The organism is Paenibacillus marinisediminis (genome assembly GCF_054343325.1).
Genome location: NZ_JBTGUH010000007.1, coordinates 1 through 57,671, shown reverse-complemented (window position 1 = coordinate 57,671; position 57,671 = coordinate 1). Strand labels below are relative to the sequence as shown.

Annotated in this window: 54 protein-coding genes (1 of these 54 running past the window's edge); 20 read left to right on the top strand and 34 right to left on the bottom strand. The window is 46.1% G+C overall.

The window, feature by feature from the left end:
- Together ACXX53_RS16010 and ACXX53_RS16005 are read left to right on the top strand one after the other, a co-directional pair.
- Positions 1-15, top strand: the end of a protein-coding gene (locus tag ACXX53_RS16010) for a helix-turn-helix domain-containing protein (protein ID WP_458569670.1). It extends 2,319 nt beyond the left edge of the window; the window shows 15 of its 2,334 coding nt (coding positions 2,320-2,334); its start codon lies beyond the left edge, outside the window; it ends in the stop codon at positions 13-15.
- A gap of 40 nt (positions 16-55) precedes the next feature.
- The gene (locus tag ACXX53_RS16005) at positions 56-493 is read left to right on the top strand and encodes a hypothetical protein (protein ID WP_458569669.1); all 438 of its coding nucleotides are present in this window, start codon (positions 56-58) and stop codon (positions 491-493) included.
- A gap of 71 nt (positions 494-564) precedes the next feature.
- Here ACXX53_RS16005 and ACXX53_RS16000 read toward each other — a convergent pair whose 3' ends face one another.
- Positions 565-933 (bottom strand): DUF4180 domain-containing protein, encoded by a 369-nt coding sequence (locus tag ACXX53_RS16000; protein ID WP_458569668.1) that lies wholly within the window; start codon positions 931-933, stop codon positions 565-567.
- A gap of 87 nt (positions 934-1,020) precedes the next feature.
- Positions 1,021-1,512: a hypothetical protein gene (locus ACXX53_RS15995; RefSeq protein ID WP_458569667.1), complete on the bottom strand. Its 492-nt coding sequence runs from the start codon at positions 1,510-1,512 to the stop codon at positions 1,021-1,023.
- 122 nt (positions 1,513-1,634) lie between these two features.
- On the opposite strand from ACXX53_RS15995, the gene ACXX53_RS15990 reads away from it, so the two are divergent.
- Both ACXX53_RS15990 and ACXX53_RS15985 read left to right on the top strand, forming a co-directional pair.
- Positions 1,635-2,114, top strand: coding sequence for a VOC family protein (locus ACXX53_RS15990; RefSeq protein WP_458569666.1), 480 nt, complete (start codon positions 1,635-1,637; stop codon positions 2,112-2,114).
- Positions 2,115-2,218: 104 nt separating this feature from the next.
- Positions 2,219-2,701, top strand: a complete 483-nt coding sequence (locus tag ACXX53_RS15985) for an NUDIX hydrolase (RefSeq protein WP_458569665.1) — start codon at positions 2,219-2,221, stop codon at positions 2,699-2,701.
- Between the two features lie 121 nt (positions 2,702-2,822).
- Here ACXX53_RS15985 and ACXX53_RS15980 read toward each other — a convergent pair whose 3' ends face one another.
- The 5 genes from ACXX53_RS15980 to ACXX53_RS15960 all read right to left on the bottom strand — a co-directional run bounded on the left by ACXX53_RS15980 (position 2,823) and on the right by ACXX53_RS15960 (position 7,695).
- Positions 2,823-4,034: an MFS transporter gene (locus ACXX53_RS15980; RefSeq protein ID WP_458569664.1), complete on the bottom strand. Its 1,212-nt coding sequence runs from the start codon at positions 4,032-4,034 to the stop codon at positions 2,823-2,825.
- 107 nt (positions 4,035-4,141) lie between these two features.
- Positions 4,142-4,594 carry an NUDIX domain-containing protein gene (locus ACXX53_RS15975; RefSeq protein WP_458569824.1) on the bottom strand — a complete coding sequence of 151 codons (453 nt, stop codon included), beginning with the start codon at positions 4,592-4,594 and terminating at the stop codon, positions 4,142-4,144.
- 112 nt (positions 4,595-4,706) lie between these two features.
- A complete protein-coding gene (locus tag ACXX53_RS15970; protein WP_458569663.1) occupies positions 4,707-5,039 on the bottom strand; it encodes a DUF1904 family protein in 333 nt (110 codons plus the stop codon).
- Positions 5,040-5,198: 159 nt separating this feature from the next.
- Positions 5,199-6,893 carry a M3 family oligoendopeptidase gene (locus ACXX53_RS15965; protein ID WP_458569662.1) on the bottom strand — a complete coding sequence of 565 codons (1,695 nt, stop codon included), beginning with the start codon at positions 6,891-6,893 and terminating at the stop codon, positions 5,199-5,201.
- A 115-nt stretch (positions 6,894-7,008) separates the two neighbouring features.
- Positions 7,009-7,695 carry a PIG-L deacetylase family protein gene (locus ACXX53_RS15960; RefSeq protein ID WP_458569661.1) on the bottom strand — a complete coding sequence of 229 codons (687 nt, stop codon included), beginning with the start codon at positions 7,693-7,695 and terminating at the stop codon, positions 7,009-7,011.
- A 152-nt stretch (positions 7,696-7,847) separates the two neighbouring features.
- On the opposite strand from ACXX53_RS15960, the gene ACXX53_RS15955 reads away from it, so the two are divergent.
- Entirely contained in the window at positions 7,848-8,723 is an 876-nt protein-coding gene (locus ACXX53_RS15955) for a serine/threonine protein kinase (protein ID WP_458569660.1), read from the top strand.
- A gap of 66 nt (positions 8,724-8,789) precedes the next feature.
- Here the strand turns inward: ACXX53_RS15955 and ACXX53_RS15950 are convergent, their stop codons facing one another.
- The 3 genes from ACXX53_RS15950 to murA all read right to left on the bottom strand — a co-directional run bounded on the left by ACXX53_RS15950 (position 8,790) and on the right by murA (position 12,550).
- Positions 8,790-9,794: a Gfo/Idh/MocA family protein gene (locus ACXX53_RS15950; RefSeq protein ID WP_458569659.1), complete on the bottom strand. Its 1,005-nt coding sequence runs from the start codon at positions 9,792-9,794 to the stop codon at positions 8,790-8,792.
- An 875-nt stretch (positions 9,795-10,669) separates the two neighbouring features.
- On the bottom strand, positions 10,670-11,041 hold the full coding sequence (locus tag ACXX53_RS15945; RefSeq protein ID WP_458569658.1) for a DUF5412 domain-containing protein: 372 nt from the start codon (positions 11,039-11,041) through the stop codon (positions 10,670-10,672).
- Between the two features lie 207 nt (positions 11,042-11,248).
- The gene (gene murA / locus ACXX53_RS15940; protein WP_458569657.1) at positions 11,249-12,550 is read right to left on the bottom strand and encodes a UDP-N-acetylglucosamine 1-carboxyvinyltransferase; all 1,302 of its coding nucleotides are present in this window, start codon (positions 12,548-12,550) and stop codon (positions 11,249-11,251) included.
- A gap of 441 nt (positions 12,551-12,991) precedes the next feature.
- Here murA and ACXX53_RS15935 point away from each other — a divergent pair, with 441 nt between their 5' ends.
- The gene (locus ACXX53_RS15935; RefSeq protein WP_458569823.1) at positions 12,992-13,756 is read left to right on the top strand and encodes a DeoR/GlpR family DNA-binding transcription regulator; all 765 of its coding nucleotides are present in this window, start codon (positions 12,992-12,994) and stop codon (positions 13,754-13,756) included.
- Positions 13,757-13,852: 96 nt separating this feature from the next.
- Here ACXX53_RS15935 and ACXX53_RS15930 read toward each other — a convergent pair whose 3' ends face one another.
- The 4 genes from ACXX53_RS15930 to ACXX53_RS15915 form a co-directional block, all read right to left on the bottom strand.
- Complete coding sequence (locus ACXX53_RS15930; protein ID WP_458569656.1) at positions 13,853-15,205, bottom strand: murein hydrolase activator EnvC family protein; 1,353 nt, start codon at positions 15,203-15,205, stop codon at positions 13,853-13,855.
- A gap of 114 nt (positions 15,206-15,319) precedes the next feature.
- Positions 15,320-16,363, bottom strand: coding sequence for an LCP family protein (locus ACXX53_RS15925; RefSeq protein WP_458569655.1), 1,044 nt, complete (start codon positions 16,361-16,363; stop codon positions 15,320-15,322).
- A 234-nt stretch (positions 16,364-16,597) separates the two neighbouring features.
- Positions 16,598-17,953 (bottom strand): DUF711 family protein, encoded by a 1,356-nt coding sequence (locus ACXX53_RS15920; protein ID WP_458569822.1) that lies wholly within the window; start codon positions 17,951-17,953, stop codon positions 16,598-16,600.
- Positions 17,954-18,021: 68 nt separating this feature from the next.
- On the bottom strand, positions 18,022-18,291 hold the full coding sequence (locus ACXX53_RS15915) for an ACT domain-containing protein (protein WP_458569654.1): 270 nt from the start codon (positions 18,289-18,291) through the stop codon (positions 18,022-18,024).
- Between the two features lie 362 nt (positions 18,292-18,653).
- Between ACXX53_RS15915 and ACXX53_RS15910 the strand changes: the two genes are divergently transcribed.
- Positions 18,654-19,142, top strand: a complete 489-nt coding sequence (locus tag ACXX53_RS15910) for a hypothetical protein (RefSeq protein ID WP_458569653.1) — start codon at positions 18,654-18,656, stop codon at positions 19,140-19,142.
- A gap of 168 nt (positions 19,143-19,310) precedes the next feature.
- On the opposite strand, the gene ACXX53_RS15905 is transcribed toward ACXX53_RS15910, so the two are convergent.
- The 3 genes from ACXX53_RS15905 to ACXX53_RS15895 form a co-directional block, all read right to left on the bottom strand.
- Entirely contained in the window at positions 19,311-20,369 is a 1,059-nt protein-coding gene (locus ACXX53_RS15905) for a hydroxyacid dehydrogenase (RefSeq protein ID WP_458569652.1), read from the bottom strand.
- Between the two features lie 67 nt (positions 20,370-20,436).
- Positions 20,437-21,174 carry a WecB/TagA/CpsF family glycosyltransferase gene (locus ACXX53_RS15900; protein WP_458569651.1) on the bottom strand — a complete coding sequence of 246 codons (738 nt, stop codon included), beginning with the start codon at positions 21,172-21,174 and terminating at the stop codon, positions 20,437-20,439.
- Positions 21,175-21,256: 82 nt separating this feature from the next.
- The gene (locus ACXX53_RS15895) at positions 21,257-21,811 is read right to left on the bottom strand and encodes an AAA family ATPase (RefSeq protein WP_458569650.1); all 555 of its coding nucleotides are present in this window, start codon (positions 21,809-21,811) and stop codon (positions 21,257-21,259) included.
- Positions 21,812-22,038: 227 nt separating this feature from the next.
- Between ACXX53_RS15895 and ACXX53_RS15890 the strand changes: the two genes are divergently transcribed.
- Together ACXX53_RS15890 and ACXX53_RS15885 are read left to right on the top strand one after the other, a co-directional pair.
- Complete coding sequence (locus ACXX53_RS15890; RefSeq protein WP_458569649.1) at positions 22,039-22,464, top strand: VOC family protein; 426 nt, start codon at positions 22,039-22,041, stop codon at positions 22,462-22,464.
- Between the two features lie 120 nt (positions 22,465-22,584).
- The gene (locus ACXX53_RS15885) at positions 22,585-23,403 is read left to right on the top strand and encodes a radical SAM protein (RefSeq protein WP_458569648.1); all 819 of its coding nucleotides are present in this window, start codon (positions 22,585-22,587) and stop codon (positions 23,401-23,403) included.
- Positions 23,404-23,438: 35 nt separating this feature from the next.
- On the opposite strand, the gene ACXX53_RS15880 is transcribed toward ACXX53_RS15885, so the two are convergent.
- A complete protein-coding gene (locus ACXX53_RS15880) occupies positions 23,439-24,125 on the bottom strand; it encodes a DNA alkylation repair protein (protein ID WP_458569647.1) in 687 nt (228 codons plus the stop codon).
- A gap of 111 nt (positions 24,126-24,236) precedes the next feature.
- A complete protein-coding gene (locus ACXX53_RS15875) occupies positions 24,237-24,788 on the bottom strand; it encodes an NADPH-dependent FMN reductase (protein ID WP_458569646.1) in 552 nt (183 codons plus the stop codon).
- Between the two features lie 218 nt (positions 24,789-25,006).
- Between ACXX53_RS15875 and ACXX53_RS15870 the strand changes: the two genes are divergently transcribed.
- The 3 genes from ACXX53_RS15870 (at position 25,007) to ACXX53_RS15860 (ending at position 27,721) form a co-directional block, all read left to right on the top strand.
- Positions 25,007-25,171: a hypothetical protein gene (locus tag ACXX53_RS15870; protein ID WP_458569645.1), complete on the top strand. Its 165-nt coding sequence runs from the start codon at positions 25,007-25,009 to the stop codon at positions 25,169-25,171.
- A gap of 187 nt (positions 25,172-25,358) precedes the next feature.
- Complete coding sequence (locus tag ACXX53_RS15865; RefSeq protein WP_458569644.1) at positions 25,359-25,886, top strand: hypothetical protein; 528 nt, start codon at positions 25,359-25,361, stop codon at positions 25,884-25,886.
- 1,349 nt (positions 25,887-27,235) lie between these two features.
- Positions 27,236-27,721 carry a DinB family protein gene (locus ACXX53_RS15860; protein WP_458569643.1) on the top strand — a complete coding sequence of 162 codons (486 nt, stop codon included), beginning with the start codon at positions 27,236-27,238 and terminating at the stop codon, positions 27,719-27,721.
- 122 nt (positions 27,722-27,843) lie between these two features.
- Here the strand turns inward: ACXX53_RS15860 and ACXX53_RS15855 are convergent, their stop codons facing one another.
- From ACXX53_RS15855 to ACXX53_RS15810, 10 genes are all read right to left on the bottom strand, one after another.
- Positions 27,844-29,028, bottom strand: coding sequence for an NAD(P)-dependent malic enzyme (locus tag ACXX53_RS15855; RefSeq protein ID WP_458569642.1), 1,185 nt, complete (start codon positions 29,026-29,028; stop codon positions 27,844-27,846).
- Positions 29,029-29,109: 81 nt separating this feature from the next.
- Positions 29,110-30,462: a 2-hydroxycarboxylate transporter family protein gene (locus ACXX53_RS15850; protein WP_458569641.1), complete on the bottom strand. Its 1,353-nt coding sequence runs from the start codon at positions 30,460-30,462 to the stop codon at positions 29,110-29,112.
- A 180-nt stretch (positions 30,463-30,642) separates the two neighbouring features.
- The gene (locus tag ACXX53_RS15845; protein ID WP_458569821.1) at positions 30,643-31,353 is read right to left on the bottom strand and encodes a response regulator; all 711 of its coding nucleotides are present in this window, start codon (positions 31,351-31,353) and stop codon (positions 30,643-30,645) included.
- A 14-nt stretch (positions 31,354-31,367) separates the two neighbouring features.
- Entirely contained in the window at positions 31,368-32,972 is a 1,605-nt protein-coding gene (dcuS, locus tag ACXX53_RS15840; protein WP_458569640.1) for a DcuS/MalK family sensor histidine kinase, read from the bottom strand.
- A 588-nt stretch (positions 32,973-33,560) separates the two neighbouring features.
- Complete coding sequence (locus ACXX53_RS15835) at positions 33,561-34,901, bottom strand: sugar porter family MFS transporter (RefSeq protein WP_458569639.1); 1,341 nt, start codon at positions 34,899-34,901, stop codon at positions 33,561-33,563.
- 302 nt (positions 34,902-35,203) lie between these two features.
- A complete protein-coding gene (locus ACXX53_RS15830) occupies positions 35,204-36,571 on the bottom strand; it encodes a response regulator transcription factor (RefSeq protein ID WP_458569638.1) in 1,368 nt (455 codons plus the stop codon).
- Entirely contained in the window at positions 36,546-38,006 is a 1,461-nt protein-coding gene (locus tag ACXX53_RS15825; RefSeq protein ID WP_458569637.1) for a sensor histidine kinase, read from the bottom strand. Before ACXX53_RS15825 ends, ACXX53_RS15830 begins: the two co-directional genes overlap by 26 nt.
- Positions 38,003-38,908, bottom strand: coding sequence for a substrate-binding domain-containing protein (locus ACXX53_RS15820; RefSeq protein ID WP_458569636.1), 906 nt, complete (start codon positions 38,906-38,908; stop codon positions 38,003-38,005). The genes ACXX53_RS15825 and ACXX53_RS15820 overlap by 4 nt, the downstream gene beginning before the upstream one ends.
- A 636-nt stretch (positions 38,909-39,544) precedes the next feature.
- Entirely contained in the window at positions 39,545-39,730 is a 186-nt protein-coding gene (locus tag ACXX53_RS15815; protein WP_458569635.1) for a hypothetical protein, read from the bottom strand.
- Positions 39,731-40,481: 751 nt separating this feature from the next.
- Positions 40,482-43,043 (bottom strand): adenosylcobalamin-dependent ribonucleoside-diphosphate reductase, encoded by a 2,562-nt coding sequence (locus ACXX53_RS15810; RefSeq protein WP_458569634.1) that lies wholly within the window; start codon positions 43,041-43,043, stop codon positions 40,482-40,484.
- 420 nt (positions 43,044-43,463) lie between these two features.
- Here ACXX53_RS15810 and ACXX53_RS15805 point away from each other — a divergent pair, with 420 nt between their 5' ends.
- The 3 genes from ACXX53_RS15805 (at position 43,464) to ACXX53_RS15795 (ending at position 47,668) form a co-directional block, all read left to right on the top strand.
- Entirely contained in the window at positions 43,464-45,164 is a 1,701-nt protein-coding gene (locus ACXX53_RS15805) for a DEAD/DEAH box helicase (RefSeq protein ID WP_458569820.1), read from the top strand.
- A 47-nt stretch (positions 45,165-45,211) separates the two neighbouring features.
- Entirely contained in the window at positions 45,212-46,366 is a 1,155-nt protein-coding gene (locus tag ACXX53_RS15800) for a YqhG family protein (RefSeq protein WP_458569633.1), read from the top strand.
- Between the two features lie 204 nt (positions 46,367-46,570).
- Entirely contained in the window at positions 46,571-47,668 is a 1,098-nt protein-coding gene (locus ACXX53_RS15795) for a hypothetical protein (RefSeq protein WP_458569632.1), read from the top strand.
- A 102-nt stretch (positions 47,669-47,770) separates the two neighbouring features.
- Here ACXX53_RS15795 and ACXX53_RS15790 read toward each other — a convergent pair whose 3' ends face one another.
- The gene (locus tag ACXX53_RS15790; protein WP_458569631.1) at positions 47,771-48,028 is read right to left on the bottom strand and encodes a YqzE family protein; all 258 of its coding nucleotides are present in this window, start codon (positions 48,026-48,028) and stop codon (positions 47,771-47,773) included.
- Between the two features lie 146 nt (positions 48,029-48,174).
- Here ACXX53_RS15790 and ACXX53_RS15785 point away from each other — a divergent pair, with 146 nt between their 5' ends.
- Complete coding sequence (locus ACXX53_RS15785) at positions 48,175-48,912, top strand: N-acetylmuramoyl-L-alanine amidase family protein (RefSeq protein ID WP_458569630.1); 738 nt, start codon at positions 48,175-48,177, stop codon at positions 48,910-48,912.
- On the opposite strand, the gene ACXX53_RS15780 is transcribed toward ACXX53_RS15785, so the two are convergent.
- On the bottom strand, positions 48,906-49,739 hold the full coding sequence (locus tag ACXX53_RS15780) for a divergent polysaccharide deacetylase family protein (protein ID WP_458569629.1): 834 nt from the start codon (positions 49,737-49,739) through the stop codon (positions 48,906-48,908). The two genes, ACXX53_RS15785 and ACXX53_RS15780, sit on opposite strands and share 7 nt — an antisense overlap.
- Positions 49,740-49,927: 188 nt before the next feature.
- Here ACXX53_RS15780 and ACXX53_RS15775 point away from each other — a divergent pair, with 188 nt between their 5' ends.
- The 4 genes from ACXX53_RS15775 (at position 49,928) to ACXX53_RS15760 (ending at position 53,095) form a co-directional block, all read left to right on the top strand.
- The gene (locus ACXX53_RS15775) at positions 49,928-50,188 is read left to right on the top strand and encodes a hypothetical protein (protein ID WP_458569628.1); all 261 of its coding nucleotides are present in this window, start codon (positions 49,928-49,930) and stop codon (positions 50,186-50,188) included.
- Between the two features lie 298 nt (positions 50,189-50,486).
- On the top strand, positions 50,487-50,804 hold the full coding sequence (locus ACXX53_RS15770; RefSeq protein ID WP_458569627.1) for an ArsR/SmtB family transcription factor: 318 nt from the start codon (positions 50,487-50,489) through the stop codon (positions 50,802-50,804).
- On the top strand, positions 50,797-51,507 hold the full coding sequence (locus ACXX53_RS15765; protein WP_458569626.1) for an SRPBCC domain-containing protein: 711 nt from the start codon (positions 50,797-50,799) through the stop codon (positions 51,505-51,507). The genes ACXX53_RS15770 and ACXX53_RS15765 overlap by 8 nt, the downstream gene beginning before the upstream one ends.
- Positions 51,508-51,610: 103 nt before the next feature.
- Positions 51,611-53,095, top strand: coding sequence for an ATP-binding protein (locus ACXX53_RS15760; protein WP_458569625.1), 1,485 nt, complete (start codon positions 51,611-51,613; stop codon positions 53,093-53,095).
- Positions 53,096-53,143: 48 nt separating this feature from the next.
- On the opposite strand, the gene ppdK is transcribed toward ACXX53_RS15760, so the two are convergent.
- From ppdK to gap, 3 genes are all read right to left on the bottom strand, one after another.
- Positions 53,144-55,834 carry a pyruvate, phosphate dikinase gene (gene ppdK / locus ACXX53_RS15755; protein WP_458569624.1) on the bottom strand — a complete coding sequence of 897 codons (2,691 nt, stop codon included), beginning with the start codon at positions 55,832-55,834 and terminating at the stop codon, positions 53,144-53,146.
- A 90-nt stretch (positions 55,835-55,924) separates the two neighbouring features.
- Positions 55,925-56,077, bottom strand: a complete 153-nt coding sequence (locus ACXX53_RS15750; protein WP_458569623.1) for a GapA-binding peptide SR1P — start codon at positions 56,075-56,077, stop codon at positions 55,925-55,927.
- Positions 56,070-57,101 carry a type I glyceraldehyde-3-phosphate dehydrogenase gene (gene gap, locus ACXX53_RS15745; RefSeq protein ID WP_458569622.1) on the bottom strand — a complete coding sequence of 344 codons (1,032 nt, stop codon included), beginning with the start codon at positions 57,099-57,101 and terminating at the stop codon, positions 56,070-56,072. The genes ACXX53_RS15750 and gap overlap by 8 nt, the downstream gene beginning before the upstream one ends.
- Positions 57,102-57,671 lie beyond the last annotated feature (570 nt).

The following is a 57,671-nucleotide window of genomic DNA, read 5'->3' as shown; positions in this document are numbered from 1 at the left end:
ACCAGAGACGAATAGTGCGTAGCAGATTGAGTGATAAATAGTCAGGGGGCAAAGTATGAGAAAGTTGTTTATAGCTGGACTTCTGCTGCTTATTTTGAATATCGTAGTCGCTTGTAATCAACAAGAAGCATCAAAAGAAGTACCAAAAGAAGTATCATTTGAACAAAATCTGAATCTTCATATCAGTAAACCTGAAGGGCAGCGTTACAAGGTTTATATGAAAATTGAAGATCATGAAACGGTTAAAACGGTAATGGATATATTAGAAAATGTGCCTTGGGAAAACGCAAAAGTAGAAATGATTCGTCAACCTGATTATCAAATTCTAACCGTCAACATCGACCGAACAATTAGCTATGAACCCGTAACGTATTCCGTTTGGCTGTCACCGAAGAAAGACATATTAGAAGTGATTATTGAAGGACATAACAAGTTCGGGAAAGTTTCAAAGGAAGACACTAAAAAGCTGCTTTCCATTTTAGGAACGCCCTAAAATGGGCGTTTTTTAGTTCGCTTAAATTGAAAAACCGCCATTCGAAATGACGGTTCATCTGGATTATTCATTTAATTCACACTGTGAAGTGCTTGAAGTGCAGCCTCCTTATCCTTTAAGAAGAATACCTGCTTGCCTTGATTGCACTCATATATAAAGTCCTTCAAACTCTTACTGTCATACTCATCAAAATTTCCAACTATAGCGAGCTTAACTTGGTAGTTCACATATTTCTGCAGGATCTCCCCCGCAAGCTTGGTTCTTAGCTCGAAGAAATCCTCCGTTACGTTTGATTTGTTAATTAATATTTTATGGCAATCACTTTCGTACTTAATAGAAGCCATTAAATCCAGCGCATCTTGAACATCCCGTATGATAATATCAGAGCTTTCTACTACGGCGACTTTAAAAGTCCCCTTTTGGTCTACTATTATGTTCATTGTCATTCCAACCTTTGCTTATAAGTTCATTTAATTATACCCATAACTGCTGAGAATAGTTCATATTTATTAAATATCAGCAAATACTTAGTCCACCAAATTCTGCGATTGCAGTGTTAGTAAGTATATAGGATTATCATTACGAATGACTCCACTAATAAAGTTATAATGCTCATCCAAATCAATTGAGATATTTTCTTTAAAACGATTCAAATTATGATCATAATATACATCAGATAGGGTGTATTTGTTCCCGCGTAACTTGTCAACAATCTCACCAATATTTATCCAATCCGTAATGTCAAAGGTAGATGAAACTTGGCGCCGACTATTGACATCGTAGCTTACTCCATTAACGATCACAGTCCCTACAACTTTGTTTTCAGATAAGATCCTCTTCATTATTTTCAATTGTAAATGAACTTCTGCTTGCTGGTCGATATCATCTTGTCTGGCGATTACTGTAATCTGAGAGATGCTATTCTGTGGTATGTAGTACCAAATTAAAAGTGATAGAAAAATAGCTGCTATTATTCCGGATTTGATCCGCTTTCTTGTCATTTTCTTACCTTTATTCAAGTAGAAGCACCTCTTTTTGATGTTATATTATAACATTTATATTAGTATTTAACTGTAATCATCTTATATCCTTCAAGGAGGTTCGAGATGAAAAAAGCTATTTATAAAGGAGTCTGTTGAATATGTTGAGCAAAAAAACGAATGATGCAGATGTACGTGGTTACTGTTGCATGAGATTTCCAGTCACGGATTTGAAAAAGTCGGTAGATTTTTATTGCAATGTGTTGGGCTATGAATTGAATTCAGCAGATTTTCAGTTTGGTGAGGCTCATGTTGCATTGAAAAATGGAAACGGTCCGGGTATTTTTTTGATGGAAACCAAACCGGAAGATGTCACACAATTGAAGTTTGTATTTCCTCGTTCATTCTTTATCACAAGCAGCACGGGGCATGTTACGATGATTGAGATATTAACGAATGATTTGCTTGCTTTGCATGAACGGATTAAACAAGCAGGAGCCCATATTGATAAAGAACCTGTATTTACTATTGATTTCGGTTATTTCACCTTTTATGATCCGGACGGGCACTATTTTCGGGCGGTCGAAGAAAGAGGCGTGCATTTCAACAGCTCCATCATCTCGGAAATTCGAGGTTCTTGAGCCGATAATACAAAGATTACTTTTATCTTACAGGAATACATCTAACAAACTCGAATATTAGCTATAGACATACACTAATAACAGGATGTCAGGAGGTAATCAGCGTGGCAATGCCCACTCATATCGCAGCTGTAGGCGGTTTCGTTGAAGATGAACAAGGACGTATTCTGCTGGTGAAGACCCATCACGACGGTTGGGTATATCCTGGAGGACAGGTTGAGGTCGGAGAGAATCTCATAGACGCCTTAATCAGAGAAATCAAAGAAGAAAGCGGTATAGACGTTGTTGTATCTCATTTGATCGGCATTTATTCGAATACTGCGATGTATAAATGGCATGACGGTGTTACCGATGTGCCAACCAAGGTAATGTTCGACTTTGTGTGCAAGCCTGTCGACGGACAATTGTGCACCTCGGATGAAACGACTGACAGCCGCTGGGTTGAGAAGGAGATCGTACTAGATATGATCGAATCTCCAGCGATCCGCACGCGCTATCAGGCTTATGTAGAGTTTGACGGCAATGTGCGCTACTTGGAATACAAAACGAAACCCGAGTTCGAGTTAAAGCTGGACAGAACGGTATAAGCATCTGATCCTGATAATAGTCATGGTGACCAGTCTATACATGAGCAGGCAATAATAGTTCACCACGTCAAAAGGTGCAGTATAACGGCTCTCTTAAGCCCTTATACTGCACCTTTCTCATCTAAACTGATACTTCGCCCTTTCTTGTCGTTCGGCTCTTCCCGCTGGTTTCGCGTCGTCCGATCCAGAAGAATGCGAGTATCGCAGCGCATAGAGCTGCGGCCGCCCCGAAGCGGAAGCCGCCTGCCAAGCCGTACTGCGAGCTGATCCATCCGGCTAACCAAGGGCCGGATGACATCCCGATAGCATAAACCGCCTGATAGACGCCCATTGCTGTGGCACGCTTGGCAGGTTCAATTCCTTCCACTGACTTGCCCAGCAGCAGTGGAAACAACAGACCCTGCGCGAAGCCATTGAGCGCTTGGGTCGCGCACAGCCAGCCGAGCGTCGGCGCGGCTGGGATGAGCAGCGTGAATAAGGCGCTGCCGCCAAAGCCAAGCATAAGCGCTGCGCGGTCGCCAAGCGTTCTGCCGGCGAGCCGCGCGGCGAACAGCGTCGCTGCCGCGTGCGGCGCCATGAAGGCGATCGTCAGCCAGCCGAGGCTTTCGGGGCTGGCACCGATCGCGATCGCCTGGTTCGGAGTATAGCCGAACATCGTGATGAACAATACACAATGCGCCATTACGGATAGTATGGAAACCTTGAGCAGCATCGGCTCCTTCATAACCGGAACGAGATCCTTGAGCGACATCGATCCCCCAGCTCGTTCAACCCGCTGCTCTGGCAACCGCAGCGCCAATACGATCGCCAAGGCTGACACGACGCCGCCAACGATGAACGGCATCTGCCAGCCCCATCTTTCCACGATTGCCCCGCTGATCATCATGCTCACCAGCTGCGCGAGCACGGTCGTGAACTGCATCAGGCTCATCGCCTTGCCTGCATCCTCCTGTGGATAATACCCAGAGAACATAACCGCGTACACAACCCACGCTGAAGCCGCGATGCCCGATACTGCTCTTGCCGCAAACGCCCAACCAAGCTGATCCGACCAAGCAAACATGATACAGCTGACGAGGGTAGCAACCAGCCCGAGCAGGATGAATGGCTTCCGTCTATTCCAATAATCCGATCCAATGCCAATGGGCATACGAAATAATATTTGCATAAGTCCATATACCCCAAGCACCATGCCTACGAGCGTGTACGATGCCCCCAAATGTTCAATATACGGTCCCAGCACAGGTACATAGATGTAAGACGAGAACCAGAACATAAAGACAATGACCAGAAAAAAAAGCCTGCTGTTCACCCCATCACCAACTTTTCTCAAATGGTACGATACATCCTATAGGTGAAGTGCTGCTATAACTATGCTATTTCATTGTATGATTGCTTATATATTCACATGTCCGCCTTCGACATAACCATTTTCCTAGACTATGAGAGAGAGTACACTTTTACTTCAAGCGATTGCTGCGCCGTTTCATCCCATACCTCATTGATCTCGAACGTCCCTGGCTCAAAGAACAAGGGGAATCTGCGTTTAAACCAAGGCTGCATAGGCAATGACATTGCTTCTTGGATATCTACCCATAACAATTCACCTTCAGGCGGATCCTGAAGCAGCTCTCCCTCATACTTATGGACGATGTAATTAAACACGATGCCTCGATAATTCGTGTCAGGCACCACAAATCCATCTATACCTTTATAGATCAGATCCTCTTCTTTCACGATTAAGCCCGTTTCTTCCCTTAACTCACGAACAACCGCTTCTGCAATGCTTTCCGAGCACTCTACTTTTCCACCTGGTCCTAGATATCCAGGGAAGCCGCGTTTACTTGGGCGGTTCAACAGGAGTACACGATCCTTATCCTGAACGATACACATGGTGTAGAAATCACACGCTGCTTTACTCACTTTACCTCTCTGCCCCCTGTTCAATCACTCTACATGAAATACATCATTGTACATGCAGAACAGATCTAATGACTGCGACCATCTACTCCAAACAGTTCTTCCCGTTGATATAATAACTATCCTCTCGGTAAGTTACAAATACAACCTCCACCTCAGGCACTCCTACGGACAACACATGCTTCGTTACCGCTTCTGCAAAGCGGTCGCGTGTTGCCTGACCTCGTTCAAACCATCCTACTTCTATAAATGGAAAGCTTGCTGTTAACTGCCCTTCAAACACGGCCGTCGAGTGTAAGCATTCAATCGTGAAATTATCCGTACCGCATTCACATAGCTCGGCTAGTTCTTGCACCATTGAAGTGCTGATCGCACGCATCTGTTCAGCCTCAATTCCGCGAACGATTATGTGTGGCATATGTATTCTCCTTTTCGCATTAGCTTATGTAACTGATCTATCCCCGTAATTATAGCGTATTCCAATCCTATTGTCCTACTGGCGATGCTGCATAATCGATAAAAGGCATTCCTCAAGCACGGAGATGCTCAAGGAACGCCTTGTTCAGATGATATACAATTACAGCGCTTTATCATCCACGCTGTTCAACCAGCCTTCAATATCCCCGATCACGGAGGATATGCAGCCATCTTCAAACGGCGAGATGAGTCCCGCATACTTCACCAGCTCTACGAACGATTGGCTACCGCCTACCTGGCAGAGCTTCAAGTAGTCCGCCCATGCTGCTTCATAGTTCTCGTTCAGGCGCTTCCAGAACTGGAATGCGCACAATTGAGCCAAGGTATAGTCGATATAATAGAACGGCGTTTGGAAGATGTGGCCTTGCTTCTGCCAGAAGCCGCCATGTTCCAGATAGCTATTGCCGTCATAGTCGCGGTGCGGCAGGTACTTGCGCTCGATTCTGCTCCATGCCGCTTTGCGCTCTTCAGGAGTCGCTTCTGGATTCTCATATACGAAATGTTGGAATTCATCCACAGATACACCGTAAGGAATGAATAGCAGCGCATCAGCCAAATGCATGAACTTATACTTCTCCGTATCTTCCTTGAAGAACAGCTCCATCCACGGCCAAGTGAAGAACTCCATGCTCATCGAATGAATCTCGCACGCTTCATAAGTAGGGAAATTATACTCCGGCACTTCGAATTTTCTGCTCTCATAGCACTGGAACGCATGACCCGCTTCATGTGTCAACACATCGATATCGCCTGATGTTCCATTGAAGTTCGAGAAGATGAACGGTGCGCCGTATTCAGGGAAGAATGTGCAATATCCTCCGCCCTGCTTGCCTTTCTTGCTAACTAGATCCATCAAGTCGTTGTCCACCATAAAGCTGAAGAACTCATTCATCTCTGGTGCCAATTCAGAATACATCTTGCTGCCATTCGCCACGATCCATTCCGGATCGCCCTTCGGCGTTGCATTACCAGACTTGAATATTAAGCTTTCATCGTAAAATTTCAATTGGTCCAGTTCAATCCGAGCACGTTGACGTTCCTTCAGCTTAGTAGCTACAGGAACGATATTATCAAGTACCTGCTGACGGAAGTTAGCAACCATCTCTGCATTATAGTCCGTACGGGACATACGCGCGTAGCCGAGCTCAACATAGTTCGTAAAGCCAAGCTTCTTCGCCATCTTCGTCCGTACTTTGACAAGGTCATCATAGATGCGGTCGAAGTCAGCTTCATGCTCAGCCATAAACTGATAGCGAGCTTCAAACGCGCGGCGGCGCATATCACGATCCTTTGACGTTTCGAACGGTGTCAATTGAGCTAAGGTCCGCTCCTCGCCTTCGAACGGAATCTTGGCGGATGCGATCAATTGGGAATACTCCGTCGTCAATTTGTTCTCGAGCTGCAGATCTTCAATGATCTCAGGGCTGAATGTCTTCAGCGATAGTTCTGCCAAGCGGAACAGTTGGCTGCCCCATTTCTTCTCGAGTTCGGAACGGAACTTCGAATTCACGAGCGCCTCATAATAATTCGTTATGTACTCCTGAATGATCGGCCCCGACTCGTCCATGTACTCCTGTTCAGCCTTGTAGAACTCATCATTCGTATCGATGGAGTGACGAACGCTGACAATCGTGGCTTGCGTATCCATGTTACGGCGCAAGGCATTGATGTCGGTCATCGCTTTGTCCTGCTCTTCGAAGCTGCTTGCGCTATTGAACTGATCCAACAATTGTTTGAACCGTTCTACAATTTCACTTAGCTCAGGGCGTTTGTACGGATATTCAGTAAATTTCATTGATTATTACGCTTCCTCTCTGCATAAAGTACCTTCTATTATACTAGATGACGACATTAAGATTCCATAAACTTCTAATATAATTAAGTTTTATTATGGGATGATCTACTTTCGACTAAAAGATAAAGTCTTCTTGTTTGCCCTCGGACAGCTTGCCGTTTTCCCATACTAATGTAAATGCCTCAGTCCGCATCGCTCCCAAGCTTGGCATCTCAGGCAAATTCGGGAATACCCGCTGTACGGAGAAAATCTGCGATTCATGCGCTTGCAACGCGCGAGCCTTCCACTCCCAATGAGGCGTAATATCGTGCATAATTGTCACTTTATGACGATCTTCCGGCAGCACCGGTGTGCAATAGTAAAGCTTCTTCACACTTGGACAGTGCCCGTTCATAATCGCTTCATTGACCGCATGATGCACCGCAATATGATCGGCATGCCCGCTGACACCATCCGCCGGGAACGTGATGACGATATCCGCTTGATGCACTTCAATAAATTTCTCAATATGCTGCACCAGCTCTTCTCGAGGCACCTGACTCACCTGTCCGTCCGGATATCCCAAGTGCTCTATCGTCGTCATCCCTAATATTTCGCACGCTGTCTTCAGCTCCTGCTCACGAATAACGGCGAGCTCCTGCTTGCTCATCGGCGCCAGCAGACCGGTCTTGCCTGCATCCCCGCGTGTAGCACTTAGCAATACGGGATTGCCGCCGCGTGCAACGATTTCACGAATTAAACATGACGAAGAGAACGTTTCATCATCGGGATGCGCAAATATGAAGGCAACCGTTGTGGACATGTGTGATTTCCCCTTTCCGATACCCATAATGTTATTGCAAGTTTAACAGGATTATTGTACCATGTTCATCACTATCTATGCTAAGCCGCAATTATGCCATTTCGCTACGAAACTTCATTATGCGTATAAACAAGAAATAGTGAGGTGTATGAATGACAAGTATGGAGAAATGTATTGACGGGATCTCGTTCACGCTCAAGAATGATCATGATTTCGACTGGCTTACGAGTTATGGAGAAGTATTTGCTGTATTCGATCAGCAGGATTCCGGCAATCTATGCTTCGGCGTACAGAGCGGAAATGAGAAATTATTTATCAAGTATGCAGGAGCACCTACGATTCATTATAAGGGTAGTATTGAAGATGCCGTTGCAGGTCTGAAGCATTCGATCTCCGTATATGAGGATATCCAGCATCCTGCTCTGATCCAATTGCTTGAACATGCTGAATATGGCAGTGGATATGCAGCGGTATATAAATGGGCAGAGGGCGAATCCCTGCATGCGCACTGGAACTTTGACAAGTATCCGAAATACACACATCCCCAATCGCCAAATTATCGATTCGAGCAGCTGGAAATGAAGCATAAGCTGAACTGCCTCCAGACCATTTTCAGTCTGCATCAGACTGTTGCCGAAAGCGGTTATGTCGCCATCGATTTCTATGACGGCAGCATCATGTATGACTTCAATACGCACAAGACTACGATATGTGATATCGACTTCTATCACAGAGCGCCGTACATCAACACGATGGGCAGAATGTGGGGCTCTTCTCGCTTCATGTCACCTGAAGAGTTCGAACAGGGCGCAGTGATCGATGAGATTACAAATGTATTCACAATGGGCGCGACGGCATATGAGCTGCTAGGCAGCAACCGTGATCGCAGCTTGGAAGAGTGGAAAGCCTCCCCTTCACTGTACGAGGTGGCTAAGAGAGCCGTCAACGCAGATCGAAGCGAACGTTATCCATCGATCAAGGCCTTCATTGCGGCTTGGAACGAAGCGATATGCGGCATACATACCTAAACAAATATAGCAGCCGATGAGTGAAGGCTATCTTCACCGCACCGGCTGCTATCTATTCGTTATTGCCTATTGTTCCAGCGATTCCAGAGATATCGCGCGACGTTCTTGCACCGAGCGATTAGAAGCTTCCATCAGCTTCGTCAATTGCAGCGCCGCTGCGATATTTGCGTCAGCTGTCGTTCCATTCTGAATGTGGTTGACCCATTGATGGAACGCGCTTTCACGATTAGCAAGCACTGGCTGCTCCTGCCATCCGTCCGCGGACTCTGCTCCTTTGCGATTTGTCTGCAACAGCATTTTTGCATCCGGAGTACCGTATAAGAGCGAACCATCAGTACCGTGTACTTCGATCGTAAACGGTGAATATGAATTGACGAAGCCAGCTTCTACGATTCCTACTGCACCTGAGCTCGTTCTCAGCACAGACACCGCGTTATCTTCCACTTGCTTGCCTGTCACGTATCCGTATTGAGCAGCTACATCGATCGGCTCTTCACCTAAGAACAACGCCGTGAGATACATAGGATGGCACCCAAGGTCGATCAGCGCACCGCCTAAGCAATCCTCCAAGCTGTAGAAATGGTCTGGCAGCCAATTCGCAATCGCTCCGTTATGCGACAAACGCACTCGCACGTTCGTGATCTGACCCAACAGCTTCTCCGCCAGAATCTGTTGAATCGTCAGTGTATATCCGTCATTCAGGCGAGGAAGAGATACGGTAAGCTTAACACCCGCTTCTTCGACAGCCTTCAGTATTTCATTTGCCTCATGCAAGGTTGGCGCAATAACTTTCTCAGTGAAGATGTGCTTGCCTGCCTTGGCAGCCGCAATCATAACATCTCGATGCATGCGTGTAGGCGCATCAACAATAACCGCGTCGATATCGCTCGCGAGCATTTCATCTAAAGATTCATAGAAAGGCACTCCCAGCTTATCGGCTGCTTCCTTCCCGCGTTCTGTAAGCTCATCCCATACTGCAACAATCTCAGTGTCTGGATGCTCAGCAGCTTGTTTCGTATAATCCCAAGCATGTACATGCCAATAGCTAATCTTACCAATGCGCAGTGACATTATGATCTCTCCCTAATCGTAAATTTCATAAACCTGCATCCAATATAGCATAGTTGAACGAATTATAAAGCTAAAATAATATGAAAAGTTTATCGATAACATGTTGAAGTGGGATGTTCTGAGCGATTGGCATGTCATGATTGGAGTCTGTTGTTACAACCCTGAACAATAGAATGAACATTATACTATTTGAATGTCGCTATATTTTCACCAATTATGTTAAAAACCTTAATTGAAGTAACATTCTTTATATTGAAGGAATTATTCAGACTGATAAAAAATGAATTATTAATTATGGGCACTCTAAAAGAGGAGTTTTCATTAAGTTCATTCAAGAACTCAAATGAAATCTCTTTCGAATCATTTGGCTCGAATACTACTCCCCAAATAATTTGATTATAATCATTTAGAGGGTATATAGCCCAACGAAAGTATCACTGTTTTTTTTATTGATATCAAATTGAAATGATTGCTCATTATCGCTAGAATATTCAAACATACCATTTTGATCTTTGAAATAAGTATTACCTATAATGTTTGATGATTCATCTTTATAAATAACGAAATTGTTTGTATCTATCTCATTTGTATGTAGAATCTCAACTTTACCACCAACCTTGTATTTAATCGCGCTCTTTAAATCCGTATATAAATTAATGTTGCTATCGATTCGTGTACATCCAATGCAAATCAACACACAGAGACAAAATAGTGCAAATTTCCTTTTTATTGCCACACTCCTTTCATTACATCATTAATCGTACAACCTATTCCTTTAGCCGCATGATAACTGCTTCGTTCTGACGATAGAAGCTTATGTTTATTCAAGGACTTCCATCTTGCCATCCATAAGCAAATGCTAAAAGGGACAGTTTTTAATGCCTTCTGTAATCATATACATCATCTGGAAGATTCAAAACATGACCATTTATGTTAACTGTATCATCATCTAGCCAAGTGATATCCGCAGTTTGTTCTCTGTATTGCCAATATATATTTTTCGGTTTATGTGAACTCTTATTAAAGAAGAGTTGCCCTCTGACAGCGAAATCTGTTGTTGCCCCACCACTGTTAAGATACGCCTTTACTGTATACGTACCATTAGGCGAGGTCGATTGTGTGATGATTTCGCCACCTGTAAGCCTATTAATGTCGTAGAACGCCCAATACCAGCCATAACCTATTAAGCAAGCGACTATCGTGATTGGGAGCAGCACTACAAAAAGCAGTTTTTTATTATTTCGCATGTTTTCTCCCCTCTTATTGCATTATGCATTTCCGAAAGTATGCACAGAACCGATAAAGAAGTCTATCAGGGCTTATCCAGAATAGCCTGCATATTAGCTTGAAGCTTCGCTTCTTCGCCACTGAATATATGTAAATGATAAACAGGTAATAAGCTTGCAAAAAAACTCCAGCGCGAAGGCTGGAGTTACAAATTATCAGATTGCATCTTATGCTATTGTGATTTGATCGCCGCCGATTATATTGCTGTTGAACTCACCTTCACATTTTCTAAGAGTGATTCCCGCGCTTGCATAGAGCTTGACTACATCTTCATAACCTCGTTCAATATGCTCGATTCCCGTAATCGTGGTAACACCCTCCGCCATCAGCCCGGCTAAGATGAGTGATGTACCTGCACGAACATCCGTAGCATGAACCATGTTGCCATGAAGTTCCTTACCGCCTGTAATGCGAGCAACTCCCTTTCTCAACTGATACTCTGCGCCTAATCTTCCCAGCTGTGCCAGATGATTATATCGATGTGGATAAACTTTATCAGCAATAATACTCTTTCCCTTTGCCTTCAAGAGAAGGCTAGTCATCGGCTGCTGTATATCTGAATTAAATATCGGATACATTCCTGTTCGAATTCGAGTAGCTCTAATCGTATTGCCGCCGTAAGCGATGATCTTATCATCACCAATTTCAAACTCCATACCTATTTCCTCAAGTTTGCTTATACATGATTTCAGATGTTCAGGGATTACATTTTCCAGTATCAAGGTACCCTCTGTTATGCCAACGGTCATTAGAAATGCACCCGCAATTAAGCGGTCTGGAATAACTCTATAGGTACATCCCGTTAGAGATTGAACACCCGTTATGGATATCGTATCCGTTCCTGCGCCGGTAATCTTTGCGCCCATTGTATTCAGCATCTCGCATACATCCACGATCTCAGGGTCTTTCGCACAGTTTCGAAGAGTTGTCTTACCCGATGCTAAGGCTGCAAGCAGCACTGCATTAATAGTTGCGCCTGATGTGATGACATCAAAATAGATGCTGCAGCCTTCTAATTTCTTGGCCTCAACCGTGTACGTATTATTCTCCAGAATAACAGTCGCGCCGAAGCTCTTAAACACCTTAATATGCTGATCAATCGGACGGTCTACAAAGTTATCGCCACCAGGATAACCAAGCGTTACTTTCTTAAATCTATGCAGCAATCCACCAATAAAATAATAGGAAGCTCTATATGATGATGTTAATGAAATATCCAATTCAGCAGAAAAAACATCGTCGGAATTGACGACAAGATCACCATTGGATTTACGTTCGATCTTTAACCCGATCGACTTTCCAATTCGTTCAATCGCTTGTACGTCATATATATTCGGTATCCCTTGCAGCACGGTTTCATTATCACCCAACAGCGCCGCTGGTATAAGAGCCAATGAACTATTCTTGCCTCCTGGGATAACGACACTTCCATTTATAGGTGCTGCTTTTTCTACCTCAATCCATTTCATTAGCCATATCCACACTTTCATCCTATTATAGTTTCATTATTATGCTGTTTTTGATTCATGATTATGCAAATTTACATCCATTATATTACATCCCATTCCTATTAAATACAAGTCCACAATAATTAATATATTGTGAGAAAGTAAACTACGCCCTCATTCCCTATTTCAAAAAAGGAAGAGCCGTTTAGGTAAAATTAAAGCTTGTGTTGAACGGGTTGCAATACATATTCCCATCATATTAGCCGAATCCATTATATACAATCCATCAAAAGTAATAGACTGCTAGAAAATTTCTCATGGACTCTTTCGATTATAATAGTAGATTTACTCCATATCCAATTATTGGGTTGACAACGCAATAATTGCGGAATAATATGGCACTGAACGTGAGTAATAATGAATAAACAGGAGTGATCTAGCGTGACAAATGAAGCTTCAAGCCTGTTTGCTGAAGAACGGCGCGAGAAGATCCTTAAACTGCTCCAGCAGGAACACAGGGTATTCGTTAAGGACCTCGCAGAAAAGTTTCAGATCTCCATCGATTCCATTCGACGGGATCTCAACATTATGGAGGAGCAGGGGCTTCTGAAAAAAACGCATGGAGGGGCTATACCTGCAGCGAATGTTCGCTCAGCACCCCGACCGCCATCTGAAAGATATGGTGATAGCTCTCCGCAAGCCGACGCCATCGCGAAAGCAGCTGTTTCCTATATTCACAAGCACGATACAGTATTCATCGGGAGCTCCTCCACACACTATGCATTACTTAAGCATTTACCGGACAAAATGCCGCTGACAATTATGACGAACTGTATGCATGTGGCTGAAGCATTGCGGGAGCATGAGTGGATCGATACCTATTTAATCGGAGGACGTGTCAAGCCGTCAGGCAACATAACCGATGCGTTGGCCAGTGAATTTATACGTCAATTCAATATCGACTTATGCTTTATTACCGGAGGTGGAGTATCTGAGCAAGGCATTAGTGTTGCAACTCCTGAAGTTGCTGCATTCGGCAGAACTGTTTCTTCCGTCTCCCGCCGCCGTATCGGCTTAGCAACGCACCAAGTGATCGGAGTGAACGGATTCACGAGATCTGGATCGATCCAAGAACTCGACCTGTTAATTACGGATGAGGATGCCGATCCTGACGCGATTGAGCGGATCAAGGCCGCCGGAGTGAGTGTAATTGTAGCACCAATGTAATATCCCCCATTACCATGCACAAAACCACAAGGGTTATGCAGATACTGGGGGATAACGATGCTTCTTTCTAATCTTTTCTGAATGTGACCGAATGTATTACCACAAATACGGCTCCGGATCAACCCTATCGCCATTCAGACGAACTTCAAAATGGAGATGGTTGCCTGTCGAGTTCCCGGTCGTTCCAACTTCACCGATCTGATCACCGACGTTGACCATATCCCCTTTTGATACTTTAATGCCACCTTCACGCATATGACCGTATAAGGTCCATACGCCGCCACCATGATCAATGATGACGCAGTTGCCATAACCGCCCCACCATTCCGCTACCGTAACAATACCGCTCTCCGCTGCATAAATCGGCGTTCCCGCTGGAGCACCCATGTCTAAGCCGCTGTGGAATACATTTTGCTTGCCTGTGACAGGGTCGGTTCGTGATCCATATCGTGACGTGATCACATAATCATCTTTCAAGGGCATCGACATCATACCGAAGCCGCTCGAGCTCTCACTTTCCGTCTCTTCCTCTGTCTCCGATTCCTGATTCTCCGCTTCATGGTTCCTCTGCTCATCCTCACGGTTCATCTCTTCTTCACGTTGCCGCTGTTCCTCTTCACGTTTCTGCTTTTCTTTCTGCTTTTCTTTCTGCTTCCGTTCTGCTTCGCGCACTCTGCGCTCCTTCTCGATCTCTTCAAGCTGCTGCTGCTGCAAACTGGAGCGCATCGTCGCGATTTCGACCAACAGCTTGTCCTGCTCTTCACTTAAGCCGTGCATGTCCTCAATCTCCTGATCGAAGCCCGCGATCATCACTTCCTTCTCGTGCTCCTTCTGGATCAGCGTTTGCTTCGTTGCATCCAACTGGGCGTACAGACTGCGAACTCGCTTAAGCTCCGCTTCAATCTCCTGCTTCTTCTCGATAACGAGCTGTTTGTCGCGTTTATGATCCTCCAGCATCTTCTTATCCGTTCGAGCAATCATCTCCAGTGAATCCATTCGGCTGATGAAATCGGTGAAGCTTGTCGCGTCGAACAACACATCCAGATAAGATGCTCTTCCATTCATATACATGAGCTGAACTCGAGAATCCAACATCTTGGATCTCTCTTCAATTCGTTGATTCGCTGCTTCCAGCTGATAACCGTTCTCCTCCAGACTCATCTCGCACTGCTCGATATCTTTCGAAACTTCAGCCATCTCTTTCATCTTCGAATCAATCTGAGAAGTGATGAGATCAAGATCAGCCTCAGTCCGATTCTTATCCGCTTCCACTGACGAGATGGAATCCTTCGCTTCTTGCTGCTTCTTCACCGCGGATCGGCTCTGCTCTTCCAGCTCTTGCAGCTGTTTCGAGATATTGTTAACCTCTGAAGCTTGTCCTATATGCGGATTCACCATCGAAAATAGAACAGAAGCACACAACATGAGCAAAAACACTTTCTTCTTCAAGGTGATTCCTCCTCTACTCGCCAGGTTGGTATAAGAAAAGGCTCCTAACAGGTGCAGTTTCAATCGCACTACAGAAGAGCCTTAACATGTACCAACGCATGCATTATCTACAATTTATTCCGCCGTAATGGACTTTGGCTCCATCAATGTCGCCAGTGTCGTATTCGGATCAAGCCAGTTCGCGATTAGCTGCTTCGTATAAGCAAGATCCTCTTCATCAGCATCGTAGTACCATACGCCTTTTCGGATCGCGCCCTCTCCATGCAGCATATAACTGCTGATGCTTGGCATACCGTCCTTCAGATATATGCTTTCAGCTGTATCTAGTATAAAGTCTGACGTCATATTCGTTGTAAAATTGTTCCCCGCGATCTTGATCAGTTCCGGTACCTTCGTAATATTTTTCAATTGTAGCAAATGATCCATATAAGAACTTAGAAAGATTCGCTGCCTCATCGTTCGATTCTCATCCGAGTCTTCGCGGTAACGAACATAGCTCAGAGCATCTTCACCATTATATATCGGTTTATTCGGCTCAATTCTTAACTTCTCATGATCCGGATCCTTATTCTCAATGACTTTGGTGATCGGCAGCTTCACGCCACCTATTGCGTCGACGACATCAATCAGACCATGAAAATTAATCGTGCCATAATAATCAATTCGATTGTCCATAAGCAGCTCAATCGAGTCGATGCTCATCTTGACCCCGCCATACGCGTAAGCATGGTTGATCTTATCAGAGTTGTTCTTAGTAGGGTCCTCAAGACTGACGATCTCAGCATACGTATCTCGCGGTATCGATACCATCAGCACTTTATTGTCATCTGGTCTAACTACAGAGAATATAATCGTATCTGAACGTCCACTATCGTTCTTACGCGCATCAATCCCAAGCAGCAAGAGCGAAAATGGCTTCTTATGATCGACGGCTTCCTCTTTTTCAACTTCTGTACCAATGGGCACATAAGCTCTATCTATTGCTTCCACTACATTAGGTGCGATAGTGGCCTTAAACAACAGTACCGCTAACTGCTTCTGAAAGATGAATCCTAAGCTGCCAAGCAAAATGACGCTTGCGAATACAGCAATTACCCATTTCCTCGTATACCATTTCTTCGGCTTCTTTCTAGTCAATACGGTATGATTGGGGTTCATTGTCTTTCCTCCTTGATCGCATGACAGTCGTGTAGCACTTTGTCCAACAATGGCACTTTTTTTCGAAATATATACTCAAGCATAATACTTATGACGCATAAAGTTTGTAAATGTTTCCATCGTAAATGCTGAAATCCGCAAAAAAAACACCCTCCACAGCACTGAAAGGAGAGTACATCAAAGTACTTTCCTAACGGGCTATAGAGGGTGCATATGGCAGCATCTGCTGCGATATTAGTTTTTCAAGCTTTGAAGCGGTGCCGGAATCTGTCCGCCGCGCTTAATGAATTTCATAGGCGAGTAATTGTTCACTTTCATAACTGGTCCTGTGCCGAACAGTCCGCCAAACTCTAGCTGCTCGCCTTCCTTCTTTCCGATGGCAGGAATGACGCGAACTGCTGTTGTCTTGAAGTTCACCATGCCGATTGCGGCTTCATCCGCAATGATACCCGAGATCACTTCGCTTGGCGTATCGCCAGGAATAACGATCATATCGAGTCCGACGGAGCAGACAGCCGTCATCGCTTCCAGCTTCTCAAGGCTGAGCGCGCCGGAACGCGCTGCCGCGATCATGCCTGCGTCTTCCGATACAGGGATGAATGCACCAGACAAGCCGCCAACTCTCGATGACGCCATAACGCCGCCTTTCTTCACAGCGTCATTAAGCATAGCCAGCGCTGCAGTTGTACCGTAGGCACCGCAGGATTCCAGCCCGATCTCTTCGAGTATATGGGCAACCGAATCACCGATAGCAGGTGTTGGAGCTAGAGAGAGATCCACGATTCCAAATGGAACGCCGAGACGCTCGCTCGCTACCGTACCAACCAATTGCCCCATTCGTGTAATCTTGAATGCGGTCTTCTTGATGATGTCCGCTACTTGTGTTAGATCGATCTCGTCTGGCGCGTTCGCGATTGCGGCGCGAACAACACCTGGTCCGGATACACCTACGTTGATCACGCAGTCTCCTTCACCCACACCGTGAAACGCTCCTGCCATGAACGGGTTGTCATCAACCGCGTTGCAGAAGATGACCAGCTTAGCTGGACCGAAGCAGTTGGTGTCTACAGTCATTTCAGCAGATTCACGCACGATCTTACCCATCAACGCGACGGCATCCATGTTGATACCAGCCTTCGTCGATCCTACATTAACGGAGGAGCAGACATGCTCCGTTTCCTTCATCGCACGCGGAATCGATTCGATCAGCTCGCGATCTCCCGCTGCAAAACCCTTCTGCACCAAAGCGGAGTAGCCGCCGATAAAATTGACGCCTACCGTCTTGGCTGCGCGATCAAGCGTTTTCGCGTATAGGACCGGGTCGCCGCCGCTCACTGCGCTCAATACAGAGATCGGAGTAACCGAGATCCGCTTATTAATAATTGGGATACCGTATTCCTTTTCAATATCGTCGCCAACCTTAACAAGGTCACGCGCTAGCCGACATATTTTCTCGTATACCTTTTCACAGCTCTTCTCAATATCGTTGTCAGCACAATCAAGTAACGAGATCCCCATCGTGATCGTGCGAATATCCAGATTCTGATCCTGAATCATTTGAATCGTTTCTAATATTTCCGAGTTATTTATCATTAACGTACATTCCTTTCAAGCCATAGATGTGCAATATGAGGTTGTAAGCTCAACTGAAATGCATCTTATATGCGGTGCATCGAATTGAAAATGTCCTCGTGCATCACATGAATCACCAGTCCATGCTGTTCGCCTTCTGCTTTCATTCTATCTGCAAGCTCACTTAAGCCACAGGAAATTCGAGTGATATCCACGATCATAATCATAGCAAACAATTCTTGCAGTACAGTCTGGCTAACTTCGATTACGTTTGCGTTATGATTTGCACACAATGTGCTGACTCGAGCAAGAATGCCGACTGTGTCTTTCCCCGTTACTGTAATTACTGCTCTCATGTTGGATGTTCCTTTCTTGTGGCTTATCAAAACCATTATTCATTGTGAGTGTCCTCCACTAATTTCACTGAATCGCAATCTCATGCAAGCATGTCCATCAGTCAAATTAGTTTCAATATTTTATTATCCTACAAACCAGCCTATATCGCTACATATTTTCACACATTAAAGCAGTTGTTTATGTTCTGCAGTACTTATCATCGGTATTCTTCCCCAGCAAAGGTAAATTGTACACTTAATTAACAACATTCAATTTTCCATATATCAACAGGTAAGGTATACTCTGTATAACTCAATAAAACAAATGGTCATGCATCAGCCTGCTGGAGATTTTTATTAGTACATGAAATGAAGGTGATCGGATGAAAAAGTTGCAGCTCCTATTCGCACTCTTATTTACAGTGGAGTTCATCGGGGTCTTGTTCGTACTCTATGATCTGTTCACACGCTATAACGGAGTAATGAGCAGCGGATTTCTTCTTTCAATGGCTTTGATTGGTTTATTATCATGGATGTTCACGAAGCAATTATCACCGATAAGATTCAAGATATTGACTGGCTTGCAGATCACGATATTACTCCTCATTCCGATCATCATCGGAGTCTTCTATCCTAACTACTCCTATGAAGAAGCTAAGTCGTTGCTCCTGACACATAAGCAAGATGCTCGAGAATTCCAGATTCAAAACATGGAGAAACAGAGCATTGGCCTTGAGAATAGTGGTAATCCGTTTATTGAACGCGGGTATTATTTTGCGGTGAACGAAAATGGTGTGGAAGTGGAGTATGTAGTTAGCCCTGTAAGTGGTAAGATTCATATTTTGAAAGGTGAGCGCGCTTTTGGAGGCTGAGACGTAATTTTTCGACGTCTCAGCACGAGCGCGGGGCGTTTTTGGGGCTGAGATGCTGATTTTCTGCATCTCAGCCTCTTTTTCGCCGCGCCACTGACGCTTTGTCAGCTTAGCCCCGGCAGAAAAGCAAAAGGACCGTGGATACACCTCATTCACGGTCCTTTTGGTTTATGCATTCGTCATTTTGCTCGCGTAGAAGCGATCAATCTCGCATTTTAACTCTCTACCTTCGATAAACCGATGAATATTATCGATGAGAGACTCGGTTACAATTAGGCGGCGGTCAATCGTTGGTCCCCCCATATGAGGCATGAGCAGCGCATTATCCAGCTCCATCAAACGATGTCCTGGAGGAAGGGGCTCGACTTCGTACACATCGAGCACGGCTCTTATGTTTCTGCGCGCAAGCACTCTGCACATTGCCTCCTCGTCAATAATCGCCCCGCGAGCGGTATTAATAAGTAAAGCTCCATCCCGCATCATATCCAGCAGTTCTTCCGTGACCATATGATAATTAGCAGGCGTCATGGCGCTATGAATGGACACAATATCACAAGTAGAGAATATTTCTTCTAAAGAAGCCTTCTGCATCCCATGCTTGTCCAGCTCCTCCTGAGAAATATGCCTAGAATACACCTTAATCTTAGCATGAAATACTTTCAGCATCTGGACGACCATCTGAGAGATCATGCCATACCCAACGATGCCGATCGTCTTATCCAGCAGTCCCTCATTATAGAAGCTGGATGGCCATTTCCCTTGCTTTAAATCCCCTGAATAACGCGGAATGTCCCGTAATGCCGCGAGGGCATAAGCGATGACACTTTCTGCAACAGACTCTGCAAACACTTCATTTCCGGTAACAACACGAATACCTCTATCGTACACCGCATCGGTAATATAAGGCTTCGCCGATCCGCCTGTATGCGCGATCAGGCGCAGCTTGTTCGCATTCTGCAGCACTGCTTCATCCAGATTAGGCACTCCCCAGCCTGTTATGCAGATGTCCATATCCTTCAGCTGCTCACTGAACTGTTCTGGAGTATAGTGCGAGCTCTGTTCGTTCCAGTAGACTTCCCCTACTTCTTCAAGCTTTCGAATCAGTTCCTCATTAAAAAAGGTATTAAAGATGTTTCCCTTCGGTATAGAGACTAATATGTTCAGGTTACTCATTCCACTCTCACCCTTCTGTTCACCAAACATACTGAATGGGGATAGTAACTTCATCAGATGCATCTTCGCTGTCATGGTATCGCCATTCGCAGCTTTGGTGTGATGTTTTCTAATTACTAGTCTATTTTTTTTCCTTATACAAGATGGCTCTTATCGCAAATCGAGGCAAGATCAATTGTCTACGCCATCTGGATGGTTGATGAATCAGCCTGTGCAGCCACTCCAGATGCATGCGCTGCCAGATCAGTGGCGCCCGCTTCACCTTGCCGGCAATGATATCGAGACTCCCGCCGACACCAATTGCCATCTTCGAATGAAGAGATAATTTATACTTATGAATCCACCGTTCCGCATATGGAGCGCCAAGCGCTACAACGAGTACGTCAGGTTCTAAACTTCTAATTTCCTCAACGATACCGCTCTCCTCTTCTTGACGGAAGAACCCGTGATGCCTGCCTAGCAAGGAGACGTTCGGATACTTTTGCGCAATCGCCATTGACGCTTTGCGGCTCGTCTCTTCGTCTGCACCCAACAAGTAGAAGGACCATCCTTTCTCGTTGCCGACCTCCAGCATTTTAATAAGAAGATCACAACCAGTAACCCGCTCTGGAAGATTGCCACCCTTGATATGGGACACCATGACGATACCGATACCATCAGCCGTTATTAACCCCGCCTCATCCACTATGGACCGCAGATGCTGATCCTTCTGGCACGACATGACGATTTCCGGATTAACCGTAACCACATGAAACAAATCAGATCTATCCTGATCAATAACCTCACTGACACGCTGCAGCGTTTGATCTAATGTCATCTTGGGAAATGGAATCCCCATGATCTTCGCAACATGTTCCATAGGAGAGAATGCTCACCACCCTAATTAATATAGGCAGATATTATCATATTTTCATATATTGCGCTATGAAATGCACAAGTTACTAGGATTCGACCAACCGGTATTTTGGGAAATTAATAATCTCATCAATCGTTTGATCAAGGGTATCAACTGACATTGTGCTCGTATCGAGCAAGTGCTTCGGATCCAACCCCGATTCCATAAACTCATCGATTAGAATCAAGCAGCGCTCACCCATCTGACACTCTGGATCTCTCAACGCATCTCGGCTTAATAAGGTATCCTTATCCGTCCACAGCACCACATAAACAACAAGCACGTTCAATCCCTTCAACTGCTCTTTGAACCACTTCGCTTCATCCGGAAATGCAACATAATCCACAACTACATCAATATCATGCTCCACAAAGTTTCTAGTTACATGCAGGATATTATTCCATATGAGCGAAAGCTCTTCTTGGCTCTCCCACGGCTTCATGCGTCCGTTAATATGCATATGGCTGATGTCGTCCCCAGACACATATGCGCTGTTGCATAGTCGTCTGACGAGTGCTTGAGAAGTGGCGGATTTGCCCACTCCCGCAGGTCCCGATATGACATATACAGTTCGTTTGTTACCATTTACGATCACTTTCATCACCTCCGCTGAACGATGAGCATTTGCCCTGATTCCAGTATATCGCAAGTGAACTCTGGTACGTATAAGATATTACTCAACTATCACCTTGAAGCATCAATTTTGGAATGTCGATTAAAGCTTAAGTACTCCCGCTTTCGTGCTTTTTGTACTTGATATGAAATATGCTATAATAACACCACAAACGACTACATAAATAGCATTTAATGTTAAAAGGAGTGATCACTATGTCAGTTCAGGTATACCTTAATTTCAACGGAAACTGTCGTGAAGCAGCTGAGTTCTATGCCCAGGTGTTTGAAACCGAACAGCCGAAGATCATGACTTTCGGAGACGCACCTCCCAACCCTGAGTATCCCCTTCCGGAGGAAGCCAAGCATCTGGTCATGCACACGCGGATTGACATCGATGGAAGCACAGTGATGTTTTCCGATGTCTTTCCAGGAATGCCGTTTGTCGCGGGCACTAACATCACCTTATCCGTCAACAGCAACAATGAAGACAACATCAAGTCTTGGTTCAACAAAATGAAGGAAGGCGGCAAAGTTACGATGGAGCTCCAAGAAACATTCTGGAGCAAATGCTACGGCAATCTAACGGATAAGTTCGGCATCGAGTGGCAATTCAATTATGACAGTGAAGCAACTAAATAAATACCTAATTGAGAGGGCTGGACTAACCAGCCTTTTCTTATTGATATTCGTATACTTGAAAATGAGTAGTTGTAGAACCGATAATAAATATACGATATGTACGATAGGGAGTGAACAATGATGGGCATCGCATATGAATACAAATGGCCTAAGACCCTTCTGAATAAAGGAACAGGGTTCCTGTCAGGCTATAGCCATTCCCTTAATCCTTACACAGGATGCTCATTCGGTTGCTCGTATTGCTATGTCCGACAGATGTCGGTTTCCGTCTTCCGTAAATCGCCATGGGGAACTTGGGTTGATATTAAGAAAGAGGCCGCAGTCGTATTTCGTAAAGAGCTGCAACGAGCAAAATCAAAAGGATCTGTCACGATCTTTATGTCCTCTAGTACCGACCCATATCAACCGATTGAGTACAAAGAACAGATCACAAGGTCCCTACTTGAGGTTATGGTAAGCGACCCGCCTGACTTTGTGCTTGTACAGACACGAAGCCCATTAGTTCGTAGAGATATCGATCTCTTACGGCAGCTTGGGACGAAGGTTCGTGTTAGCATGACGGTTGAGACTGACCGTGAAGAGATTCGAAAGCATTTTTCACCGAGCGCCCCTCCTATTGCCGCTAGACTTAAGACACTTCAGCTATTAGCGGAAGCCGGAGTTCCGACACAGGCAACTATTGCTCCAATGCTGCCATGCAGCAATCATTTTGCGGAAGCGCTGCGGCCGTTCGTGAATCGAGTCTGCATCGACGATTACTTTATGGGAGACGGAAGCGGCGGAAGACGCACACGCCAACTAGGCATCCAGCAGTTGTATGAACAACTGGACTTGGAAGAATGGTATCACCCCTCCGCCTACAACAGAGTATACGACCAATTCAAGCTTCATTTTCCAGAAAATCAACTCTATGTGAGCCAACGCGGATTCGAACCTTAATGTGGAAATGAATGCGAGCCCAACACTGCGGACGATTATTTACGTTTCATACTGCGGATCATTGCTTTCGTAGCCTGATCCAGACGGTTAGACTCCGTCATCTTCTGCAGCGCTTTATTATAAGTGAAGTCGTCCAGCGTATTGCTGTTCAAGTATGTCATCGTCGGCTCGGGAAGCTTCACATAACAATCAGCAAGCGCCCATGCCACTGCCATCTTGACGTAATACCCTTCATGCTTCACCCCGTCAAGGAGCTGCAGGACTCTATGAATATACTCTTCATCAATGAAGTAATTGAGAAGCATCACCACTCCGAAGCGTATGTCGTATTCCTTATTCGAGGACAAATACGGCTGAATGAAGCTCCACACGAGCTTCTTGTTCTTCCTGGTGAATTTCAGTCCGATACAGAAGCTGTCGCATACTGACCAATTGTTGATCTTAGGTATGAAGTTGGCAACATACTCGAGAATCTCTTCAACATCCGCTTTCACATATCTGATCACCATTCCCTGCAGCATAATCTCCTCAAAATATTCACTCTCAGCATGTGCGAGAAAGACTCGCCAATCTCCCTTTGCGATGTGTTGTGCCAATTTGCGCAATGCAGGCAGTCGAACCCCTAGTATATGATCCGTATTAGGAATCAGTCTTGAGGAGAATTGCCGGTACCCCTCTTCCGATAATTCAATTAATTGATCTTTAATCTGCTTATATTCCACCGTACGACTCCTTAACGTTTTATATCAGAACGAGGCCGACTCTTGGCATTATCAACTGCCTCGAACCAGCCTCGCTTCCATTTATGTTTCTAATTATGTTTCGAATACTGCTTAGTTTGCACTCTCAACTTTTGTAACGAATTTGTCCATCAGCTGCTGCATGAACTGCTTGCCCATATCGTCTGTGAAGTTCATCGACTCGTCAAATTTCTGATGTGCTTGTCCAATCAGCAATTCAGGACGCGTAACTGCATCCATATTCAGATACAACAGAATGTCACGCAGATGGGTCTGTGCGCGGGAAGTACCATAAAAGCCTGGTGTTGCGCCCATAACCGCTACCGGCTTCAACGCTAGTGGTGTGCCTACGAATTGGCGAGACATCCAATCCAATGCATTCTTCAAGGAACCGGAGATCGAACCGTTATACTCTGGTGTGCTGATCAAGAAACCATCCGCAGAGTGGCACAGCTCCGCAAGATCCTTTACAGACTGAGGCAGATCGCCTTCGAGTTCCTGATTGTACAATGGAAGAGCTGAAATATCAGCTAATGTGAATGTATATTCACTTGGGAGCATTTCCTTCGCATTAAGCAGCAATGCTGTGTTTAATGAATTATTACGCAAGCTTCCGGAAATACCTACGATATGCTTTGTCGTCATCTTTCACTCTACTCCTTTATGTCGATATTGTTTATATGTAAATATACTACATTTTAATTATGAGATTCAAACTTACTTTTTGATAGTGAAATCTTTATGGAATTTTCTCTCAGCATCTTTCTACATCATACCCGTTCGGGACGTATGGTTGGGAATAATTCCATCTGCTAATCGGAAACCTATGTACTGTATTAATTTCACAACGAGGAGGTGTTACCATGTCCGAGCAACAGAAGCCTGCGACGAAAGCAGAAGTACAGACGACTGAACTAAACAAGCTTCCAGTGCCAGGCGCGTCCGACACTGAATTCTCAGCAGAGGAAGCGGCGGAAGTTTTCAAGGAGCAGTCAACCTCCGAGAAGCCTTCTAAAAAGATGCCATAAGCAGCTTAATCCCCTTAAGCCGGAGCGCCTTTGCCTCCGGTTTTTTGCTTGCTTTTTTAACTGCATTTCATTCATTTCGAGAAATAATGCTTGCATGTGACGTAACGTCATCTTGTATACTTCTATAGGAGTCTAATGTAAATCATTAACAACTCTTATATCTGAAATGAAAGAGTGAGCATGCATTATGAATATGTTAGTTTATTTTATCATTGGCTGCGAGATTGGATTCTGGGTCGTTATATTAGCAGGCTTATTCGCACGCTACGTATGGAAGCAAGAACGATTAAGCTTGATTCTATTCGCGTTAACCCCGTTGATTGACCTCGCGCTGCTCGTAGCCACGGCAGTCGATATGAAGAACGGTGCGACCGCTACGACGGCTCACGGGATTGCCGCTATTTATATCGGCATCTCCATCGCCTTCGGAAAGCGTATGATCTCATGGGCGGATGAACGTTTTCGCTATTATGTGTTGAAGGGGCCCAAGCCTATTCGCTTGACCGGAACGGCTTACGCGAAACAGTATTTTGGGAGTTGGCTTCTTCATGCGTTGGCATTCGTGATCGGACAAGGAATGCTGTGGGGCATCATTTATTGGATCAACGACAGTGCTCGGACTGAAGCCTTGGTGAGCATATCCACGATTTGGTGCACCGTACTGGCAATCGACTTGCTGATCAGCTTATCGTATTTTGTATGGAGAAGGGCTTAGCGTGTAGAGGTGCTGCCGCTTGTTGCACGGTTTGGCGTGGGGCCGGTTTCACGCTGAGATGCAGTTTTTCGACGTCTCAGCCCTTTTTGGGGCTGGCGGAGTCGATTTCGGCGGCTGAGACGCCGGTTTTCTACATCTCAGCTCGCAAACGGGACGTTTTCAGGGCTGAGGTGCAGTTTTTTGACGTCTCAGCCCTTTTGGGGCCCCGACGGAGCCGGATCGGCGGCTGAGACGTCGGTTTTCTGCATCTCAGCTCGCAAGCGGGACGGTTTCGGGGCTGAGGTGCTGTTTTTCGACGTCTCAGCCCTTTTTGGGCCCAGCGGTGACGGTTTCGGCGGCTGAGACGTTGTTTTTCTGCATCTCAGCTCGCAAACGGGACGTTTTCAGGGCTGAGATGCATTTTTTCGACGTCTCAGCCCTTTTTCGGGCCCTCCGGGACCGGGTTCGGCGGCTGAGACGTTGTTTTTCTGCATCTCAGCTCAGAAACGGGTCGGTTTCAGGGCTGAGGTGCTGTTTTTCGACGTCTCAGCCCTTTTTGGAGCCGACCGGGACCAGGTTCTGAGGCTGAGACGTCGGTTTTCTGCATCTCAGCTCGCAAACGAGGCGTTTTGGTGGCTGAGATGCAGTTTTTCGACGTCTCAGCCCCTTTTTGGACCCGCCAGGACCGGGTTCGGCGGCTGAGACGTCGGTTTTCTGCATCTCAGCTCGTAAACGGGACGGTTTCGGGGCTGAGGTGCTGTTTTTCGACGTCTCAGCCCTTTTTGGGCCCAGCGGTGACGGTTTCGGCGGCTGAGACGTCGGTTTTCTACATCTCAGCTCGCAAACGGGACGGTTTCAAGGCTGAGGTGCAGTTTTTCGACGTCTCAGCCCATTTTCGAGCCCGGCGGAGCAGGTTTCGGTGGCTGAGACGTCGTTTTTCTGCATCTCAGCTCAAAAACGGGACGTTTTCAGGGCTGAGGTGCAGTTTTTCGACGTCTCAGCCCATTTTCGGGCCCTCCGGGACCGGGTTAGGCGGCTGAGACGTCGCTTTTCTGCATCTCAGCTCAAAAACGGGACGTTTTCAGGGCTGAAGTGCAGATTTTCGACGTCTCAACACTTTTTGGGGCCCTCCGGGACCGGGTTAGGTGGCTTAGACGTTGCTTTTCTGCATCTCAGCTCGCAAACGGGACGGTTTCGGGGCTGAGATGCAGTTTTTCGACGCCTCAGCCTTTTTGATGCCAGGCGGGACCGGGTTAGGCGGCTGAGGCACTAATGTTAAAGCTGTTTGATAATTGCTTCAAATTTGACTATTATGAATGAAGGACGTTATTTGTGTGCTATTCCACACCATTTACGAAGGAGCGATTAAGATGTATAGAACAGTTCAAGATTTTACAGCTGAATGGACGCGTGCAGCAGGTGGAACGATTAAGGTGCTTGAGGCATTGACAGATGATAAGCTCAATCAATCCATCGTGGAAGGTCATAGCACTCTTGGCTGGTTAGGCTGGCATCTTGCAACTAGCCCTATGTTCTTTGCAGGCTTGGCCGGCATAAAGTTGGAGCCAGTCGGTGATTCGAAGTCGGTTCCTTCTCAAGCGAGCGATATTGTTCAAGCATACAGAACCATGGTTGATCGCTTAGCCAGTGCAGCAGTACATACATTAACAGATGAAGCAATGGTTGAAAATGTTGAGACATTTATGGGTCCAGCACCGCGAGGCGCTGTCCTCCGTATGATGATTGATCATCAGACACATCATCGCGGTCAAATGACGGTATTGTTGCGTCAAGCAGGCTTGCCTGTTCCAGGTGTATTAGGACCAACAAGAGAAGAACAGCAGAATATGAAATAAGAACTTCACGTTTAAACAAAAAAAACAGAGGATGTTCGCCTAATCATTAGACGCAATATCCTCTGTTGTTCTTATTTTTATTTGCCAACATCTTATCAGTATTCCACCAACAGTGGTGAGCTCTAGCTCATGCTAGGGATCAGATTCTTACGCGCTACACCGCTTTTTTGCGCTGCTTCAGCAACAGCTTGACGGATTCTTTCTACCACACGATTATCAAATGCATCAGGAATAATGTAGTTTTCATTCAAATCAGCTGGATCAATGACGGAAGAAATAGCTTCTGCCGCCGCAAGCTTCATTTCTTCGGTAATATCCGTCGCTTCGCAATCCAGCGCGCCTCTGAATATACCAGGGAAGCACAATACATTGTTAATTTGATTCGGGAAGTCGGAACGACCCGTCGCCATTACCTTTACATATGGAGCCGCTAGGATTGGATCAATTTCTGGCGTCGGATTAGCCATTGCAAATACAATCGGGTCCTTCGCCATATTTTGAAGATCCTCTACGGTCAGTATATTCGGCGCGGATACACCGACAAATACATCTGCCCCTTTAATAACCTCCGATAGCTTACCGGTTTCGAGATTAGGATTGGTGATTTGAGCAAAATCACTCCAGTGTTGACGATCGTACTGTATGCTGCGACTGATCGCACCTTCACGGTCAACCCCAATCAGGTTCACGGCACCTGCGTGCAGCAGCATTTTGGAAATCGAGATACCAGCAGCACCGCAACCATTCACGACGATCTTGACTTCTTTGATATCTTTGCCGCATACCTTCAATGCATTCAGTAATCCGGCGAGTACAACAATGGCAGTTCCGTGCTGATCATCATGGAAGACCGGAATGTCTAGTTCCTCTCTCAATCTCTTCTCGATCTCGAAGCAGCGCGGTGAAGAGATATCCTCCAGGTTGATACCGCCAAATGTCGGCGCAAGCGCCTTAACGATTGTGATGATCTCCTCTGTGTCTTTCGTATCGAGACAGATCGGCACAGCATCCACGTCAGCGAACTGTTTGAACAGCGCAGCCTTCCCTTCCATAACTGGCATCGCTGCCTTTGGACCAATGTCGCCGAGTCCCAATACAGCAGTTCCGTCAGATACGACCGCTACTGTATTTTTTTTCGTGGTCAGCTCATACGCTTGGTTATCATCTTGGGCAATCGCCTGACACACTTTAGCTACACCTGGAGTATAGACCTTAGATAAGTCTTCTTTGTTGCGAATCGGATTCTTCAATGTCGTTTCCAGCTTGCCGCCTTTATGCAAATTCATGATTTCTTGTAATAGTTCCATACTATCTCCTCCTAATAACTGACTAATGCTTTTCTCTATCTACTATTGATCTTCCAGATGTTCTAAAATTCAGTTCTATAATCAGCCGCCCCATACTGAAATGAGCATTGTAGCCGCAACTACTGTAAGCGCACCACCAATTCGTGTAGAGATCTGAGCAAACGGCATCAGCTCCATACGTCCGGATGCTGACAGGATAGCTACGTCGCCTGTACCGCCAAGACCACCGCGGCAGCCTGTTACAATCGCCGCTTCCACAGGATACATGTTGATCCATTTGCCAACGAAGAACCCAGTAAGAATCATAGCGCAGATAACAGATGCACAAACAATAATGTAAGGAATAGAGATCAGTGCTGCTACATCCTGCAATGGAATATACAATATTCCTAGACCAACCATCACGGGCCAAGTCAATGTGCTGGAAATAAATTTGTACAATTGATAAGCGCCTTGCCCAATTTTCTCTGGAAGCAGATTGAACACTTTAAGCAAAGCAGCCGCAAAGATCATCAAGATCGGTCCTGGAATTCCTACGAACGGCGACAACAGGTGACCTGTGATGAACAGAACACAGGCAAACAACAATCCCGCTCCCATGAGTAAAAAGTCAGGTTTCAATGAATCAAAGGTACTTCCGCCAAGCTTCGTGCCATCTTTAGATTTAACCAGTACGCCATTACCATTAATCTTCGGATTTTTATCAGCCATCTTTTTAAGGATACCAGCGGCAATAATCGCAAATACGTTACCAATAACCGCAGCCGGAATCATCTGTGCTACATATTGAGCGGATTCGCCGCCCAGGATTTGAGAGAACGCAATGGATAATGGCAGAATACCTTCACCAACACCACCGCCGATAATAGGTACAACGATGTAGAATAAAGCATAATGTGCAGTGTATCCGAACAGCATAGCAACTCCAACGCCTACAGCGACAGCAGCCGCCGTTCCAAGCAGCATCGGGATGAAGATAAGACTGAAACCTTTGATTAGCGTGGTGCGATTCATCCCTGTTATACTACCTGCTACTAGAATAGCGATGTATAGATATAGGAAGTTCGATGTTTTCATTAATGTAGTAACAGACTCAACAGCTGCAGGGTTCAATACATTCCAGAATACTAGAAATGAAGGAACCATTAACGACAGAATCGCAGGACCACCAATGTTCTTCAATATCGGAATCTTCATTCCCAAATCACTTAGCAGTATACCCAGGATCATAATAATCCCGAACCCGCCAATCATATCATTTGGAAGTTCACCAAGTGCGGCGGCAGCGAAAATTATAAATGCGAATATGATATATAACGGTAACGGAATGACACCTACTTTAAGGTTCATAAATCTTTGCCATAATCCTTGTTTCTCTTTAGGTTTCGGTTGCTCTGTCTCTAGTTGGACTGACATCTTTTTTGCGTTTTCCATGTCGTCTTAACCTCCTTGTATCGTTTACACCCCCATCATAATCGTTTTGAAAGCGCTTTTGTTTTTATGTAAATAAAGAATACATTTTGTAAATTATTTAAGTAAGCGCTGTCATTTTCTTGCTGTTATATAACAAAAAAGCTGCCAAATTGGCAGCAAAAATTGACTTTTAATTCAGATTTATACAATATACTTGGATATCGTCGTTCTTCCATTTGGCGTGATCTGGTATTTCTGAACCGGCCTCCCTACTGTTCCGTACACATAGTCCATCTCCAGCACACCCATTTCCACGAGACCTGCACAATACTTGTTGACCGATACCCGCGAGATTCCTGACAAAATCGATATTTCCTCTGCTGAAAACAATCCTAATCCAGAATACTCAATAACATTCCAGATGGTTTGAAGCGTCTGCTTGGTGAACCCTTTGGGCAAATCCTGCGACACTCTCTGTTCTTGACGAACGCGTCTTATTGCATCCAGATCGGATTGATTAAGACTTTCTTGACTGCGGAACAGCTGATTTTGCTCTCTGTAGCCTTTTAATGCCGTCTTGAACCGGTTGAACTCGAACGGTTTGATCAAATAATCGACAGCCCCGTTCTGCAGTGCCACTTGAATACTCTTTTTATCGCTTGCAGCCGAAATGACAATGACATCGACCTTGATCCCTCTGTGTCGTATTTCAGTCAACAGTTCAAGTCCGTTGCTTTCTTTCATGTAAATATCAAGCAGAATCAGATCATAGTCTTCCTGTTCTAGTACACGTAATGCCTCATTCGCAGACGAAGCCCAACCTCCCGCTCTAAAGCCTTCTACCTGTTCTAAATAAAATTTGTTCATCTCTGCAACCATCGGATCATCTTCGACGATTAGTACTGATATTATCGAGTTATTCATAATTACTCCTCACTGTTTACTTCATAGGGTAACTGTACGGTAAATTCAGTACCTTGTTCAGGGCGGCTTTCCCAGGAAATCGAGCCCCCCAGCTTGTCCAGGCTTTTTTTAACCAGATACAGACCAATTCCACGGTCTTTGCCCTTTGTAGAATAACCCTGCTCGTACAATTGCTCCGCTTTGTCACCAGGTATCCCCATTCCGTTGTCTACAACTCGGATATATAGGGTATCATCTTCATACCGGAATCCGATGCGAATTACTTTGTCTTCGCTGCCTTGACAGGCCTCCAACGCATTTTCCAATAAATTGCCAACGATGGTTACGAGCTCACGCGATAGATCTGGATCAGTAGCTTCAGGAAGCATACCCTCTTCAAGCAGCTCCAGCTTTACCCCTGCCTCACGCACTCGGCTTTGCTTGCCGAGCAAAAATCCAGCCATAACCGGATCTTTCACCAGCCGGATTACAGCATCCGTTTCATTGTGAATATGACTCAAGATACCTGCCAGATATTGCTCCAATTGTTCATATCGCTGCATATGGGTCAACCCTGTAATGACATGAAGCTTATTCATAAATTCATGAGTCTGTGCTCGAAGTGTATCGGCATACACCGAAATACCCGTCAGTCTTTCCATCAGAACGGATATTTCCGTCTTATCACGGAAGCTCGCGATAACACCTTCAATTTGCCCGCCTACTCGGACTGGAACTACATTGACCAGCAGCGTGATCCCGCTCTGCTCAACCTCGATATCCTGCAGCGGTTCACCCGTTTCCAATACCTTTTCCATTCGTAATTGCGGCCATATATGTCCCACCAGTTGATTAACAGTATCCTCATTAACACCAATACGTTCCATCAATCGTCGTGCTTCCTTATTCACCAGTGTGATTTTCAGGTTTTTATCCACGGCTAGTATACCTTCACGCGCGGATTGGAGCATGGCGCTGCGCTCTTCCAGCAGTTTCGCAATGACGCTGGGCTCCATGCCGAACATCATCTTTTTAATTTTATGCGCTAGAAATACGGCACCCGCGACCCCCATTAAACCACCAATCAACAATCCCAGATAAATGATCCACCGATTCTGCTGCACCGCAGTGTGGACGCTTTCCAGTGTGATACCTACCGCCACTGCACCAACCTGTGTTCCATCATCACCATATATCGGTGAAAATGCTCTTACGGAATCCCCCAGTGAGCCTCTAGCTGTAGATACGCTTTCACTTCCGTGCAAAGCTGCGACTTCATCGCCGCCAATAAAGTGCTTCCCGATCATGGCTGGATCGGGATGGGAAAGGCGTATGCCGTTCATATCCATGACGACCACGAACTCTACACCGGTGAGATTAAGAATTTCCATTGCATAGCGCTGAACTTCCTCAGGATCTCCCTCGCCCTCTAGTCCATCAATTACGATGGGTGTCAATGAAACGGTACGGGCGATAGAGAGCGCTTTATTTTGCAACGCATCCTCCGTCATTGAGGTTACCTTCATACCGAACAATACATAAACAACGAATAATACCATAAGTAGAACGGTACAGATCATCAAGGTAATCGTCGTCCGCAATCTCAATGTTATTTTCCCAATTCTCACCTAGCCACCTCTAAGCTCTTGTTAATGTGGTTTTACCATGTAATATTCCCATGATTTCCATTTTTCAATTTGAGAACTTACGATGGTATCCATGTTTTCAGACCAATATAATACCTTAAATCTAATGTATCTTCTCATAACAAACATCACACTTGTCTGAATATTAGAAGTTTATTGGTGGCTTGACTAGTGGCACCCTCTGTAACAGGGAGAAAACCTGTTATCTTGCGCGAGCCTCCCCATCCGTGCAGTGCCTCGTCTCTGTAACTCGGTTTTTCCCCGTTATCTTACCTAACCTACGAGTCTCGACCGCTGTAACGGGGAAAAAACCTGTTATCTCGCTCATGCCTCCCCATCCCTGCAGTGCTTCGTCTCTGTAACACGGTTTTCCCCGGTTATCTCACCTAACTTGCAAGTCTCGACTGCTGTAACAGGGACTAAACCTGTTATCTCACTCGAGCCTCCCCATCCAAACATGATACTGCTGTTCCGCAAATGAGCAAACGAGAAGGCGATAATCGGCCAAGTATAAATAATGCCAAAAAAGCCGGAACCATAGTTCCGGCATCTCTGTCATTATCTCTATTATTACTTTGTCGAAGACAACATGGCTTCGATTTCCTCCAGCGATTTCCCCTTGGTTTCGGGTACAACACGCCAGGTGAACAAGAACGCGATCAAGGACATAATACCGAATATCCAGAATGTAATCGCCGGTCCTGCGGAAGCAAGCATCGGTGGAAAGGTCTGGGACACGATATAGTCCGCTACCCATAGCACCATAGCAGCGAGTGCCGTTGCTTTACCGCGAATACGATTCGGGAATATTTCGGACATCATCACCCATACGACGGGCCCTAGCGACATAGCAAAGGAGGCTACATACACCAAAATAAAGATGAGTACCAATGGTCCTGAAGTATGCCCCGTGTGGAAAGCAGCACCGATCACCGCTAGACTCAATGTCATTAGAGCCGTCCCAGCGAGCAGCAATACCTTGCGTCCCACCTTGTCGATAAGCCAAATGGCAAGAATGGTAAACACGAAATTAATGAATCCAACCAAGATGGTCTGGATCAACGCAGAGTTCGTGCCTGCGCCCGTTTCCTTAAAGATTTCCGGTGCGTAGTACATAACAGCGTTAATACCCGTAACTTGTTGGAGAATCGCCAATCCGACACCTACGATCAGAGCAATTCGCAACGTAGGACTGAACAATTCGCGGATCGATCCGTTTTCCTGTTCGAACGATTTTTTAATGTCCAATACTTCTTTTTTCGCTAATTCCTCGCCATGGATCTTCAGTAGAATTGGAAGGGATTCTGCTGCCTTTCCTTGTTTAATCAACCATCTTGGACTTTCAGGCACGAAGAACAACAACACCAGGAACAGCACCCCAGGAACAACCCCGAAACCAAACATCCAGCGCCAGCCCATCGAAATGTCCCACAAGTTATCACCGTATCCGGAAATAGCCAAATTGACAAAATAGGTGAGGAAAATACCCGTTACCGTTGCGAACTGATTCAGGGCTACTAGCCGGCCGCGATATTTGGCGGGCGCTATCTCCGCGTTGTAAAGCGGACATAGGGCTGAGGTAATCCCAATCCCGATTCCGCCGATGATCCGGGCAACAATATAACCGTTGAACGTAGCCGGAATAGCGGAACCAATCGACCCAACGATAAAGAGGAACGCAGCCATCATCAGCACTTTTTTGCGACCAAACTTATCGCCAAGTACGCCAGCGCTTGCAGCTCCTGCAATACAGCCGACGATCAAGCAGGAGACAGCCCAACCCACTTGTACCTCATTCAAGGCGAAGTGTTCTTTCATAAAACCAACCGCACCCGATACAACGGCGGTATCGAATCCAAATAATAATCCTCCCAAAGCCGCCACGATGGAGACAAGGATTACAAACTTCATGCTTGCTTGTTGACCTTCATTTTTAGTGCTTATTTTCACAAACGACTGTCCTTTCTATACTTACTTTAATTGCATACGGTTTCTTTTTCTTATAACAAAATAGCAATTCGATGTTATGAGAGACCATTATATCATGTGTTTTGTTCAATTAAGGGGCTAATTACCTTCACTTATTTGATGTTTACCAGCATAATATTGATTCCATCCTTTCGCAGTAGGAGTTAGAACCTTGTACTAGCATTATATAGACATCCAAACAACAAAAAAGTCCATGCGTACCCGCATGAACCTTCTAATTGGCATTATAGTTGATTGCGATATTCTGTAGGTGATACCCCCGCTGCCTTCTTAAACACCCGGCTGAAATAATTAGGGTCCTTGTATCCCACCAAATAACAGATTTCCTTTAAGCTGAGCTGGCCGTTCCTTATCAATTCTTTGGCCTTGTTGATCCGCAGCTTTGTCACATAATCAATAAAGGTTTCCCCGGTTTGCTGCTTAAATACTTTACTAAAATAGTGCGAATTTAAGTGAACATGATCCGCTACATCCTCAAGGGAAAGCTCTTCGCAAAATTTTTCTTGAATGAATGTGGTTGCATTATCGATTACACTCCATGTGCTCCGTTCTCGTTCTTCCCGGATTTGCTGGATTGCTATTTCCACGTAAGTAGGCTCAGTCGAATGGTTTGCAATATCAGAATCTGCAGATACTCCTGGTCCTTCTAGGGAAGGAATGATCAGATCCTCAAAATGACATATACTGCCCCATTGTTTATGAAACGTAGATGCGAATACGCCTTCAAAATACGATCTTCGGATTCCCTCAATATCTACCCGGACAGAGCCAATGCCTGCAATAACGTCGATCCCTCGCTGTTCGTAAAGATTCTCTATCAATTTTGCAGCGAGACCAAGAGCTTCTTCCCGTAGAGTATCATCTGTAACAGCATCCTTCTCAAGCAGAAAAATGGCCATATGCCAATGAACCATAGAACTGACCACACAGCCGACCCTATCCTTGATATACCCTTTTGCAACGGTTTTTACTGTCTCGTAAATCCTTTTCTTTTCCTTGTCCAATTCCATTTGGGATGGCTGCCTCATATCCGACAAGGCAAGCACAAGCGCACATCCTTTAGCTGTGGAGAGGTCGAGAATATCAACAAGCTGTCCTGCTTCCATCTCATTCACTTGATCGGTCATAAAGACCAGCGCCAGTTCCGTTTCCGCCAGCGGAAGCAGTTGGTAGAACTTATCTCTTATCGCGAATTCCTCATCGCGCTTTCTTTGATCCTGATCAATCTCCGCTAACAGCCGCTTCAAGAGTTCGACGATATGATCGCGTTTAGCCGGTTTGACCAAATACTCCTTGACTCCTATAGATAGCGCCTCTTTGGCATATTCAAAATATTCATAGGCTGTAACCAGAATCATCTTGACCTGCGGATTGTGAGCTTTGATTTCCTTTAACGCTTCAAGTCCTTGAATACCGGGCATCTTGATATCCATCATAATGATATGCGGACGAAATTCGTAGGCCTTTTGAATCGCGATGCGACCATTCTCCGCATGAATAATCTCAAAAGTATTCGGCATCATTCGATTAACGATCCATTCAATGCCTTCTCGCTCCAGGGCTTCATCATCTGCGATCATTAAGCGATACATCTCCACCCTCCTTTTCCGCAGCAGGAATCCGAATCAGAACTGTCGTTCCATGTCCCGGCTCACTGTAGATGTCTATGAGATCTTTTTTACCATAAAATAATTCAAGTCTTTTGAACACATTGCGCGTTCCTAAGCCTGTAGACTGTCCCTTATTATGCTCAGGCGATGGCTCGGAATCCAACTGAAGCAGCGACTTTCGGACCTCTTCGCTCATCCCAATCCCATTATCTGATATGGAAACCCTGACCTCTTCAGGCTCGCAAGCAATAACAAGTTTAATCTCAGCCCCATCCTCCATACCCTCAATGCCATGGACAAAGACATTTTCCAATAAAGGTTGGAGGGTTAGCACTGGAACACACACGCCCAGTCCTCTTTCGTCAATATCCGTTACAAACCGAATCCGATCACGAAAACGGGCTTGTTGAATGGTAAAGTATTCTTTCGCATGCTCCACCTCATCCCTGAGCGGTACCGGACGATCTAACTTTCGGAGGTTATACCGAAGAAGATTGGACATGGTGACCGTCAGATCGCTTGTTGTCTCAGCGCCCTCGAGTAAAGCAAGCTTGGATAGAACATTTAAGGAATTAAAGAGGAAATGCGGATTAATCTGATTCTGCAGAACCTCCAGCTCCAATGCTTTGACCAGCCTGTCCTTCTCCAAGCTTTCTTTCTCTTTCTCAATAAGTTCTTTCAGGTTATCTTGCATGTGCTCAAATGTTCTGGATAATATCCCAAACTCATTATGTTCGTTTATCTGTGGAATAGGAGCTTGTAAATTGCCGTTCGAGATTTGCTGTGCGGTTCTCGTCAACTGCTCGATCGGTCTGGTAATCCTCAGAGATATCCAATAAGCAAACATTACACTGATCAGCGTATTCAAGATAAAGACCGCGACTCCCCAATAATTCATCTGTTTCGTTTGGTCTAGAATTTGTTGATACAAGGGTTGATAATAACTAAGCTCCAAGTCAATGAGATCATGTCCCGCTTCCTGAACGAACGCGGCTGTTTGCTCAGCCTCTTCATAGAAAGTCGCATACGCTAATGAATCTGTACGGCTTAATGCTTGAATTACACTATCTTCTTGCTCCATAAAGGTGTCTATCATATGGTTATAGCTGCGAACTGTAAGCTCCGTCGATGGAATTGTGTTTAGTGCAGACAGGCTTTCCCGCAGTAGCTTCAGCTCATCTCGTTGACGTATATATGCCTCTCGGCTAAGATCGCTTCGATCCGTTATGTAGACATTCAGATCACGGAGATTGTCCTGCGTTTGTTCGGCAATTTGCTTGTATAATAATACCCGATTGAGCATCATATTATAACTTTGCTGTACCGTTATACCACTCTGGAAGATGTAGAACGCGACTGCATTGCTCACAACAAAAAGGGACGGAATCACAATTAACAGCATTCTGCGTATATTCATGGGCTGCCCACCGTTGATTTCAACTGATGTTGGTCCAGAATATTCGTTGGTATATAGTTCTGAATCGGGATAGAGTCCCCGTTGAAAAACGCGTTTAACAATTCAACAGCTTGGGATCCAATCACTTGTGGCTGCTGAACCACCGAAGCCGTCATGTCTCCATTCGCGATACCCTGTCTGGTTACCTCTAAATCATCAAATCCGAATACACTTACATCCGTTCTGTTTGTCATTTTCATTCCTTCAACGATTCCTGCAGCATCCAAGGAGCTAAATCCTACCATCGTCTGAATACCCGCGTACTCATTCAACAAGGCTTCTGTCTGCTGCGCAGCTTGAATCCGTGAAATATTCGATGAGCGAACGGCAACGATCTCATAACCCGGCGTATTGGAAATGATGGAACGGAACCCCTCCAACCTTAGCCGTTGATTGTCTGCGAATTCACTTCCGATAATGACGCCGATCGAACCTCTCCCGGCAGCATCTTTTACTACTAGCTCTCCCATGCGTTTGCCTGCTTCCTTATTATTAGTTCCAACGTAAGCAAGCCGCCGGCTCTCCGGCGCATCCGCATCTACGGTGATCACGGGAATACCAAGATCGATGGCCTGGTTGATCAGTTGAATGTATTGCTGGTCCTTGATCCCCTGCACGAGAATAGCATCCGGCTTCGCAGCAATCGCCTTTTTCAGAAGCCTCGTTTGTTCGGAAGGGTTAATGCGAATCGGACCCATGTAATCGATCTCCATCCCATACTGCTCTGCCGCTTCTTTTGCTCCTTGTTCTACCATTCTCCAGAACGGATTGTCTAACTCCTGAGCAATCAGTACAACGTGTTTCGATGGTGTATTCTCGACTCCGCTCTGATTCATTTCCTGGACCAAATGATCGATTTTCAACGTGGAAGATACAAACTGGAATAAAAAATAGCAGAAAACAAGAAGTATGCTAACTAGCCCTAAAGTCCAACTTTTATGTTTCACGGAGTACCTCCGAGGTGTTTGAGAAAGTCTCAGCATGCAAGCAAAGTATAGCCAATTATATCAAGGAGTAAACGCTATTGGAAGTTCATAATCGAGCTTGTACGCGCATTCATCATCCTTGATAAAAATAATGGGGCTGTCCTAAAAGCCATCTTCCTCATGTCTTTTGGGACAACCCTTCTTTGTTACTACATCAATCAGGAACCGCTTACCTATTCGATGAGACTGGATCAGCGGTTTTTTGTCCGATAGCACATACGGTGGCAGCAAGGCCGGATGACCCGTGCTTGAACGGACACAGGGGCCGCTATTTCATGATTTCGGGGTATTTTTTGAGGTCTTACGGACTCAGATGACGCTATTTGCTTCAAAACTAGCACTAAACTGCTTATTCTGGACAAATAACGGCTCTACGGTCCGCTAGCATGGCGAATTAGTGGTGTTTGCTGCAAATAGCGGCTCGTGTGTCCGCTCCCGCACCTGGTAGAAAAAATCTACTTTTGGGACAGCCCCATTGATTATTAATTCAATTTGGAATTTCACATGTGATATTTATTGGTAACTTTCAGCCTGCACATTATACATTTCAGCATACATTCCGTCTAATTCCATCAGTTGTTCGTGAGTACCTTCATCAATGATTAATTCTTGATGAAGGAGATATATCCGATCTGCATCTTTCGTAGTAGACAAACGATGCGATATCATAATGACTGTTTTATCTTTTGCTGATTCCATGAGATTGTGGTGCATTTCATATTCACTTATTGGATCTAGTGCAGTTGAAGGTTCATCTAGTATCGCGATCCCATAATCTTTATAATAGATTCGCGATAATGCATTTTCTGGATAATAGTAAAACTTTCATCTGTTTTCGCAAAGTATGTTGCTATTGAAAAATGATGCTTCTTTAGTTGGTTGATTGTAACCTATGCAAAGAGGATCGTGGAAATATTTGTAGAATATTGCTGTTAATGAAAGTAAATAATTGAAATCTTAAAAAGGAAGTGTCTCTATGAATAGACATAGTATTTATATTGTATCTGGCATTATAATCGTACTTATAAGCACACCTTTAGCATATGATTTAGTTCGTATTGTATATCGAAATAAAAACTTAACAGGTGAATATGTCCCGATTTTAAATGGGTTTATACACTCGTTAATGTTAATAGGTGTACTGTTATTTGTTTATGGATTAGTAGTCTATATAAAAGATAAAAAATAGGCTGAATTAATTAAATTAATCTTTTGAAAATAAGCGTATTCGAAATTTACTCTGATACGCTTATTTATTTGATGAAAAACAACAATATATTTAAACAGCGCCAATTAAATGAGATTCCAGCATTGTTTTTCAACATATACGCATATCCATCTCTGATAAAAATAATGGGGCTAAGCAATTAATCATAATTGCTTAGCCCCATTTATTATTAATTCAAGTTGGAATTTCACATTTCATAATAGGCAACTATCGCCTACTCGCTTAACTGCACTTACTGTATCCGCAATTTGCGCAAGTCTTGCATCCTTCCACGTTCAGGAGCGCTGCCGCGCCGCAGGATGGGCACAGGTCGCGCGATTGCACTTCGCCCTTCATCGCGATATTCGCAGGCGCGATGGCCGCTGCAATCGGTGCAGGCTCGATGATGTGATGATCGTGGTCGCCATGCTCAGCAAGGTGAGTCTCAAGCGCCTTCGCTACGGCATCCGCGATGGATTCCACGCGGTTCGCGCCGAAGCCGATCGCGCCGGTGCCGCCAATACCCTTAAGGTGCTTGATCAAGAGCTCAACCTTGTTGCCATGATCTCCATAGCGCAGGAACAAGGAGCATACGCGGCCGAGCGCTTCCGCCATTGCAAATACATCAGAACCAGCCTTACCAACGTTGAGGAAGATCTCAGCTGGTGTGTGATCATAATCGTTAATCGTAATATAAGCCATGCCGAATGGCGTATTGATCTTATAGGTTGCCCCGCGGAGCACTTGCGGACGGCGCAAGTAGCTGCTGCCATGGCCAGTCGGTGCTGGCACAGCTGGAGCTGCTGGAGCTGGTGCAGCAGCAACTGCTGCTTCAGCCTTGCCTTGCTCTGCTGCTTCTTCCTTCTTCTCGTCCTTGTTCTCCGTCGTCAACACTTGTACATCGCGGCTGCCGTCACGATAGATCGTTACCCCTTTACAGCCCAGATCGAATGCCAGCTCATACAAGCGCTTCGTATCTTCAACTGTGAAGTCATTCGGGCAGTTCGCTGTCTTCGAGATCGAGCTATCGACCCAGCGTTGGATCGCAGCTTGCGCGCGGATATGATCCTCAGCGGACAAGCTCATCGCAGTCACGAAGTAATCCGGCAGTTCTTCACCTGGGTGCGCGTCAAGCCATTCTTGCGCAATCGGCACAAACTGCTCATCGAAGCCTAGACGGCTCTGACGGTAGAACTTAAATGCGAAGTAAGGCTCGATGCCGGTTGAAGTTCCAACCATCGTTCCTGTGGAACCTGTAGGCGCCTGTGTAATTACGGTTACGTTACGCATACCTTGAGCGCGGATAGCTTCACCCACTTCAGGGTATGTCTCTACGATATTTTTCATAAAGCCGCTCTGCAGGAACTTCTCATCGTCAAACGCCTTGAAGGAGCCCTTCTCAGCAGCGATCTCAGAAGATGCCAGGTAAGATTCACGAGCGATAAAGCCATATAATTTATCAAGGAATTCTAATGATTCCGGGCTTCCGTATCGAATATTAAGCTTAATCATCAATTCAGCAAGACCCATCGATCCGAGACCGACACGGCGTTCTGTTTGTTGATTTTGTTTATTTTCTTCAAAATGATATGGAGTCTTGTCGATTACATTATCTAAGAAGCGCACCGAGTAGCGCGTAACTTTCGCGAGTTCATCCCATGCCACATCTTGATTCTCTTCATCATAGAACTTAGATAGATTAAGAGCAGACAGGTTGCAAACGCCCCAGCCTGGAAGTCCTTGCTCACCACATGGGTTCGTGCAAATGATCGGGTTGAAATACCAGCTGTTCGACATCTGATTGTAGTATTCCATAAACACAACGCCCGGCTCAGCCGATTTCCAAGCGGATTCAATGATAATATTCCAGATCTCGCGAGCTTTAACTGTACGATAATGGATAACTTCCTTACCCATCTGCTTCCACTTATCGAGGTCGCCGTCCCACAGCTCATCGTACTCTGGATCTGTCGTATCCGGGAACACAAAGTCCCAATCCAGATCTTCTTTTACAGCCTTCATAAAGGCGTTGCTGACGCACACAGACAAGTTCGCATTCGTTACTTGTCCCATCGTCTGCTTAACCGTGATGAAGTCCATCACGTCCGGATGCCAATCGTTCATCATCAGCATGAGCGCGCCGCGTCTGCTGCCGCCCTGCTCTATTAAGCCAGTTGTATAGCTAAACAACCCACCCCAGGATACAGCACCGCTGGAAGAGCCGTTAACACCCTTTACAATCGCTCTGCGCGGACGCAAAGATGACAGGTTGATACCAACGCCGCCGCCGCGAGCCATAATTTCAGTCATCTCAGACAAGGTCTGCATAATGCCGCCACGGCTGTCCTTAGGTGAAGGAATAACGTAGCAGTTGAACAAAGTCAACTCTTCGCTTGCTCCTGCTCCAGCAGCAATACGGCCGCCAGGTACGAGCTTCCAATCATCCAGCACATAGCGGAATTTCTCTGTCCATTCGAGCTGCTTCTCTGCGGTTGTTTCTACTGATGCCATCGCGGAGGCTAAGCGGTCCCACATTTCTTCTGGCGTTTTCTCGATCGTAAGGGTCAATTTTTCAGTTGTGGACTGCACGATATCACCACTGCGCAGCTTGACGGATACATCCCGTCCATTTCTTGCTACAACTTCCCCAACTTCCTTCGCAGGAAACTTCGGATCGTCTTTCGTCAATACCAGTACAACATCTCCAACCTTAGTATTGTTTGTATCCGCATCTTTCCAAGCGTAACGATCTAGAAATATTTTTTCGCTTAAACCTTCCAAACGTTGTTTACGCACCGTTTTCAAAGAAAACAACCTCCCGATTCATTTAATTCGACAACTCGCACACAGTGCTTATTTAACACTAATGTATGTAAACACCACAATATATAGTGTGCGAAAATCATTTTACTATACTAGATATAGAAACTCTAATGGTTAATCGTGTAATTTCATCGAAGAACTGCTCAAGATTCAGGTCAAGCTATTATTTTCTCTATGAATCTCGTTATTTTAACACATTGGCAATTTGACACATCGTTAGAATAGCTGTTCTGTTTTGAAAGTCCTATATAGAGCTGTGTATAGACCCGTCCAACATTCCCCAAACTACATATACACTGTACATCCATGTGGAGGGAGGTCCGTAACGTGAATCATAACACAACTAACAATTTTACCGATGAGCGCATCCCCTTCCAGTTTGACCGCAATTGGCTCGAAGAGATGCAGGCCCGTATCGACCGCAATGGCCCCTGGGACGATTGGACATTGTTCCAGCTTGCCTATGAAGCGGAGCAAGCCAAAGTCATTCACCGCTTCGACGAACTTCAGTGCTTAACCCATCTCAGCCAAGTAGAGCCGCTTCCCCATCAATTAGAAACCGCGCAGAAGGTTCTGCATGAAATGCGCGGCCGCGCGATATTGGCGGATGAGGTTGGCCTTGGAAAGACGATAGAAGCAGGCCTCGTCGTCAAGGAATATATGATCCGCGGGCTCGTCAAACGAGCGCTTATTCTCGTTCCGGCTTCACTTGTACTGCAATGGGTACGTGAGCTGAATCATAAATTCGGCATTCCCGCCATCGCGCAGAAGAAGGCATACCAGTGGCAATCAGACATCGTGGTAGCCTCTATGGATACGGCAAAGCGCGAACCGCACCGCTCCATCCTGTTGGAGCAGGAGTACGACATGTTAATTATTGACGAAGCTCACAAATTAAAAAATCGCAAGACGACGAACTATCAATTCATTACTCAGCTGCGAAAAAAGTACTGCTTGCTGCTTACCGCCACTCCTGTACAGAATGACATGAATGAGCTGTACAATCTCATCACCCTGCTCAAGCCTGGACAGCTTGGCGGACAAGGAGATTTCAGCGCCAACTTCGTTGCGGAGAAGCGCGTGCCTAAGAACGAATCCGACCTGCAGCATGAGCTGTCCAAGATCATGATCCGCAATCGGCGCGGCGAAGGCGGCGTTCATTTTACCAAACGCATCGTGAAAAATATTCCGCTAACGCTGTCGCCGGAGGAACTGGCCCTATACCAAGGGGTAACTTCCTTCATCCGCGACCAATATCGAACGGGCGGCGCAGATGTAGGCAGCGCCTTCTCACTCATTACGCTGCAGCGTGAAGTATGCTCCAGCCGAGATGCTGTATTCCTCACACTTGTCAACCTAGCGAAGAAGCTGCCTGAGGATTCACCCATCCGCGATCGGATCTGGGATCTGGTTGACCTAATAAAGAGCATCACGGCGAATACGAAAGCAGAAGCCGCAATCGAGCTGATCCGCGATATGAACGAGAAAGTGATTCTATTTACCGAGTATCGCGCGACACAAGAGTACCTGCTGCAATATTTTCGCAAGCATGGTCTCGTAGCGGTTCCTTATCGCGGCGGTATGAATCGCGGCAAGAAGGATTGGATGATGGACCTGTTCCGCGGACGCGCTCAAGTGATGATCGCCACAGAGGCAGGCGGAGAAGGCATCAATCTTCAATTCTGCCACCATATGATAAACTTTGATCTGCCGTGGAATCCGATGCGAGTGGAACAGCGTATAGGACGCGTTCACCGACTCGGTCAGACCCAAGACGTCAAGATCTACAACTTGTCTACGCAAGGAACAATCGAAGAACATATTCTAAATCTGCTGCACGAAAAAATCAATATGTTTGAAATGGTAATTGGTAGATTGGATATGATTCTGGAGCGATTCGAGCAGCAGGACAGCTTCGAGAAGAGCCTTTCCCGCATCCTGCTCGAAGCGGACAACGAGGACGACATTCAGACTCAGCTGCACTCGCTGGGACATTCCTTGAATTCCATACGGAATGAGCTTCATGAAGAGGTGAACGCGGAAGAGGGCGACAACGCCCTGCAGGCGTTCATCAATCGATTCGGATCTCAAGCAGAAGCGTAACGACTGCGGCAGTGCCACCAGCCGCAATAATGAGGAGGCAGCACAGCATGAACACCGAGCAGGTCACGAGCTTCGTGATGCGCTATCTAGAAGCAACGGGGTGTCACATTATCGAGAAAACGCCCGTCTACGTCACCGTCAAGCTCTCTGAGCAGGCGGATCGGGCCCTGACCAATCGCCCGTATTACTGGGGCTTTGTGGACCGTACCGGAGCAGAAGCGGAAACGATGCGTTTCACCTTCGTATTTGAGCCTGCAGCCATGCCTGTAGAGCGCGGGCCGGTCAGCTATGTCACATCACCCGCCGCGGCTCCTCCAATGCCGCCACAAGCCGTACAAGCCGCTCAGACGACTGATCAGGAGTCACCTGTTCAAGATGCGCCGCCCGACTCTATTCTGCATCGTTACTTCGGGGTGGCTCCTGCATTTACGGGAGGGGGCGGCGGCATCGGACGCATACCTCGGGAAGATGTCAATTATGGAAGCCGGCGCTTGGACCAGCTGATGCAGGCCGCTCGCGAGCACGGACGCTTCCACATGCTGTTTGACCAACAAGCATCTACAGGCTCTCCTGAGTCCGCTGCGCGCGGTACACGGCTGTCTAAAGCATACGAGCCATGGCTGCTGATCAATCTTAAGCTTGAATTTGCCTGCGACTTGAAACGTGAGGAGATCCATTCCTTCGGCATCTCATGTGTCTCCGGTCGAGTGCTCGAACGCTTCATGGAACGGTTGACGCATCGTGAGCTGACTCCTAAGCTGCCGCCGCATGTCCATACGATGACGTGGCGGTATTCGATCGAACAGCTCGTGGATATCGTCGAACAAGCGGTCAGAATCCAGATCGAGCCTTATGATATTGATTGGGCAATTGACGCAAGTGAGCGATTGGAGGACGAAATGGCGAGGTTAGCCTCCTACTACGAGCCGCTGCTGGAACAAGAACAAGAACAAGGACAAGGACAGGAACAAAAAAAGCCGGCACCCGCTTCTACAGGAAAACGCACACAAGCGATTAATAACGAACCAACGTCAACTGAGGACGAACCGGAAGCTGTCAAGCCGTCTCAACTTACGCTGCGAGAGCAATATGAAATGCGGCAGAAGGAGATTCGCTGGCAATTTGAACCGCGAATTGTCGTTCAGCTGATTAACTCGGCTATCGTTCATCTTCCCTTTGGAGATGAAATGCTTACTACATAAGGGGGAAGAACCAGCTCGAATCCTGTTGTTATCGTGTGTTATGAGCAATTGCGCCACATTACGGCAAAAATAGAATGAATATTTTGTTCCTCTCATCCCCTAAAGTGACAGTCTTTTATAGGCTTGTCCCATACAATGAGTGAAATGGATTATTTCGGGACATACCTATATTAAAATGTCAGTTGAGGTAGAGGTGAGATAGAAATGAACCGCTCAAAATGGATGAAGCCGCTAATTCAAATCGTCTCGGCAGCCGTGTTAACTTCAACGCTGTCTGCCGGGATCTCCTTTCTGATCATTGCAGGAAACGACTCCTGGAAACAATCGCACAAGCCTTCGCATGCCTCGATGTCTGCGCAAGTATCCAACAATAAGCTCGATATCGTTCTAGCAAGCGCGCCAGTCCGTCCGAAATCCTCAGCAACGAGCAGCATCCAGCAAGCCGTAAAGGATGCGATCCAAGCTCTATCCCAGCATGAGCCCTTTACTTCATGGAAATATGCAAACACTAGCATTCAGCCGCTCGGTCCAGGCACCCACGGTTGGATTATTCACATCACGTCGCAGAAGAACAAATCACTTGGTTATTTGATCATCCACGCGACGGAAAACGGCGATTATTCTCTTACGGAATATGGTACAGGCGAGAACTATCCTTTCGCGCAGCATACGTTGGACAACGCTTTAGCTTCTTTAGACCTGAACGATCAGAAGTCGGTCATCATTACTCCATATTACGTTCAGCCATTGTTAACGGTATGGAAGCTAGAGCATGAGTCAGACGTACAATGGATAGAAGCCCAATCAGGCGAGGTGCTGCCGACACAGAACGATCAATGGATGAAGATGGCTCCTTTTGTTACAGCCAAGCTCAGCACGAGCGGCGGCATGACCACAGATCATGTTCTATTTCAGACTGAAGACTGTTCACTTACAGCGCAAGCGCCTTCCAAGCTTCAGTCATTCGATCCTTATGATCAGATTGGTTGGATGGATGAAACACGCAGGGTCGAAGGTGAAACCGCTCAGCGATTGCTGAAGCAATGGCAGCCCTTTAAGGGTTCGAAGCAGCTCGTATACGTTCAGCGCGTAGAAAGCAGCGGCACATTCGACACGGCGATGAACTTCCCATACGCGGTTGTAGGCGATCAAGTCTGGAAGGATTCCAGTAAGAGCGCCGCCGAAGCTAATATTCGATACATCGCCGTACAGCCAACAGGCGAAGCGAGTGTGCGTTATGTATCCGAAAAGAGTATTCTACAGCAAGGATATCTGTCTCCAGTTCGCCCACTCGTTCCATAGCTTCCTATGTCACCTTCAACAGCATTGCAACATAAAAAATCGCCCTCCATTAACCTGCGCTTTGCTGCGCGGCATGATGCTGGGCGATTTTCTTGTTCTCGTTTACGTCATTTTGGTCCATTTTCGATTGCGCATTCGGTCAGTGATCCGTACGATTACATGCTTCATAGGCTTGCCAGCTTGTCCAATCCGTCCAGCCGTCATCTTCATGCTTAATGGCATTACTCCAAACCAGCGAACAGACCACTGTTCCTTTTTGCGCACCTTTTGTTCTTTGCGAGCTTCCTTTGGTGTTTCCATATATGTGACTACTTGCTCAGTAATGTATTTAATCAAATCATCACGTTTGCTCTTGCTCATCATGCACACCTCACATTTATTGATTTACTACTATTGTGAACGACCGTCCGCCCTTTTAAACACGTTTCCAGTAAACCGATAGCATGTCGAATGCTTGGGTTGTACAGGCTATTATTGAAGTCAGTATCGGAAATGAGGTGCGATCCATGAAGATGCACAGATCATTAATCCTTCTAATGATATGCCTGTGCTTGATGGATATTGGATTGCTTCCAGCTGCAGCTGCAGCAGAACCGGCTCAACTGGAGCAACAACACAGTAGCGGTCCGCCAAATTCAGACACCCAACTGTTCCCTGCCCCACTCGTATTAATTGATGCAGGGCACGGCGGCATCGATGGTGGAACCAGCTACCAGGATGTATTAGAAAAACACATCAACTTGGCTATAAGTCAGAAGCTGTATTTGCTTCTTAAGAGCAAGGGTATTCCCGCGGTGTTGAATCGAACAGGCGATTATGCACTAAGCGATGATAATCGCTGGTCTGCTTCGCGTTCACGGCATCTCCGAGATCTTGCTCAACGGTATCAGTTGAGTAAAGAATTGCCGGTAAGTATATATGTCAGCATCCACGTCAATTGGAACAAAAATAAGAACTCCCGCGGTGCAGTCGTGCTGCAACAGGAAGAGGGACGCAGCCATTTGCTAGCCACTACGATCCAGCAACATCTTAATGCCTTGTATGGCAAGCGAGCTGCTCATGCAGTGGAAATAGGCAATACCTACTATTTGCTGCGGAAAGTGAAGCAGCCCGCTGTCATTGTCGAAACTGGCTTTATTAGCAATTCGATCGACCGTGAGCTGCTGACTTCCTCGCGCGGACAAGCTGCAATTGCACAGCGAATCTGTGACGCATTAGAGCATTACCTGCTGTTATATCATTGAGTGTACAATGGAGGCGGCGGATTGTCCTTCAATTCAGATACGCGAACGAACTGAATATGCTGCTGGGCGGAAGGAATGACACGATGCAGCACCGCCGAAGTATTAGCGCCGCCTACTCCTACATGGCCGATAACGACAAATGGATTCTGTTTGTTCAACAGCTGCATGACCTTCGACCATTGTTTCGATACATGCGCTTCCGTCACTTTATCGTCGAGAAACAGATGGTTGTTAATGACTGGCACACCCAGTTCTCTGCCTACTTCACCTATAACGGAGCGATAATTGGTACGGCTGTCGAGAAAGAACATCCCTTTCTCTTTGCAGACCTTTAACACAATGCGCATAATTCGTTTATCGGCAGTTACCTTGGAACCCATATGGTTGTTCATCCCGACAGCATGCGGGACGTTGTCAATCGCTTGTCTGACCCGAGCCTCTACCTCTTCATCGGATTGATTGACCATAATAGCTCCCGGCCCGAGCCACTTTGGATGAGCTTGCATTGGCTCCATCGGCATATGTACGATGACATCGTGTCCGTAGCGATGTGCCGATTCGGCATCTTCTTTTGTCGTTTGCATGAACGGCATAACCGCTACCGTAATTTTCACTGGCAATTGCAGCATCTTCTCTGTTCCAACCATCCGATTGCCAAAGTCGTCAATAACAATCGCAACTTGCTTATTGTGTTCAGGAATGGATCGCTCAGGATTTGCCAACACTGGATGAATAGGCACTCCTAAGCTTGCTGTCAACGCAATGCATAAGATCATAATCACGAAGCATCGGGTTGTACGTTGTCGAAATACTTTCATCATTTTCATGAGACTCGCCTTCTTCAACTAGATATTCTAGGACAGCCCTATTGGGCTGAATCTACCCTTTAATATGCACCAACATTAGGTATCATCATGCAGTCGCATAATAATATGTCAGTTGGAATTGACAAGCTAGAGCAAAAGCCCTAAGATGTTAAGTGCGCAAAATTTGTAGAATGAAGGTGATTATGACAATGTCTTATCAACCGATTGTGAAACATAAGAGACTATCCGAAGCCAACTTAGACCGAAATATGAACTTGGGACAGATAGTTGTCACCCTTCAAGACGGTACTCAACTTCGAATCATCAACAATAACGGCACGAAGTCGATCACTCGCTTGTTGACGAAACCCTGCCCGATATGCCGAAAAGATTTCTTCTGTTCTTGCTTTGACAGCTATGTTGAAAGCATTGACGAACAGCTAGAAGAGATGGACTGGCAGAAGCAATAAAGCGATCATGACAAATCCCCCTGAAACGCTCCGGATACTAGTCCGGGTCAGTTCAAGGGGATTTTTCATCTGAGCATATCGTTATTGTGTCCGATCATCTTAATCCCATACATCCACCACTGGATGTCCCCTATACACCTGAGCTAGATGCTCTCCGTTCATGTTTTTCACCATAGACCCGGATTTCCCCATTGCCACATGCGTTCAAGAACTAATTCGATAAACAGCAGTTGACTTATTGGAAATAATACCCTATATTTTATACATAACCATTTGGTTATATGTTAGGAGGAAGAGCATGGCTGACCTATACCGCGGGATATCGGATCCGATTCGAAGAAGAATCCTGCAGATGCTTGCTCAAGGCGAGCGGAATCAGAGTGAGCTTGTCCAGTCCTTTACGATCTCCCAGCCAGCTATTAAGAAGCATCTTGCAATTCTGCTTGAAGAGGATCTCATCTTAGAGCGGAAAGACGGAAAGTACCGTTGGTACCGACTGAATGGACCTGTGATGCAGCAATGCTACAGGCAGCTTCAGCAGGATCTAGGATTTATGATGGAATTGAAGCTTACCCAATTCAAACACTATGTAGAGGAGAATACGAACGATGAATGAGCCGATTACTTCCGTTAAACGCAGCATCATGATTCATGCGACACCAGAGCAAGCTTGGACCACCCTTACGGAGCCTGCAGAACGAAACCGATGGGAAACGAATCAATGCGAGCTGGAGCTTGTACCTGGCGGTGTTATCCGTCTCGATTATGGTTGGGGTGTCACGTACGGCGGAATTGTGAAAGAGCTTGAACCGAACAAGAGATTGGTACTGGAGGATGAGGAGCAGCAGCTCACGATATGGAGCATTGAACCGCATGCCGAGGGCTGTGTAGTGTCGATTGAATATCTCGGACTCTGGAGCGGCGAGCTTGGTCTGATGGCAGCTGATAATATGGCTTTCGGTACTTATCAGTTCATGCGGAATATGAAAACGGTGCTTGAATTCGGTCAGGATATTCGCTCGACGTTCTGGAAGAGCTGGATTGGCGCAGACCATCGAACGTATGAGGAGGGATCTCTCATCGGCACCAAGGTTGTTCACACGATTCCTGGAACGCCGGCATACAATCTGCTGAAGGAGGGAGATATCATCACATATGTGAACGGTTCCCCGATCGCTGTCTATGATGATCTGGAAATGGTGATTACCGAGCAAGACGTCGGCAAGAGCTTACAACTTCATTTCATTAGAGATGGAGTTTCCTTCGAGATCGAGTTGACGACTGCAGCTTATAGAGCAACCGTTGAGATTGTGAACTAACCATTCAGAATAATAAGAAAAGATTATAGTTCCCATTGATGATACTGATAGAGATGCTTATAATATGATTAAATATTCCATATTTTATCATGTGCTTTCATTGATGAATGAAAGGGGTTTTCCCGTGCATCTCTACCCTGAACATGGTTGCAGTTCAGCCTTTGATCATGCCGTTATCGGTATGGCGATATTTTCATTAGATGGAACACTGCTTAAGGCCAACCGTGCCTTGTGTGATCTGTTTGCATGTGGAGAGATGGAGCTAGCCTCTAAGTCCTCTAATAACGGAATATACCGGAAGCATATAGACGAGATCGTGCAGCATATTCAGATCTTAATGTCTCATGATACGAACCAGATTAGGCTCCAACAGCATTATTCCTCTCCCACCGGAGATGACATTCCTATAGATGTAACCCTTTCGATATTGAAAAATGATCATGCTGTGCCCCACTCGATTCTCGCTCAATACCAAGAACGATCAGACCTCAAACAACTCCACTCCTTGCTTCTTGCATCAGGGGAGAGGCTCGAGAAGTCTGAAGCCTCATTCCAGCAGCTGCTGGAAGATCTGCCTCTCTCCGTGCTTATTACACGTGAAGGAGTCGTTCAGTATGTCAACCGTACAGGACTCCGAATGATTGGTGCCGATACACTTGAGAAAGTATTAGGAATGAATACGTCCAGCATCGTAGATCGTTCTTACCATAAGCATCTGACAGACAGACGGCGAAGATATCGTGATAAGGAGAAGATCGGAAATGTCATTTATCTGATCAACTGCCTCGATGGAGAACAGAAATTCGTCGATGGATTCTCGCTTCATATCAATTATAAAGAGGAAAGAGCGGTTGTTGGTGTGTTTAGAGACATCACCGATCAAAAGCGCGATGAAGAGCGGCTCATGCAGTCTGAGAAGCTGTCGATCGCTGGACAATTAGCAGCAGGCATAGCCCATGAGATACGCAACCCGCTGACTTCTATCAACGGATTTATCAAGCTGATCAGTTCTTCACAACGTCATGAACCTCGTTACTTTGAAATTATTGATTCTGAGCTGAAGCGGATTGAATTGATTGTGAATGAACTGCTGATCCTGTCTAAACCTCAAGCGACCCATGAACTCAAGCCTACTGAGATCGTGTCTATGCTGAAGCAGGTCGTCACGTTAATGAGTGTGCAAGCCGCTATGAAGAACGTGGAGATTGAGTTCAACGATCAGTGCCCGCCAATCTGGATATATAGTGAAGCGAATCAACTGAAGCAAGTATTTATTAACTTGTTGAAAAATGCGATGGAAGCGATGCCTAAAGGTGGATCTGTTCAAGTTATCGCCGAACCTGATGGCGATATGATTCTGATTCAAGTACAGGATGAAGGCTGCGGCATGCCGCCCGAGATGCTGAATAAGATCGGACAGCCCTTCTTTTCGACGAAGGAATCAGGCACTGGTTTGGGTCTCATGATCACTTACAATATTATTCATAATCATGGTGGAAGCATTGCTGTTCATAGCTTGCCTGATGTTGGCACGACATTTACCGTTAAGCTTCCAATCCTATCCGAAGAGGAACTATCACTGTTATAAAAGAGCAATGCCCCGGAGTAATAAACTCCGGGGCTTCTTACATTACAATTATTCACCAGATACGTTGCGATAATGCCCTGCCATAGGATTCGTCTCGCCATGTGTTATGACAGCTTGCGCAGCCGCGATACGAGCTAATGGAATACGATAAGGCGAGCAACTCACATAATCTAGTCCTGCGAGATAGCAGAAGAAGATCGATTCCTTGTCCCCGCCATGCTCTCCGCATATGCCTGTTTTCAGAGATGGCTTCACGTTTCTGCCCGCGTTAACTGCATATTCAATCAATTGACCGACTCCCTCAGTGTCCAGCACTTGGAACGGGTTATGTGGAAGCAGCTGCTTATCCACATAATGCGCCAAGAACTTGTTCTCCGCGTCATCGCGGCTATAGCCGAAGGTCATCTGCGTTAAGTCATTCGTTCCGAAGGAGAAGAAGTCAGCATGAGCCGCGATCTGCTTCGCTGTCAGAGCGGCGCGCGGAACCTCGATCATCGTGCCGATCTTGTATGCCATTTCGCCGCGCTTCGAATCATTCATGATGACGCTGACCATCTGTTCAACACGCTCACGAAGCATCTTCAGCTCATTCGCATGCCCTACAAGCGGAATCATGATCTCTGGAAATACACGTACACCTTCCTTCAATACTTGTGCAGCAGCAAGCGCAATCGCTTCGATCTGCATATCATAGATCTCGGGATATACGATGCCTAAGCGGCATCCGCGCTGTCCAAGCATTGGATTCACTTCATGCAGATCGTGAACCTTACGGATCAAGGACATCAGTTCTTCCCTCTCCCGCTCAGCCGCATCGTCAGCAGTAGACAGCCTAGCCAGCTTCTGCTGAAGCTCCGTTTCCTTAGGCAGGAATTCGTGCAATGGCGGATCGAGCAAGCGAATCGTAAACGGCAATCCATTCATCGTGCGGAACATGCTCTCGAAGTCGGCTTGCTGCATCGGCAGCAGCTTATGCAGCGCCTCTTGGCGCTGTTCCAGCGTCTCCGCCAGAATCATATCCTGCACAACAGGCAGTCTGTCTGGCGCGAAGAACATATGCTCCGTGCGGCACAAGCCTATGCCTTCTGCGCCGAACTGACGAGCGATCTCCGCATCATGCGGATTATCCGCATTCGCGTATACTTTAAGGGAACGAACATCATCCGCCCACTGGAGGATCTGTTCAAGCTCAGGTGTGATCTCGGCATCACGCAGCGATGCTGCCCCCACAATGACACGGCCGCTTGCTCCGTCAAGCGTGATCCAGTCACCTTCCGCAAATATCTGCTTGCCGCTTACCATGCGCTTCTCCTCTGGAAGGATACGCAGCGATTCGCAGCCGCATACGCAAGACTTGCCCATTCCGCGCGCGACTACCGCCGCATGGCTCGTCATTCCCCCACGGCTCGTCAGCACGCCTTCAGCCGCCAGAACGCCATGAATATCTTCCGGCGTCGTTTCAGGACGTGCCAGTATCACCTGCTTGCCTAAGCGGCTCCATTCAGCCGCAGTATCCGCATCGAATACGAGCTGACCGACCGCAGCGCCAGGCGATGCAGGAAGGCCTACAGTCAGAACCTCATGCTTCTCCTGCTCATCGAGCCCTCTATGCAGCAATTGATCCAGATGCGCCACCTCGATCCGTTGGATCGCTTCTTCCTTCGTAATGAGCTTCTCTTTCACCAGATCGACAGCGATCTTGAAGGCTGCCTGCGCAGTGCGTTTTCCGGTGCGCGTCTGCAGCATGAACAATCGCTCGTTCTCAACCGTAAATTCAATATCCTGCATATCCCGATAATGAAGCTCTAATTGCTTAGCAATATTCTCGAGCTGTTGATATAGCTTCGGCATGACATCGTGCATCGTCTCAATTGACAATGGGGTACGAACCCCAGCTACTACATCTTCTCCCTGCGCATTAATCAGATATTCACCAAACAATCTGTGTTCACCTGTGGAAGGATTACGAGTAAAGACGACACCGGTGCCCGAATCATCGCCCATATTGCCATACACCATGCTCTGAATATTCACTGCTGTTCCCTGATGATCTGGGATATGGTTGATTCGACGGTAAATGATTGCCCGCGGATTGTTCCACGATTGAAACACCGCCTCAACAGCCAGTTGGAGCTGCTCGTATACATCTTGCGGGAAAGGACGTCCTTCGTATTTGTAGATAATCTCTTTATATTGTTCAATCAAGCCCTGCAAGCCTTCAACAGGAATCTCCTGATCCTGCTCAACCCGCAGCTCATCCTTCAATCGATGCAGCAAGATTTCAAACACACGTGATTCGATCCCTAACACAACCGATCCGAACATCTGGATTAAACGACGGTAGCAGTCGTATGCGAAGCGAGGATTGTTCGTGCGTTCCGCCAATCCTACAACTGTCTCATCATTCATGCCCAAGTTCAGAATCGTATCCATCATGCCCGGCATCGATGTAACCGAACCTGAACGAACCGAAACGAGAAGCGGATGACTCGGGTTGCCAAACTGCTGCCCCTTTTCCTTTTCCAGCTCATGCATGGCTTTGTGAATCTGATCAAGCAGCACGCTCGGGATGCGATTGCCTGATTTATTATAAAAGTGACATGCCTTTGTCGTTATCGTAAATCCTGGAGGAACCGGCAAATCTAGCGCTGTCATCTCCGCCAAGTTCGCCCCCTTACCCCCAAGCAGCGACCTCATGCTCGCGTTTCCTTCGCGAAAAGCGAAAATGAATTTATCCATTATAGGTTCCCCTCTCTACTATTCGTACAGGTCCTGTATTTCAGCTATTACAGCAATTGCAGTTATTGGCGAATTCTGAGCCGCGCTATTTTATGACTTCGACTTACAATCCTCTTTATGACATACACCGTAGATCTTCTTAACGCCCTCCGTTGGAATCGTTGCGATCAGTTCACCGCAAGCTTTGCACAGGATCGCCCCTAGCTCATGTTGTTGAACCTCTTCTCTGATATTGCTATGCATACATAACAGCTCCCTTCTGTTTATGTTCTACTTCAGCAATGTGACCAGCAAGATCAATCACACGCGACGCATAGGCCCATTCATTGTCATACCAGGCTAACAGCTTAACTTGATCGCCAATAGCCATTATGCTCAAGCCGTCAATTGTGGCGGACTTGTCATTGCCGATATAATCCGAGGACACGAGCGGCAGCTCGTTATAGCTGATATACTTGCCGATCGGCTGGCTCATCGCATGGATGAAGCATTGCTTGATATCATTTGTATCAACAGTCATGTTCAACTGCACTTGCAGATCCAAGAGAGATACATCCTGCGTAGGAACTCGAACCGAGTTGCCATTGATCTTCGCTGCCAAATGAGGAAGCACATCGATTAGCGCCTTACCCACTCCCGTCGTTGTCGGGATGATCGCGTTCGTACAAGAACGCGCGCGACGCAGATCCTTATGCGGGTTGTCAATATGATTCTGATCGCTGGTAAATGAATGCACTGTGGTCATCCAGCCCAACTGAACACCGAACGCTTGGTCCAAGATGTGAAGCACCGGCGCGATACAGTTTGTTGTGCAGGATGCGGCGGATACTAGCCAGTGCTTCTCAGGATCGAATCGATGCTGATTGACACCCATGACTACCGTTAGATCCATATCCCTGCCAGGAGCGGTAATCAGCACACGATTCGCGCCCGCTTGAATGTGTTTCTTCGCACCGGATCGATCATTGAATTTACCCGTCGCGTCAATTACGAGATGAACGTCGTGCTTGCCCCAATCCAGATTCTCTGGATTGCGCTCCGATGCCACTGGAATGTGCTTGCCGTTCACAATAATTCCGGTTTTGTCTGCTTCTACTGTTGCCCCCCATATGCCGTGAACGGAGTCATATTTTAGTAAGTGAGCTAATGTAGGGATCGTGCTGGTGGAATTGATCATCACGAGCTCCAAATCCTGATTTCGATCTGACAGTAATTTTCGGATACTTAACCTCCCTATGCGGCCAGTTCCGTTAAGTCCTATTTTCAAATTCTCACCCCACACATTAAGTATGACTTTATAATAATTTATGACGTACTATATATCAATAGTTTTTTATTAATACGTCATAAATATTTGTGGATTATGAATGCGCATTGCAATTCGTACAGATTTCTAATTGAATCTAAATCATTATGACTCTTATTTCATTTATATAAGACACATATTAACTCACCACTGCAGCACAAATAGCACACATGTCACGATGCGACGCTCGCGATCAAGTGTGCTATTCTATTCGGCTGTATCGCCATGTCAGGGCTTATTGTACCAGCAACATCGGTATGCCGTTTCTCAGCTGCTTGTACACGTGCGTCTCAGTCCCATCCGAGCATGCAACGCCTTTGCCGCATATCGTAAGACGGTTTTACCCCGTTATCTCACTTTTCGAGCACATTACCGACTCTGTAACGGGGTAAATGCTCTTCTGTCAATAGAGTGGACACTCTTAAGTTATGCTGCTCTCTCGTAGTACAATTGCTCAAATCGTACCGGCGACATATATCCGAGGGTACTGTTAGATCGCTTTCGGTTGTAGAAGAACTCGAGGTAGCGGTA

Excerpts from the sequence above, each read along its gene's own strand:
- ACXX53_RS15965 (WP_458569662.1), bottom strand. The coding sequence starts at position 6,893 with ATGAAATTTACTGAATATCCGTACAAACGCCCTGAGCTAAGTGAAATT.
- ACXX53_RS15895 (WP_458569650.1), bottom strand. The coding sequence starts at position 21,811 with ATGAAAGTGATCGTAAATGGTAACAAACGAACTGTATATGTCATATCG.
- ACXX53_RS15835 (WP_458569639.1), bottom strand. The coding sequence starts at position 34,901 with ATGAAGTTTGTAATCCTTGTCTCCATCGTGGCGGCTTTGGGAGGATTA.
- ACXX53_RS15805 (WP_458569820.1), top strand. The coding sequence starts at position 43,464 with ATGCAGGCCCGTATCGACCGCAATGGCCCCTGGGACGATTGGACATTG.
- ACXX53_RS15770 (WP_458569627.1), top strand. The coding sequence starts at position 50,487 with ATGGCTGACCTATACCGCGGGATATCGGATCCGATTCGAAGAAGAATC.
- murA (WP_458569657.1), bottom strand. The coding sequence starts at position 12,550 with ATGAAATGGATTGAGGTAGAAAAAGCAGCACCTATAAATGGAAGTGTC.
- ACXX53_RS15855 (WP_458569642.1), bottom strand. The coding sequence starts at position 29,028 with ATGGAACTATTACAAGAAATCATGAATTTGCATAAAGGCGGCAAGCTG.
- ACXX53_RS15900 (WP_458569651.1), bottom strand. The coding sequence starts at position 21,174 with ATGGAACATGTTGCGAAGATCATGGGGATTCCATTTCCCAAGATGACA.
- ACXX53_RS15750 (WP_458569623.1), bottom strand. The coding sequence starts at position 56,077 with ATGCATAGCAATATCAGAGAAGAGGTTCAACAACATGAGCTAGGGGCG.
- ACXX53_RS16000 (WP_458569668.1), bottom strand. The coding sequence starts at position 933 with ATGAACATAATAGTAGACCAAAAGGGGACTTTTAAAGTCGCCGTAGTA.
- ACXX53_RS16005 (WP_458569669.1), top strand. The coding sequence starts at position 56 with ATGAGAAAGTTGTTTATAGCTGGACTTCTGCTGCTTATTTTGAATATC.
- ACXX53_RS15850 (WP_458569641.1), bottom strand. The coding sequence starts at position 30,462 with ATGGAAAACGCAAAAAAGATGTCAGTCCAACTAGAGACAGAGCAACCG.
- ACXX53_RS15950 (WP_458569659.1), bottom strand. The coding sequence starts at position 9,794 with ATGTCACTGCGCATTGGTAAGATTAGCTATTGGCATGTACATGCTTGG.
- ACXX53_RS15990 (WP_458569666.1), top strand. The coding sequence starts at position 1,635 with ATGTTGAGCAAAAAAACGAATGATGCAGATGTACGTGGTTACTGTTGC.
- ACXX53_RS15870 (WP_458569645.1), top strand. The coding sequence starts at position 25,007 with ATGTCCGAGCAACAGAAGCCTGCGACGAAAGCAGAAGTACAGACGACT.
- ACXX53_RS15795 (WP_458569632.1), top strand. The coding sequence starts at position 46,571 with ATGAACCGCTCAAAATGGATGAAGCCGCTAATTCAAATCGTCTCGGCA.
- ACXX53_RS15960 (WP_458569661.1), bottom strand. The coding sequence starts at position 7,695 with ATGTCCACAACGGTTGCCTTCATATTTGCGCATCCCGATGATGAAACG.
- ACXX53_RS15760 (WP_458569625.1), top strand. The coding sequence starts at position 51,611 with ATGAATGAAAGGGGTTTTCCCGTGCATCTCTACCCTGAACATGGTTGC.
- ACXX53_RS15790 (WP_458569631.1), bottom strand. The coding sequence starts at position 48,028 with ATGAGCAAGAGCAAACGTGATGATTTGATTAAATACATTACTGAGCAA.
- ACXX53_RS15915 (WP_458569654.1), bottom strand. The coding sequence starts at position 18,291 with ATGAGAGCAGTAATTACAGTAACGGGGAAAGACACAGTCGGCATTCTT.
- ACXX53_RS15825 (WP_458569637.1), bottom strand. The coding sequence starts at position 38,006 with ATGAATATACGCAGAATGCTGTTAATTGTGATTCCGTCCCTTTTTGTT.
- ACXX53_RS15885 (WP_458569648.1), top strand. The coding sequence starts at position 22,585 with ATGGGCATCGCATATGAATACAAATGGCCTAAGACCCTTCTGAATAAA.
- ACXX53_RS15775 (WP_458569628.1), top strand. The coding sequence starts at position 49,928 with ATGTCTTATCAACCGATTGTGAAACATAAGAGACTATCCGAAGCCAAC.
- ACXX53_RS15860 (WP_458569643.1), top strand. The coding sequence starts at position 27,236 with ATGTATAGAACAGTTCAAGATTTTACAGCTGAATGGACGCGTGCAGCA.
- ACXX53_RS15765 (WP_458569626.1), top strand. The coding sequence starts at position 50,797 with ATGAATGAGCCGATTACTTCCGTTAAACGCAGCATCATGATTCATGCG.
- ACXX53_RS15970 (WP_458569663.1), bottom strand. The coding sequence starts at position 5,039 with ATGCCACACATAATCGTTCGCGGAATTGAGGCTGAACAGATGCGTGCG.
- ACXX53_RS15955 (WP_458569660.1), top strand. The coding sequence starts at position 7,848 with ATGACAAGTATGGAGAAATGTATTGACGGGATCTCGTTCACGCTCAAG.
- ppdK (WP_458569624.1), bottom strand. The coding sequence starts at position 55,834 with ATGGATAAATTCATTTTCGCTTTTCGCGAAGGAAACGCGAGCATGAGG.
- ACXX53_RS15925 (WP_458569655.1), bottom strand. The coding sequence starts at position 16,363 with ATGAACCCCAATCATACCGTATTGACTAGAAAGAAGCCGAAGAAATGG.
- ACXX53_RS15975 (WP_458569824.1), bottom strand. The coding sequence starts at position 4,594 with ATGTGTATCGTTCAGGATAAGGATCGTGTACTCCTGTTGAACCGCCCA.
- ACXX53_RS15800 (WP_458569633.1), top strand. The coding sequence starts at position 45,212 with ATGAACACCGAGCAGGTCACGAGCTTCGTGATGCGCTATCTAGAAGCA.
- ACXX53_RS15785 (WP_458569630.1), top strand. The coding sequence starts at position 48,175 with ATGAAGATGCACAGATCATTAATCCTTCTAATGATATGCCTGTGCTTG.
- ACXX53_RS15780 (WP_458569629.1), bottom strand. The coding sequence starts at position 49,739 with ATGAAAATGATGAAAGTATTTCGACAACGTACAACCCGATGCTTCGTG.
- ACXX53_RS15830 (WP_458569638.1), bottom strand. The coding sequence starts at position 36,571 with ATGTATCGCTTAATGATCGCAGATGATGAAGCCCTGGAGCGAGAAGGC.
- ACXX53_RS15815 (WP_458569635.1), bottom strand. The coding sequence starts at position 39,730 with ATGGAATCAGCAAAAGATAAAACAGTCATTATGATATCGCATCGTTTG.
- ACXX53_RS15875 (WP_458569646.1), bottom strand. The coding sequence starts at position 24,788 with ATGACGACAAAGCATATCGTAGGTATTTCCGGAAGCTTGCGTAATAAT.
- ACXX53_RS15945 (WP_458569658.1), bottom strand. The coding sequence starts at position 11,041 with ATGCGAAATAATAAAAAACTGCTTTTTGTAGTGCTGCTCCCAATCACG.
- ACXX53_RS15910 (WP_458569653.1), top strand. The coding sequence starts at position 18,654 with ATGAAAAAGTTGCAGCTCCTATTCGCACTCTTATTTACAGTGGAGTTC.
- ACXX53_RS15865 (WP_458569644.1), top strand. The coding sequence starts at position 25,359 with ATGAATATGTTAGTTTATTTTATCATTGGCTGCGAGATTGGATTCTGG.
- ACXX53_RS15890 (WP_458569649.1), top strand. The coding sequence starts at position 22,039 with ATGTCAGTTCAGGTATACCTTAATTTCAACGGAAACTGTCGTGAAGCA.
- ACXX53_RS15905 (WP_458569652.1), bottom strand. The coding sequence starts at position 20,369 with ATGAAGTTACTATCCCCATTCAGTATGTTTGGTGAACAGAAGGGTGAG.